Origin of the sequence: Bdellovibrio sp., assembly GCF_036384735.1 — a bacterium.
Lineage (GTDB): Bacteria > Bdellovibrionota > Bdellovibrionia > Bdellovibrionales > Bdellovibrionaceae > Bdellovibrio.
On sequence record NZ_DASVLT010000049.1, the window covers coordinates 1 to 57355 of the forward strand.

A 57355-nucleotide genomic window follows, 5' to 3' on the forward strand; every position below is an offset into this window, starting at 1 on the left:
AGATAGAAGCTCTGAAACTCGTGGAAAAGCGTGCAGCATATCCACTTCGATGCCAATTCCATGAATATTTAAATAATGCTTCATGGGTGCTCCTCGATAGATGGAAAGAATCTGCGAATGGCTCCCACAATAACGCCTAAAGGGTAAAGGGCATAAATAAAGATCAAGCTCAGAGAAAGATAAAACCACAGTTTGATATCAAACGGTTTGGGAGCAGTCATGAGGCTTAATATAGAAATCAAAATAAGAACGGAAAGCAAGAGAACTGGATGAAGCAACAAGATGATTGCAAGAAAAAGATAAAGACCCACCAGTCCTAAAAACTGAAGCTTGCGATTGCTTGAAGCTTCTTTTAACGTCAGTCCTCGCCCGAGGCCGTACTTGAACATTTGAATCATAAAAGAGGACCAAGTAGGCCTTCTAAAATGCCACACAAATAACTGAGGTGAATAAAGCCCTAAACACTTTGAGTCCTTGAAAAGTCGCTGTAGCAAATCGGTTTCTTCGCCGTATTTGAGATCCTTATGAAAAAGGTCCTGATTTTCATTCTTAATACACAGATTGCACAAAGCAAAAGGCAGCTCGGATCGGGTAAAGAACGAATCTTTCCTTAATGAATAGCGACTGCTAATTGCGCTCGTGCCCCAGGTGCTGGCCAGGGCCAGGCCAGAGGCTCTTTCAAAAAGAGTCGCTTGAGGCGGCGATAAATTTGGTCCACCCAGGACCTGAAGATCGGGATGTTGGCTGATTAAGTCGCAAAGATCGACTAGATAGCTTTCGGGTATAATGACATCGTCATCAAAGAAAACAGTGTAGTCCGAAGTCATCGATTTCATCAGGACGTTTCTGGCCGCAGGTGGACTTAGGTGGTTTTTTATTTTTAAAATCTGAAAGGAGTCGCTCTTGCTGATCTCATGGTTTGACAGCCAAATCGGAGCTTCAATCCCATTCAGACCCAACAACACTGTAAAAGTATATTTCTTTTGACTCGCCACTTTCTGAAGGCTTCGCGCAAGGCTCTCAAGGCACAAGTCTAAACACTTGAAGCGGCCGTGCGTGATAATAACGATCAGAACTTTAATAGGCATTATCAGATGGTACATAGACGCCAGCAAAAAGAGAACATTTTTACTGCTACCAACACTTCGATGTATCAGGGTAGAATTTAATTCTGTGGTTAACTTTCGCAAGCAGCATCTTTTATTTTGGTTGGGATCTCTTCTTTGTGTGGCTCTTTGCTTGGGGCTGCGATTTTATCAAATTGGCGCACAAAGCTATTGGCTGGATGAAATGGTCTCCTTGCATTTTGCCGGGAATCAATTTCTTAAAGCCGTCCTTTGGGACAATCATCCGCCACTTTATTTTCTGATCTTAAAAGCGTGGCTTCATTTTTTTGGATACTCGGAAATTGCGACGCGTGGTTTGTCTGCCATCATCTCGACCGGAACCTTGACAGTTCTTCTGTATCAGCTGACAAAAAGATGGGGAGGGATGTGGGCGTTTCTTGCTGGTTGCCTATTTATTCTTTCACCGGCTCAGATTTTGATGTCTCAGGAAACTCGAATGTACACTTTGTTCGAGTTGGGATTGGCCATTCAGTATTTCTGCTTTCTTGATTGGTTTTCCAACAGAGATCGCAGGAACTTAAAATGGCTTATTGGCTCTACCGTATTTTTTCTTTGTACTCACTACTTGGCAGTCGTTGTTTTAGTGGCTGAAACTCTATTTGCATGGAAAGGACATTTGATCCGCCGCAAATGGTGGATTCTTGGAACTTTGATTGCATGGTCTTGTCTGGTAGTTTTCGTTCTGGTTGATTGGAAATATTTGCGTTGGCAAAAGCAAAGCTGGCTTGAAGTGTCCGCGCTACAAGAGTTTCTTCATCTTGTGAGTGACCTTTTCTGGGGACGAGCAGCTTTTGGTTTGGTAGCTCTTGTTCTGTCGGTGTATTCAGTCAGAAAGAATAAGGATAATTTAGAGCTCTGTATTTTGCTTCTGCCTTGGTTTTCGATATCAATTCTATTGAGTATTGGTTTGGTCATGGGCCGCAATATCTTCTTTGTACGTTATTTCGAATTTTTAATAGTGCCATTTATCGTGTCGATTGTACTTGCACTGCGATCGCTTTCCAAATGGCTCGTCGGAGTTGGAATTGCTATCGTCGTAATCTGCTGTGCGATCTATCTTCCCGAGGTCTATGCAATTAAGAAAGCACCATGGAAAGATGTGGCTGCATATATTGGGGAAAATCCCGGACCCGTCTATACAACACGTACCTTGGCTCTTGAAACTCCGTATTTTAGCTCTCGAAAAATACCAGTGCTTCGTTATGTGAATGTGGCCTCTTTACCTTTGAAGAAAGAGCCAGTTTATATTGTTGAAACTTACTTCCAGGGAATCACTAGCTTTCCGGTGATTCAAGAGCAGCTTCACCAAAGTGGTGTTCAATCTGAGATGCTTCAGTTCGAGCGCAATGGATCTGATATCGTTCTTGTTTTAAGGATTCTTCCTCACTAGGCCAGGGTCTTGATAGAATACGAAGGGCTTTTTCCTTGAGAACAATCAGCTCGCCTTATTATACTACCGTCATGAGTTTAAAAATCGCTGGTCTTTCTTTAGTGTTAACTTGTTCGATTTCCTATGCTGTAGATACAAAACCTACACAGGATGTGAGCAAAGTTGAAATCACAGAGCCTGGCGGTAAACCTGAGATGATCGGCTATCATCTTGAAGATTTCGGTCCTTTCGCTGAAACTTGGAAAATGGTCACCGTCCGCTATCGAGAAGACAGCGGAGAAATGCGCATGACCTACGCAAATCCTATCGCTGCTAAAGCCATGGCGGAAAAAAGAGATAAGTACGATTATCCTGACGGATCAATTTTCGCGAAGATTGGCATCAAGACGGAACGTGATCCCTTGTTCGCAAGCTCGATTGTTCCTTCAGGAGCCAAGCGCTTTCAATTTATGATTCGCGACAAGAAAAAATATGCTGATACGGATGGATGGGGTTATGTGCTATTCGACTCTCAGGGTCTGACCTTTCCTGGTGATGTGCACGCAAATATCCAAGCTTGTCATGCCTGCCATAAGGTAGCGGAAAGTCGCGATTATGTTTTCTCTGAACAGGCGGATTTCAACTCGCAAAAGAATATGTTCAAAGAAATAAAAGAGCGTCGAGAAAAGCTTCAGCAGGGAATGAAGGATTCTTTCCAGCTTCGAGAAAAGAAGAATCTTCCAAAGCTTGTTAGAAAATACGTGAAGAAATCGAATGACTTACGCTTCTATGAAGGGCCAATTCGTGAGGCCACCTTTTCAGGAACAGTGGATGAAATCGTTCCGATGCTTGTCATCGAGTCTATTCGAGCAAACAAACCAGCTCTTTTTCTTGCTAAGAATGAAAAGGAGTTTTCTTTGGTGAGTGCTATAAAATCAGATCAAAAATGTGCTGATTCTATGAAACCATACTATGTAAATCTCTATCAGACCATGCAGGTTCCGGCTTACCGTGGATCTCAAGAAATCTCTTATAGAGTTGTGCAAAAAAGTTTTTGTCACTCGGGTCGATAGCAGCGGGAGAGCTCATCATGGTTAAGCAGCAAGTAAAAGAAGAAAAAGTACGAGTAAAATGGTCCGATCTTTTGGAATCCGATATGCCGGAATTCACCCGGGGACCAGAGTTAAGTAAGCTTGCAAGTTGGCTTCACCCTCATTATCAATCCTATATCAGTCCTGTGAATCCAATCTTCGTTTCAGAGATTCCGAATTTGGAAGTCTTGAATTCAAAAAAATTGTGGGCCATTCGCGATGGTTTGGTACCACTTTTATTTTTCTTTACCAAATTCAAAAGTCCAAAAGGACTTCGCAGCAAGATTTTGATCGAGCAAGAACTTTTGGACTGCGTTCCCGAAGTCTGGCGTCCCTATGTAGGTAGCTATTACCTGCAGGCAAAGGAGAGTTCTGTCGAGGTAGATAGGGCCTTCATTTACGGTGTGAACTCGGAAGTATTCATGTCCAAGGAGAGCATCTCTAAGGCTCTAGATCGATTTACACAAAGAAAAAAGCCCTGGAAAGAAATTTGGATTTATCTTTCGACACGTCAGTTTACGCCATTGGAAAATCCTCGCCATCATACGCAGATGTTTTTAGAAATTTTCCAGCGCACAGGTGCTCAAATGAACGTCGTGGATCTTCAGGAAATTTTGGGCGTGCAAAGTTGGGAAGGCTGGGAGCTCTTCGAATTAAATAAGAAGACAATTCTTGCGGATAGCTGGCTTTCCCACGCGGTTGTCAGTCGTGGTGGGCATATTGCGGACATCAAACAGCCAATGAATTCCGAAATTGTACATCTGTCAGCACATCATAATTGCGTCATTCAATGGGACGTCGACTGGCCGAAGGTCAAAATACAGGATCGCCAAGAGAATATGAGCGAGCTTATTCAAAGTCTCGAAGCGAGAACTTTTAATTGGAAGAAAATTTTTAGCGAGGCAAAAGTCCTGAAAATTCGGAAGAGCCGCTAGAGTCTCAACTTGAGATTACTGTTAAGAATATTTTCCCGGAAATTTATGTATTGTAAAAGATCTGCCGATCAGTAAAGCATGAAGAAGCTACTTCTCTTGATCGTTCCGGCGGTGTTTCTATCGGCGTGTTCTATGGACGCGACGATCAGTGATACGTTTGGAGAAGCCGGAGCCTACACGGTAATTGCTGCCGAAGTTATGAAAAACGATCAGGCTCTTTATGGATTGGGCCCAGATATCAAGAAGCAGCAAGTTCTTAGCAGCAAATACAATAAATTTATCGTTATGACTTCTGTTGGTGAACCTACTGACAATAACTTTCAGACTAAAAATGGCTGGACTGTGCGCATGTCTCTTGTTGGGACGGAAGGCGCTCTCATCGGTAACACCAACTAAATCTTAATCGCTTTCAAGGTTTCCTAAGAACGCTTTGTTCAACTTCTATCAGAAGGAGAAAAGTACGTATCGCATTTGTACGATTTTTAATTTCTTTTTCACAAGAAACTTAAGAATCGCTTGAAACAAGACGATAAGTTTTATGCTTTATCAGATAAGGGACGTACATGGAACGGGTCATATTGGCTCTTTTGATAATAGTAAAATTCGCGCTCTGGGATGTGTCTGTTGCACAAGCTCAGAATCGTTTTTTAGTTCCTTACCAGGGTCGTGTGGTAAAGAACGACGGATCGCCTATCAGCGAGACTGCAAACTTTAATATTAAAATTAAAACTCCGGACGAAAGCTGTACTTTGTGGGAAGAAAATCAAACTGCCACGGTACTGCAAGGTTACTTTCATCTATTAGTTGGTTCCGGAACTCAAGTTGGTACAACGGCATATACATTCAGTCAGGTGTTCATTACGGGCACTGATTACAGCAGTACTTGTCCTTCTTATACAGCGACTTCTTCTGATGACAGAAAGATTGTTGTGACGATCGATCTTGCCGGTGAAACGGTGAACTTGGTCAGCCAGGCGATCAAAGCTTCTCCATTTGCATTTGAGGCTTATCAGTCGCAATATGCTCAGAACGCAGCCAAAGTCGGTGGCGTTGTGGCGGCTGATGTTTTGACTGTGAGTGGTGCAAGCTCTGACAGCAGTTTGCGTTCGAGAAATCTTTCGACTTCTGAATTTCAACGCCTTGTCGATTTGTTAAATGGTACAAGTTCAAGTCAGATCCCATTGGGTCTTGGTACATATACAACTGCCCAAGAATCTTCTTCGACATTCACCCAAGGTCAAATTTGGTATAACACTGACACAAACGAGGTTCGTTACTATAACGGAACTAGTGATGTGAACTTGTGTGACTCTACGTCTGCGGTTTCGCAAGTCAACACAGGAACAGGCCTTCTTGGTGGTCCAATCACGACGACGGGTACGATCTCTGTTGACGTTGGTACGACTGCAGGAAAGATCGTTCAACTAGACGGTTCAGGAAAGCTTCCTGCCATTGATGGTTCTCAACTTACGAATTTGAATACGTCAGCGTTTAATGGAACTGTTCCTGTAAGTAAAGGTGGTACAGGCTTGACTGCGATGGGCGTTGCCAATCAAGTGATTGGTGTGAACAACGCGGCGACGGGTCTCGAGTACAAGTTCATGAATGCGGGTACTGGTATCACCATCACGAACTCTGCAGGTGGTATCACCATCACGTCAACAGGTTCGGGAAGTACTGTTTCTACGGTGAGTGCAACGGCGCCAATCGTGGTTTCAAATGCATCCACGACGCCTGCATTGTCTTTGTCGCCGGGAACTGTAGCGGGACAAAATTTACGTTGGAACGGCAGCGCTTGGGTCGCTGCCAATTTAGTTTATACAGATCTAATTAACAGTGTGTCTGCAAGTCCTTGGCCATCAACTTCTTGTACAACGGGACAAGGTGTCGTTTGGTCTTCAACTTCAGATTCATTCACCTGCGCAGATATTACAGTTCCAACTTCGAATATCTCTGGCGTATTATCTACGGCAAATATCCCTAGTTTGGACGCTTCAAAAATCACAACAGGTATTTTGCCTATTGCACGTGGCGGTACAGGACTAGGAACTTTGGGAACTGCAAATCAAATCTTGGGTCTGAATGCGGCAGCGACAGCATTTGAGAATAAGACTTTGACTGCGGGCGCAGGTATCGTCATCACGAACAGTGCAAACACAGTGACGATCACAAATACATCAAGTGGTGGTACTGTCACTCAAGTAAATACTGGCAATGGTTTGACCGGTGGTCCGATCACTTCCACGGGTACAATTGCTGTCGATGCGGGTACAGGCGCTAATCAAATCGTTCAATTAGATGCATCAGCGCGCTTGCCAGCGGTAGATGCCTCTCAGGTGACAAATTTAAATCCTGCGAATTTTTCAGCAACAGTTCCTGTCACAAAAGGTGGTACAGGTTTGACAGCACTTGGTTCAAGCAATCAAGTTTTGGGTGTCAACGCTGCCGGAACTGCGATGGAATATAAGACTGTGACTGCGGGTTCTGGCGTGACAGTTGCTAATACCGCAAACACAATCACCGTTTCTGCGACGGGAACAGTGACTTCAGTTTCTGCAACTGCACCTATTACAGTGACAAACGGGTCGACGACTCCGGCTTTAGGTTTAGCTTCAGGCACATCCACAGGTCAGACTTTGCGTTGGAGTTCAGGCGCTTGGAGTGTCGCTTCATTAAATCTTCATGATTTGGTGAATAACTCAGGGGCATCTCCATGGCCTGCTTCTGACTGTACAACAGGTCAAGCTGTGACCTGGGTTTCTGCTAATGACAATTTTACTTGTGCGACGATCACAGTGAATGACTCCAATATCAATTGGTCGTCAAAAAGTGCCGCAACATTCTTTGCCGGTCCTACTTCAGGTGGTGCGGCAACGCCAGCGTTTAGAACAATTGCTAGTACAGACGTCAACACAGTGGCTTACGTTCCGGGTGGTAACTCGTTTGGTGCAACAGCAACATTGGGCACGAACGATAGTTATGGTGTAAGCATTAAAACTAATAATGTGGCTCGCATGACAATCGATTCAAGCGGTAACGTGGGTGTGGGTGATTCTTCTCCATCATCCAAATTGACAGTATCTGGTCAGATGCGTTTGACCCAAAGCTATAACGCTTCTGCAGCGACGTCATTCGATTGGAATAACGGAAATATCCAATATACGACGGCAAGCTGCGGTTCGAACTGGACATTCTCGAACATGCGCGATGGTGGTTCTTACACATTGATTGTGACAGGAGCTACATCAGGTACTTGTACATTCGTGCAATCATCTCCTGATACATTATCAAATGCTTCATTTAAATTCGTTCCAGCAAATGGACCAACAGTAGCAAATACGGCAACAATTTTTACCTTTGTTAGAGCCGGTTCTTCTGTTTTCGTCAGCTGGCAGTCAGGTTATCAATAGAGTTGGGGAGGTTTATGAAAAAGCATAATGCCCCAGTACTTATCTTAGCTCTGATGATGCTTGCGCAGACTGCTTTTGCGACGACTTCCACTCGCTTTAATCTTCACTTTAAGGGTCGTCTTATTCAGCCAAGCGGTGTGCCATTGACGATGGCTGCTGTTGTTTTTAATTTGCGAGTTAAAAACTCGGATGCAAGTTGCATCCTGTATTCTGAAACTCAGATGGTGAACGTTCAAAATGGTTTCTTTGATGTCAATCTAGGTGATGGCGTTCGCACGGATGTGGGAACTTATTTATTCAATCAGATTTTCATTACGGGCACAGACTTGTCATCAACATGTGCAGGCTATATTGTGCAATCCGATAAGGACATGCAAGTACAGATCTCGTTTGATACGGGATCAGAACAAGTGGATTTAGACCCACAGCCATTGAAAGCCGTTCCCTTTGTGTATAACTCCTTCAATGCAACACAGGCTTTGGATTCAGCAGCTTTGAATTCGTTGCCAGTGACGGATTTGATGACGGCGGCTGGAGCGACAGCTTCGAATTTAGCAACTTCTAGAAATCTTTCGATTGCAAATTTCAAAACACTCACTAGTTACTTGGCAGGGAATAGTCCGGCGCAAACTCCGGTGGGTATCGGGACTTTGAGTTCTACCCAAGTAAGTACGATGCAAGGCTCTGGTGAGTTAACGGCGGGTCAGATCTGGTATAACTCGACAGATCACAATATCTATTACTACAATGGTACAACGACTAAAATAATGAGCTATGTCAATGACATCGCTGCTGGCACTGGGGTGCTTGAAAGCACTTCGGGTCGTCAATATTCTTTAAGCTTAGATGTGGGTACTGGCGCAAACCAAATTTTGCAAGTAGGCGCTGGTAATAAACTTCCAGCAGTTGATGCGAGTCAATTGACCAACATTAATCTTACAAATATTCCTGGCACTATTCCCTTGGATAAAGGCGGTACGGGTCTTTCAGCTATTGGTACAGCGAACCAGATTCTTGGAATGAACTCTGCGGGCAGTGGAGCTGAATATAAAACTTTGTCCGGAGCAAATGGTATTGGAGTGGCTGTCTCTGGTAACACGATCACGATCAGCAATCCGACAGCACTTTACTCGGTCACAAACATGACTGCATCAAGCCCGCTCTCTATTGCAACGGGAAGTTCGACTCCGGTTGTATCAATCACTAACGGAGCAAGCGTTGGTCAAACGATTGTTTGGGATGGTGCAAACTGGAATGTTACAAAAGCTCCTTATGGAAAAGTTGTGAATAATGCCGGGTTGTCTCCATGGCCTGCGGCTTCTTGTGCCACGGGTGAAGTGGCTGTATGGCATAGTTCGACAGATACAAGTGTGGCGGCAGCACAGCGCGATACTTTCACTTGTGAACCTTTGATGATCACAGCTTCCCAGTTATCTGGAGTTGTGGATCCTTCAAATGTTCCTGACTTAGATGCTTCGAAAATTACATCCGGAACTTTGCCTGTTTCATTAGGTGGTATTGGTGTTTCAAACATCGTTGCCGGTGATGCAAATAAAGTTTTAGGGATTAATGCTGCGGGGGACTCACGTGAATTGAAAACGATTGTTGCCGGTTCTGGTATGACAATCACTAACAATGCGGGTGAAATCAACATCGCGGGTAATGTCACGAATGGTACTGTCACGAACATCGCAGGCGGTACAGGAGTTTTAGGTGGACCTATTACTTCGACAGGAACTCTTTCGCTGAATACAGCGCAGGGAACTTCTGTCGCCGCTAATCAGTATGTACAGTTGGATTCGTCGAGCAGATTGCCGACGGCAGACGGTCAGAATTTAACGAATTTGAATCCGAATAACTTGAGCAGTGCTATTACTGTAGCTGAGGGTGGCATTGGCCAAACAAGCTTGGGGGCAGCTAACACTGTTCTTGGTATAAACGCCGGAGCAACTGGCAGCGAGTTTAAAGGAATTGTTGCCGGCACGGGTATGACCGTCACTAGCACAGCTGGCGGAATCCAAATTTCTCCAAATGCAAGCGCGGGAACTGTATCTACATTCTCGGCTTCGAGTATCTATAATGTGACTTCGACGCCATCTCTGACTCCGTCAGTAGCCTTTGTGAATGGTTCTTCCACGGGAAATGCTTTTAGATGGAATAGTGGTTGGTCGAATAATGGCTTCTTAAAATATACAGATATTGTTAATAATAGTTCGGCCTCACCTTGGCCGGCAGCTTGTACTTCCGGAACTGCGCTGGTTTGGAATTCAACGACGGATTTGTTTTCATGTCAGACATTTACGTTGAGTGATGCGAATTTAAATCTTTCAACCACTCAATCTGCAGGAACATTCTTTGCCGCACCAACTTCTAGTGCAGGAACGCCATCTTTCCGTGCTATCGCAAGTACGGACCTTGCGACAGTGGCGATTCTTCAAGGCGGTAACTCATTAGGGGCCGTTGCAAGTATCGGCGTTAACGATGCGAACGCGTTGCAAATTGAGACAAACAGCTCCCCTCGTGTTTATGTGGATGGCTCAGGTCGTGTCGGTATAGGAACAACTCCAACGGACTCTGCTTTAGAGGTTGCGGGACAAATGCGCTTCACCTCTACACCAAGCACATCTTCTGCTACAATTGATTGGAGCACGGGAAATAATCAGATCACGACTTTAAGCTGTCAGAATTTCACTTTCCAAAATATGCGCGATGGAGGCATGTACACGCTTATTGTAACTGGTACTACGGCTGGTTATTGTCAATTTGCACAAACGACCCCAGATGCGTTAACATATGCTTCGAACTTTAAGTTTTATCCGGCGGAATCTACTACTTCGGGCTTGTATGTCGCCGCGGGTGTAGCAACGATCTTTCACTTCATTCGTGCGGGTAATACGGTTTACGTGAACTGGCTCACAGGCTACTAGGGAAGGATTTAAGATCATGAGACTTTGGAAGTCGCAAAAGCCATTCATATGCTCTTTGCTTCTCTTGGGAATTTTACTCCCAACTTCCTCTGCTTTTGCGGTGAACTTCAATCTTGGTGAAATGATGACGGGCTTCTTTGATGCCTCGGGATCTTTCGGTGACGGCGCCTCGGGTGCGTTGACCGTGAACTCAAATGCGCCAACAGTTGGCACGGGCCTGAGTGGTTATCCATACAATGGCAAAGCGTCTCCATTAGTGGTGAATACGCTGGCGACTCGTTTGAATGCCGACGCAGCAAAGGGAGCGACATCATTGACTGTCGTGAGCAGCACAAGCTTTGCCGCTGGAGATAATATTTTAATTATCGGTATGGACGGCGTGAACGCAGGTAAGATGCAATTCACTACGATTAGCTCTATCGGTAGCGGCACGAACATCGTGATTCCTTCGCCAGGTCTTTATAACGCATACTCTTCGACGACAACCGCAGGAAACTATGTTCAGATTTTAAGAGTTCCACGTTATACCAATGTGACGATCAACTCGGGGGCCGTGATTTCTGCGAACGCTTACAATGCATCGACAGGTACAGGTGGTGTGGTTGCCTTCAAAGTGAGCGGCACATTGACTTTGACGAATGCATCCCCGGTTTCAGGATCTGTTTCTATGGGCAGCAGCTATATTACCGACACAACTTACGATATCGGTTTTGCTGGCGGGTCTGCTGCCGCAGGTTCAGGACCTGGTGGCGGTGCCAGTGCTGCAACCTCAAACGGTGGTACGAACATGAGCCCCGGCGTTGGTACGAACTTGATCATGGGCGCCGGTGGTGGAGCGCCATCAGGTGGTGTCGGTGGTGTTGGCGGTGGTATCGTTATCGTGAAAGCCGCGGCTGTATCTTTGGGTGGAACGATTACTGCGAACGGTCGCGCAGGTTCAGGGACTAACGCAGGTGGTGGTGCCGGTGGTACCGTTGCTATCTTCACGAACACTTTAAGTTGTAGTTCGGGCGCAATCTCCGCGACGGCAGGAGCTCCGACCGGAACAGGTTCTGCGGGATCTGTGGGAAGGGTCTTCGTCAACTATACGACGACTCTAGGTTGTCAGCCGGGCACAACAACGACGACTTATCAGAAAATGCGCCTTAAATAGCGTCATTTAGAATCAAAATTTAATTTGAATGGCATGGACTGACGTCGACGGACTTTAGAGGGGCAAACAGTAGGGATTTCTGTCCCTCTCTCAGTTTAAAGACCTTGTGTTAAATTTCTTTATTATTGTCTCTGTCATCTGATATCGTCTTGGTTATGTCGACATTTCTTGATGATATTAAAGAGACGAAACGTCAGTTAGATAAGGTGTCACCTTCTTTCTGTCTGGCGAAGTGGTTGCAGGTAACTATTCATTTGCATAGTGGTTACACGCATTCTTGCCACCATCCTATCATGCATAAGATTCCGCTCGATGAATTGAAGGACAACCCTTCTGCGCTTCACAATACGCCTTTAAAGAAAGAGCAGCGCAAGATGATGCTTGAGGGCAAGCGCCCACCGGAATGCGGCTATTGCTGGAATATCGAAGATCTTCCAGGAAAAAACATCAGTGACCGCATGGTGAAGTCCAATGACTATTGGGCGAAAGAGTATATGTCTCAGGTTGCGAATGCCCCTTGGGATGCTAATATTCAACCGACATACGTGGAAGTTTCTTTCAGTAAGATCTGCAATTTCAAATGCTGTTACTGTTCACCGAACTTTTCATCTTCATGGGTTTCAGAAATGCTTCAGCATGGGGAGTTCCCTACGCGCAGTCGTCATCACTCGATTATCACAGAAGATGAATTGGAAGTTCTGAAGCATAAAGACAATAATCCTTACATCGAAGCCTTTTGGAGATGGTGGCCAACACTTTATCCGTCGCTGAAGGTTTTTCGTGTGACGGGTGGTGAGCCTTTGCTTAGCAAAGACACTTTTAAAGTTATTGATGAGATCGCAGCTCATCCTACTCCAAATCCAGATATGGAATTGGCAATCAATTCGAATTTCGGTATTCCAACGAAATTAGTAGAAAAACTTTGCAAAGGGGTTTCGCCCCTTTTGAAAGAAAAAAAGATTAAGAATTTCAGACTGTATATCAGTCTTGATACCTGGGGAGCTCAAGCCGAATACATCCGTTCGGGTTTGGATTTGGAATTATTCCAGACAAACTTGAAGACGGTGATGAAGCTTTTGCCAGAAGCTGACATCACCTTCATGTGTACCTACAACGCTCTGGGTGTTGTGAAGTTTAAGCAATTTCTTGCGCAACTTGCGAAGTGGAAGAAAAAGCAGAACATTCTGATCGATATCTCTTACTTGCGTCATCCTGAATTTATGTCGATCAAAGTTCTTCCAAAAGAATTCGGTCGTTATATCGAAGAAAGCCTGGCTTTCATGGAAGAGAACAACTTTACCGACTATGAAATCAATAAGCTGAAACGTGTGCTGGAATATTTCAATTCCGAGACGGGATATAATCAAAAAATGTTCCGTGCGGACTTCGTTAAATACTTCACTGAAATCGATCGTCGTCGCAAAGTGGATTTCTTAAAAACCTTCCCTGAGCTTAAGAAAGAGTTCTTGCAGTGGAAGGCAGATCTTGAGGTTCAGGAAACAACGGCTTAGTGGATGAATTGGCAAATTCTTAAAGATCAAATTTTTGCGCTGACGATCGCCAACATGAAATCCCGATATCGCAATACGATTTCAGGAATCATTTGGGTGATTTTAAACCCGATTATCATGTACGGGGCGCAGAGCTATGCCTTCAGTCACATTCTGAAGTTGAATATTCCCAATTTTAATTTATTTCTGTTATTGGGTTTGCTTCCTTGGCTATTTATTTCTCAGTCGATCCTGATGTCAGCAACGATGCTGGTCAATTCGGGCGCTTTGTTAAAGTCTTATAGCATTCACCCTTTTGTCGTGGTGGCATCGCAGGTATTGGACAATATGTTCAACTTTGCTTTGGCTTTTTTGCTTATTCTAATTCCAAGTGCATTTTTCTCGGACATTCCTTTGATTCGATTTTTTTGGTTAATTGTCCCTTCGTTCAGCCTTGTGATCTCGGTGATCTCGCTATGTTGGTTGATTTCGGTTTTAAACGTTTTCTTCCGCGATACAGCTTTTGTAATGACGTTTATTTTGAATGTTTCATTCTTTCTGACGCCAATTTTCTATCCGGTGAATATGATCAATGACGACTATCGTTGGATCGTAAAGTTTAATATTTTCCATCTGATCATCAGTCCTTTCCAGAATATCTTGGCCAGTCAAGATCAGGTGTTACTGGAAAGTACTGCAATTAGCTTAGTGGTTTCGGTGGGCCTGGCTGCGACCTCATTCCTTGTTTGGAAATGGAGACGAAATGAACTCTTCCGCTACCTCTGATTTATTAATCAAGGTCAAGGACCTCCATTTGAGTTTTGATGCTCCACTTTATAAATCTTGGACATTGCGCGATCTTTTTGTCGATTGGGTGAAGAAGCCATTATCGGCCCTTGAGGACTCTCAGGAGTTACATGTTCTTCGTGGAATCAATTTGAAGATTCGCAAAGGCGATCGCATCGCTATTCTTGGAAAAAATGGCGCCGGAAAAACATCGTTGTGTCGTTGCATTTCAGGGATCTATTCTCAATCCTCTGGAGATGTGGAAGTCACAGGAACACTGCGCGCGATTTTCGATACGTCGATGGGAATCCAACCCGAGTTGACGGGCTTCGAAAATCTAAAGCTATTGAGTAAGTTCATCTATCCGCTCGAGCGCGGACGCCACCATGACATTATTAAGGACTCAGCTGAGTTCTCTGGTCTAGGTGAGTACCTGCATATGCCTTTTAAAACCTACAGTAACGGTATGAAAGCACGTCTGTGTCTGTCTTTAGTGACAGCACTTCCTGCGGATATCCTTATTCTAGACGAAGTGTTCGATGGGGCCGACATTTCTTTCCGCACCCGAATTGTGGGCAGAATGACCGAGTTGATTGAAAAATCCGGCGCGGTTCTTTTTGTCAGTCACAGTCCTGATCAAATTCGTCAGGTTTGTAACAAGGCGATTGTCCTAGACCAAGGCGTAGTCAGCTTTTTCGGAGATGTTGAGAAGGCAATTTCGATTTATAAGACTCTTCCAGAATTTGGCAATCCCGAAGGCTTGTAGTAATATTCCCGGAGGGGGATTTATGAGAAAGTTTCTGGGAGTTTTGGGTCTCGTATGTTTCGCTGCGCTTGTATACTGGCTGACGATGTTTTCGTCCGACAAAAAAAATGTCAAACCAGTTGTTGAACAACCCAAGACATTCAAAGCTGTTTTGTTCGTAGCACACAAAGCCGACCATGTCAGACAAGTCAATATCGGCAAAGAGTTGGCAAAGCGAATTGAAGACCGCTCTCAAGGTCGTTTGAAAATTGAGTTGAAATTCCCCGACGACAAGAAAGATGGCAACTACTATCGTGAAGCTTTAACGATGGTGATGAGCAATGCCGCTCAATTGACGACAACGAGTACACCGCATTTGGCGGCTTTGGATCCTCAGTTCCAAGTTTTTGAAATGCCATTTTTATTCCGCTCTAATGAGCATGCATTTCATGTCATGGACGGCGAGATCGGCACGAAGCTTAAAGATCATTTATTGCAAGCAACTCAAAATAATCTCAGAATTCTTTCTTATTCTTATGGCGGAGGATTTCGCCAGTTCATCTCGAATAAACAAATCACAAAGGTATCGCAGTTGGCCGGTCTAAGAATGCACTATTATGGGCCGACGGCAGATCCTAAAGACGATATTAAAACAAACCCGGCACTGGCTCGTTTGCTTGAGATTCTTGCCTATAAGATGACTCCGGTAATGAACGAAAGCCACCCTGAATACACATCAGGCTTGGATTTCTTTAAGAATAATCTGGTGGATATCACTGATGACCACTACGGAAACGTAAGTCGCCTTTATAAAAACTTTGGTCCCATCGAGGGAAAGATGAAATACATCTGGGAAGTGGATCACAGTCTTTTTGTTACCGCCTACGTTGTGAATGAGAGGTTCTTCCAAACTTTGCCGAAGGATTTGCAAACCATTGTCCAAGAAGAAGCGCAACGTATGGCTATTGAAGATCGAGAAGGTGTCGTGAAAGTAAATCAGAATTCGAAAGAAGAGTTGATTAAATCGGGTACGGTCGTGACACCGATCTCTGCTAAAGAGAAGAAAATCATGATCAAAGCCAGTCATGCGGTTTACGATAAACTGGAGCCTCTTCTTGGCAGTGATCTGATTAAAGCCATCGAGGATTTGGATAAGACATCTTCTGCGACTCCAGCTGCCGCTGCGGAGCACTGATAAAGGTTTAATGTGACGAAGACATTTGCTGCGAATTTTCAAAAAAAATACTCTGAATTTTTCGCACTCGAGGAATTTAATAGTACACCTGTGTTAGTTGTCGCAATCTTGGCCGTTCTTTTGGGAATGGCTTTAGCTTTTTATGGTGGTTTCCCTACAGGATGGGGCGCCATCAATATGGATAATCCGGGCTCTTTTATCTGTCCCAATTTTCTTCAGCACTGCGAGAAATTTATTTTTCTTAGAACCGGCGCTGGTTATTTTTCCCATCGTGTTTTCTTTGCATTCGGCCTATTAGGTCCATTGGTTTTGACGGCGGTATTTGCTTATAAGAAGCAATGGGTTTGGATGCATCTTGTATTGATATACTTGGTAATTGCAAAAGTTTATTTAGGATTTATTGCCGATGCTAATGTCTCTGTTCCTTTCATGATGTTCAATTTGGTTCCGGCATTTGTGCTTCTGTTTTCGCGCAAAAGATGGACGGATCTACGTTGGTGCTTCTTACTTTTATATTTCATGGCGGGGTTCGTGAAATTAGATGAGGCCTGGATTGTCGGATCTTATTTCTCGACCACAAAAGAAGGCCTGAGGCTTTTTCCTCACTTCGCAATACCGCTGGCAACGAACTTGGTGATTTGCTTCGAGCTTTTTGCCGTATGGTTTTTATTCCACAAGAATTCCAAAATTCGCTGGGTTGTCTTAGTCTTCTTTATAATTTTCCATTTGTATTCAACGATCTATGTCAGCTTCCGCTATCCGCTTTTGACGTTGCCATTGCTGGTGACTCTATTCGGAGCACCAGCCCCCGCAATCGGTTCACGCGTTAGTAGAGTGGGCGTCGTAATGACAGCTCTGTTGCTTTTTGTAAATTTATTGCCATTCATGGCGGGGCCTAATCACAAATGGACTGCGGAAGCAAAGCAGTTCACATTGGATATGTTTGATGGAAATCGACAGGCTCTTTCTAGAAGCGAGACAAAATTTAAAGACGGCCATATCTTTGTGAATGAAGTTCCACACACGAATGCCTACGATCGGGCAAAGCCTTACAATAACTGGTGGTTCCTAAAAAGAAGCTGTAACGATCCAGAAGTTGTCAGCGTGGCATGGACATTCACTGTGTCTGTGAATGGCGGCCCTTTCAGAAGAATTATCCAGGAAGATGATGTTTGCAAAACAGAATTTCATCCTTTCCGTCATAACGAGTGGATTCATTTGGATGGTCCTATCGTGGGTTACCCGACAACGAATTATTATGTGGGACCTGGTGAGCTCCAACAGCTAACACCGTTTAAGATTTACGATACTCCGCAGATTCAATTAAGTTCGCTGGCGCAATTTAATCAAGATCACTTGCAGGCGATCCGCCTGACGTACGCGATCTTGGCCTTTATTACATTCTGTATTATGGCTTCTTATCGCGGTCGCGAATGGCTTGGATTGCGATTGTAATGAAAAACGCAATTATCATTCCCTCAGCGAAAGATCGCATTCAGAATAATTGGCCAAGTCTTCAGATGATTGGTCAAAGTTTGGAAGAGACTTACGACTCTTTTCTTAAGGATAAAGTTAAAATTAAAGCTCCCTTTTCGGGAGTTTCCCAGGATTCGCAAGAGCTCATTCAAACTGTCGGAAGACTTCCTGATCATAGCCATTTGATTTTTCCCTATGCGATTCCTAAGCAGGTGCGTTTGATAAAGCCACTATTAACATTGATCAAAAATAAAAGTCTTAAGTGCCGAGTGCACCTTTATGGGGACTTCTTTCAGCAGTGGCCTGACTGGAAAGATTTGCTTGGAAAAGTACCTGACGAAAATTTCAACCTGGCCGCCTTGTCTGAAAGATTTGCGCAGGTTATCGCTGATACTTTATCCTCACCAAGGAATATTCAGGTTCTAATTCCATCGTTAAATCTGACCTCTTGGACTTTTGACAGAAGCCTACGAGGAAAAGTCAGATCAAAGATGAATTTGCAAGATGACGAACTGCTTATTTTGACAGTCAGTCGCATAAACGAATGCAAAGGATTCTTTCGCAACTATGAGGTCGTGAAAAATCTAAGCAAGAATCATAAAGTGCGTTGGGTGCTCGCCGGTGAATTCGATGACTGGAATCTTCCTTACGCAGGAGAAGTATTTCCGGCTGGATATACATTTTCATCCATCATTCGGTTTCTAAGTTCTCAGAAATCTAATTTTCAAATTGAATTCTTGGGTCATATAGAGTCTGCCGAAGTCAAAGATCTTAGTCACGCGGCAGATCTATTTTTACATCTAAGCCGCAGTTTTGAAGAGGATTTTTCCCTCGCGGCTCGAGAGGCTATTGCCAATGGTCTTCCGTGTGTCTTGGAAGATTGGGGACCGTTTGTGGATCTTGCGAGCTATGATAATGTTATTCTGGGCGCTCGCGGTCTGGAAAATCTTTTGCATGTATCTTTGGAAGATAGGGAAAAATTTAGTCGCGATGCAATTCATAAAATGCGAAGCATAGATCAAAAAAGATTTTTGGATTTTCTATCATCCTCAATGTCATTTGATACAACAAAGATCAATCATCTGAATCTCGAACAATTCAAACACGCGATGGAAGGACGCCATGAATAGATTTTTTAACGAAAATACGAAAAAGCAGATTATGGCGGAAAATTTAATCTCCTATCTTGAAACGTCTGTTGAAGGCATTTTTTATCCTGCAACTCGCAGGATTTATCTTCCCGAAGGGCAGATGATTTTTGCTGCGAGTGAAAAGACCTCAAAGCAAGCATTTATCAGGGATGGCTTGTGTGAGGCGCTAATGACAAAGCCCAGAAGGAATTTGATCTATCCGGAAATATGGAAGGCCCTTTACCCGGATATTTCTAGTTGGCGTTTTGTTGGATTTAAGACCGAAGAAAGTATAGAAGAAATCATTCTTATTTTTATTGTCAGAGATTTTTCTATAGAGCGAGAGGTTCTGGAAGTGCAATTGCAAGAGCTGCAAAAATCAAGTCATTACAAAAAGTCTCGCAGTCGATTATTGCTTTTGAATTACTCTGAAAAGAGCCCTGCTTTTATAAGAAAACATTTCCAGTTAGATAAATTGTCGCTTTTAACGATTCCTGAAATGGAAAGCTTAAGAAGGTTAGAAAAGACACTGGTTGCGGAAGTGAACTCCCACTTCTTTATATCTGAATCCTATTTCCTGCATTTAGGTCTATCACGGGGGGGAACTTACTGGGGACCGAAAGTGGAAAAAGAAAAAGATAAGCACATTGTGCCGCTGTCTCTTCATCATGGCTTAGAAATTAAAACGAGAGCTTAGTATCCGCCGTCACTGCCAGCGAACGCGCCAGTAGAGTTTAAGATTGTGGCTCCGAATGGAGCGACCTTGGAAATCTTCGCAAACAGAGATGCGATTTCTGTCTGAGATTTTTTAGATCCAGAAGACTTTTTCTTATTAGATTTTTTCTTATTATTTTTAGACGAGGCATTGGCTTCAGAAGCCTTTTTAGAAGGCTTTGAATTAGGCGCTTTATTTCGGGAAGATTTTTGACCTCGGCCTTTATTCGCCACTAAAACCTCTTGCTACATGAATGTGCCAGTCGTTCCATTATCGACTATCAAGGACAAATTTGTCAAGAATAGGGCAAGGGCCGTCATTAGGGCCTAATGGATTGCAAAAGACCCTCGGAAAAAAGCTGTCGTAGTATCGGTTTGAGATGGCGCTGTGCCTGGGAATGGCTGATTTTGCGCCAAAGAGCCAAAATGGCCACAATTTCTTTAAGGCTGCGGCTTTCCTCTAGGAGCATCCAGACATCCACGGCCAAACCCTCTAACAGAAGTTCGTGATTGCGATCTTGGGCATTGAAGATGGTCAGACTTCCGTCCTTATTGATGCGGGTGACGCTTTCAGCAGAGCGGCGAAATCCATTGCCAAGCATGTTTTCGAAACCTCGAACTGAACCTTTTTTGGCTGGGATTAGAATGGACTCAGGTTTCGCCTTTTTCTTTCTGGCAAAAGCAAAGAGTCGATCGTCAGAGCTGTGAAAGTAAAAGAGATTCTTTTTTGCATTGAAAACAATCGAACTCAAAACTCGATCGGCGACTATGTGCTCTGCGGAAAGATGGCGTGTTCGAGGATCATATTCGAAAATTTGCCCATTATTATTGCCGAAAAATATTTTGTTTTGAATCAGAACTGGTGAAGAGAAAATGCGTCCCGACGTCGTAAGATCTTGAGAAACCTTGCGAGTCTTTAGGTCCAAGCGATAGAGACTGCCGTCGTCAGAAACAGTGTAAAGTTGCCCCTTATAATAGAGTGGCTTTGAATAGTTAATGCCTTCGGTTCTGAAAAATTGCTGAAGCTTCCCATCTTTGGCGCGCATGCAGTACACACCGGCATCATGAGAAGCCACGGCGATGTATTTGTCTTCCTCAAAAAAGACTGGCGAAGATTTCATAGGCCCTAGAGTTTTAAATTTCCAAAGAATATGGCCTGTTTTAGCATCAACCATCAACAAGTGACCGTCGTTAGTTCCGACGGCTACAGAGTTATTCTTCGCTGAATAAACCGGGGAACCATGAATAAATTCATCGCTAGAGATTTGCCACTTCAGGTCGCCGGTCTTTAGATCTAAAGACATCAAGCCACCTTTGCGGTGCAATGTCGCATGCTCTATGCCGATGAAGAGCGACTTGTCTTTCACTGAAATCGCTGGTGAAGAGCCAATCCAGTCAGCATAGCGGCGTTCCCAAATAGCGCGTCCATTTTTTGCGTTTAGTGCGAAAACTTTGCCATTATAAGCGGCTCCATAGACGATGCCCTGATGATAGACCGGAGTGGACGCTATTCCTTTAGGATCGATAGTCTCTGTCGAGTAACGCCAGATCTGCTTTCCTGTTTTTGCATTCAGGCAAATTAGATCTCCAGTAGATGTTCCGTAAAAAATGGAACTTCCTGTGGAATCCAAAGCGGGATTCGACTGTGGAAAGATCTCATACCGCTTAACGGGTGAGGAGCTTGGCGTAAAAGAGAAGACGTCTTGGAACTGTCCTAATTTGGCAGGATCAGCCTTTCGATCTATGGTGATATCGAATTCTTTTAATAGGAAGAGAGAGTGTACTTTGAGACCATTTTTGGAAAGAACTGCATTCGCATCACGATTTCCAAAATTTAAAATCGCAAAGGCCTCTTTTATATCTACATCAGCGTCCTGCAATACCTTTTGAACTTTCAAAAAGCTGCCGCCACTATTCATGATGTCGTCGATCACAATAGTAGGGGACTGTGTGATTCCGCCCTCGATGACTCTTTGACGACCTGTTTTTTTCCGAGATTTGCGGATGACCAATCCGTTAGCGTCGATTTTTAATTCTTTGGCCTTTAGCAATAAGGCCCCTAGCAAAGTGACACAACCCAACTCAAGTGTCGCAATTTGAATTTTCTTATAATGTCCGTAGCGTTTCCAAAAGATGTCGGCAATGGAGCTTAAAAAAGCGGGGTCTTGTAGCAGAGGACGAAAATCAAAAAGAAAGCGAACGGATTTTCCGCGATGGTCGATCAAGGGCTCCTGCGAACCCCAGATTAAAGCGCGTTCTTGAATCTCTGACTTGAGAGCATTTAATTGCTTATCCATGCTTTTCTCGAGATTTCTCAAAGTAAGGAAGATAAACGTCAAGATACAAAGGGTCTTGATACCCTTTATAGAGATAATCTTTCTTGTGCTGGCGGAAATCGTGAACTCGAGCCGCCAATTTTTTTAGCAAAGCAGTCGGCCCCTTTGATGCGGCGAAATCGTTATTCCAAAGTTTCGAGATCGCATTTTCGGCTACGGCATTGATACTCATCCCTCTTTGGACATGTGGTAATGAAGATTCACGCTCCTTCTTTGAGTAATCATAGAAAGCGTGTGCCAGTGCTTTTTGCAGATCAGTCTTCTTAAAATAAAAGCCTTTGCTTTCGATCTTCGCTTGCACCAAATGAACCTTATCACTGTGCTTTGCAAATCCAGAATAGCCACCCCAATCAGAAAGAACACATGGCAATCCGCAAGAAATGGCTTCTGCCGGGGACATACCAAAATCTTCATCATGATAAAGGCTTAGACTGATAAAGAGATCAGCCGCATTGTAAGCCAGGCGCAGATCCTCAGAGTTCAGTGAACCGATCCAATGAACTTCGCCTTGCTCTTCGGGAATGTTCATACGCAAGTTTTCAATTTTCTGAAATTGATGCCCTTTTTGCGGATAAATTCCAAAGAATGGTGCGCCCATATCGTCAAAGTTTCCAGCAAGAAGGAATTTTATCTTCTTTTTCTTTTTTGCGAAGAAGGCAAAAGTTTCCTGAACTGCGAGTTCAACGTTCTTTTGCATAGAAAGGCGACCGGTATAAAGAACGACGAATTCATCGTCATTGATTTTAAATTTGGATCGCCCTTCAGAACGATAAGTCGGCGCGAAGTGATAGTAACTTGTGTCAACAGGGAATGGACAAAGCGAAATAGTGTCAGAGGGCACTTTGATTAACTGTTGTACTAGTTTGATCTGACGTTCAGAAGCGCATAGGTACTGCGCTTTGCATTTCTTTAAAAGATGTGAAAGCACCCACCACTCGGGCGCGTAAAAAGTAAAGTCGCCATAAATATGAAAGCAAAAGGCCGGCAATTTTTCTATAGGCGCCTGTTTGAAAAGCTCTGTAATCAATGCGATAGGATGAGGTAAATGGTCCAAAAAATGAAGATGAGTGATTTTTTTTCGAAGAATACTTGCAGCTAATTCGGCCACACCTTTTCCATCAAGATGTTTGTTGTAATCAAAAGAAATAAAATCTTTTCCTAAGTAGGACTCATAAGATTTCAGAAGATTTGAGCCGATAGTGCGACAGCTGACCCATTCCATCAAAGTCGAAGATAGAACGATGCCTATTTTTGTTTCCGTGTTCTTGCCGTCTTCCGAATTGCTCATATTGATAGACCCTTGAAAATTCCAGTACAAGGCAATGACCTTTCTGCTATTCTGAACCAGTCGCAAGGTGGTTTCAATGATGATTTCCTTTTTTATCAGTCTTGCTTTAGCCCAGCCTATAGCGAGAAATTGTTCCGCGCAGACAGTGAAATGGGATAAATGCGAGGCCGCAACAGGAAAACTGGCTGAGGGGAAGCGTATCATTCTAGAGGCGCAGCCAGCGAAAGACGATAAAGCTTGCTACGCATGGACGGGCAAGGCCACTGTCGAGTGCAAAAAGGGAAAAATCGAAATTCTTAAAAGACAATCTAGTTGCACTTGGGAATGTATTTGCTGTTACTAGCCCACTCAGAGAAGATAAAGAAGAATGAACTCCACTTTCCGCGATTCTGCCAATAATGTTTTGAAAGCGCTTCCCGTGATCAGAAAGCTGCCGTTTTTCATCGGATGGAGCTTGGTTCGGGTGTGTTCGTTTCTTACGAGCTCACGTCTACAAATTGACGTCAGAAATAGTTACGCCTTGGGATACTACGAACCGTTATATAGCGATATCGACGTCACGGTGATTGGTGACAGAGCGGATCTGATTTCATTTATTTCGCGAATTAACAAATTGCGGTCGAAGTTTCCCATCATTGGGGAGCTGAATGCCTTTGAAATTAAAGATGCTCAAGAGGCTGCCTTCTTTGCGAATCCCTATGAGCTTTTCCGAGATCCTCTTTTACAAAAGATGTCGCAAAAGTCTGGTCCTTCGCACAGCCCGACAGACGCAGATAAAATTGTTTTCATTATCAAAATGTTAGAGGCCGACTATAGAGCTCTAAAATTCAGACCAAACACTCGCAAGCAGAAGTGGAACCACCATTTTGAAATGCTTTTCGGTGAAGGCTTGAAAAATCAAGAACCTTCGTTGAACGTGATTCTAAACGTAGCGGGAAAACATTTGAAGTTCGTGGATGAGGAATTCAAGACGTCGCTTTTAAAGTATTTTTCTGAGCTTGAATCGGGCCGTGCTTTGCATTTAGTAGCGGAAGATTATCTTTCGCAAAACCCATGGTGGTGGTCTTGTTTTCCAAATAGATTTTGCTTTCTACCCGCGCCGGAAGGTTTAACGGTTGAACAAAAGAAAATTTTGATTCGGTCGTTGGATTGGGAAATTTTTGGAATTCTTGCGCAGAAGTTACAAATGAATTTATCGACGACACAAAAGCATCTTGTTGATCTTCGCAAAGTTGGACAAGCGGTCCTGCAGCAAAATGAGTTGCCTGTAGAAGACCGTGCGCTGCTAGAGGCAGCGACGGCCAGTTCACTTTTCTCCGTTATCGGTCCCTAGTGGCCTCTAAACGGTTTTCCAAGAAGCATATCTCTTCTTTCCTCCCAGATTTTCTTCACGATAGGAAATCTTTCTTTCCATTTTGGCGATTTCTTCAAAAGATCAAAAACTTGTTTCGCAAGTAGTTGTCCAGCTTCGTTATCTGAGTGAAAGTGGACACCGGCAATTTCGCGATGCATGCTAATTTCGCCAGCTGATTTAAAGAATTCATCTTTTAATTCAGGTTCAAATTCAGTCATGAGATGAGCGAAGATGTGTGACTCCGCACAGTGGCCGCATGGATAAGAAGCATGTCCCGGAGTTTCAATCGCTGTTTCCCAGTTTGGAATGATATCGACGGGGCGCCCACGGTTGTATTCTTTTTTCAACGTATAAAGGGCTACGTCGATGTCCGTGAAAACATCATTGAAGAAATCTGCAAGAGGATCTTTTTTGCCATGATAAAGACGAAGATCCGCGATATGAACAGGACCGATGAAGAAGGCTGTCGCAATTCTTTCATCGCGAATGGTACGAACCATTTCGGGCGTGCGCAATTTCTTAAGGTCCATGATCGTTTCGATGTCTTTATAGAACTCAGCAGTCCCAAATTTTGGAAATGGCGGAAGCTTAACTTTCTTTTGCCAATCATCAGGCAAGAACATGCGAATCTTGTCTTTTCTATCGGTGAAGAAAGTATCTTCTTTAAGATTGAAGGACTCTGAGAATGTCACGTTTCTAAGTGATTTCTTTACGTCATCGTTTAAGACTGCTTGGGCATAAAGACTTGAGCAAATAACAGACAGGGCGACGAGGCCCGAAAATTTCTTAAGCATGTTTTCTCCCGTATTATATCCGAGAGATAATTAGCGCATTAGTTCGCAGATCCTGCAAGCCCCATTTTTTTTAGAGAAGCGAAGTCATAGCTTTCAGTGCGGAATACATAAGAGGAAAGTTCATTCGATAAATATGGAGAGAACGTGTAAATCTTAAGAACCGGTTCACCTTGCGGAGTCACTTCCCAAATCTGCGAGTAATCGGTGTTCGTGATAAGCAAATTTCCGTTTTTCTCGATCTCTACCCCCGACTGAGTGGCGGATGTGAATGGCTGATAAGTATCGGGCGCATCTTGTTTAAATAAAATGCGCTCCTCGCCGCTTTTAAGATTGAAAGATTTTACTTCAGAAGGTGCGGTATGATTCCAGGCATCGCTGGAGTTGTTGTTAAAAACTGTGATGACATCCCCATACATTCTTGCATCGTGTTGATGATTTAGACTGCCCTCGGGGCTTTTCCACAAGAGTCTTTTCGAGTTTCTATCAACCAGCAAGACAGTGTTCAGATTTCTTAATGACACGAGAACAGCTGGTTGATGATTGATAGGGTTTGTTTTTAAGAAACGCACTGAGTTTGCATGACACAGAGGGTGTACATTGAATGCAGCAACGTAGTTGTGCTCAAGTCCTGTAGGTCGTACTTTTTTAAAGTCGAAATAATCCTCAAGATCCAATTTCCAAACAATGGCGGAGCTTTCTTTTGAAATTTGAATCACTTCGTCGCAGACGGGCTGTCCGTTACCTTTCGAGGGCAAGGATTTGAAAATCTTTTGTGCTGAGGCAGAGAAAGCTTTGTATCTGATGGCATAGACGTCTTCAGATTCAGTCACGTCGAAATCATGGTGAAGACCTGGATCTTTAAATTCCCATAGAAGCTGCGATTGCGGATTATAGATTTGAATCAATCCCGCAACTCGGCGACGGTTTGTCTGCGGATCACGAAAGAGACCTACAAAATTGCCAGCAGATGTGAGTTTACCAGTCAAAACAGCGTTAGGAAATTTCCAGCTGTGAAGAACTGTGCCGTCTTTTTTAATTAGTAGGGCTTCAGGTGAATGATGAAGTAAGAGAACGGCTTCATCATTAGAAGTTTTTTCTTTATTCAGCGACAGAATATGAAAAGAGTCTTGAGTCCTCTCTATTTGAGGGGAGTGAGCACAAGAAGTCAAAAACGCAATCCACAGCAGGCTCGGTAAAATAGCTCTTTTCATTGCAGGCCTTATTTTTCGTCGTCTTCTTCGAAGGGCATTTCCAGAATTTTGGAATTATCAGCATTGATAAAGCGATGGCTGCATTGCTGGCAAAAGCCCCATTCAGGATCTTTCAAATGAAAATGAGTTTTATTGATCGTCTTCATTTTTTCGCGAAACGATTCAAACTCGCGGCTGTTCCAGATATCTTGCCATTTCTCTTTACTCGTATCACCTAAAGCGTATTTCGCAACACAACATCCTTTGATAGAGCCAGTCACTTCAAGACGCATGTAAGAATAGCCAATCGTACAAGGAGTTTTCTGATAGAAATCGGCTGCGACTTCGCCATTCATGACTCCGATTTTTAAATCGTCTTGTTCTTTCTTACTCATTGCTTGCCTCCAGCTTGATCTTGAAGTTCGACAATGGCTTCCATTGTCTCGCGATCCATCACCCCAATCTTCAGCGCATCAGCCTTTTCCAGAGCTTGCTTCATCTTATTTGCGTAGTCAGCCCAATGATTTTCGTCGGGCAAAAGCGTGCGATGCTGATCCGCGTGAACTTCCAAAGGTTTCATATAAATTCTAGAGGCACCTACAAGCTTGGAGAATTCCACATAGTCAACGGCCTCAATATAATTGATCTTGTTTAGAACGCACATCATGGTCACAAAAACACCGCGACCCCCGCGAGATTCGCGTTCTTCCTTCAGACGATTGAGAGTTTTTACGACATTATCGTAATTTTTTACGGTCTGACGGGGCCGAGTCTTCAAGTACATGCCTTGGCTTGCGCCCGAGACATTGGCGATAAAATGAAGATCGTGCATGCGGTTAGAGCCTAGATCTGAAAGTTTTTGGATGGATTCTTCTGTGAAGTAATCCATATTGGAAAGGACCTCACAGGCAATACCGCGCTCGCGAGCGATCTGGATAAATTCTACGAAATTAGGATGTGTCATCGGATCACCTGCGCCACCGAATTGAATAGACTTTACAGACTCAGGCAAAGTTTCCAGAATCTCGCGACCTTTGGCAGGGTCAAGCATGGCTCTCATCATGTCGCGAATTTCTTTAGCTGTTTTCTCGTCCGCCTTTTTTTGATTTTCTATGGCGGCATCACAATAAAGACCACAGAAAATGCAACTGTGAGTGCATTTGTTTGAGATATCAAAGTGCACTGTGTGTGGGCCCGAAAAGTTATTGAAAGTTTGTACATTCCAGATCTCGTGATTTGGATGACAGTAATCAAAAGGAATCCAAGTTTGCGTAACCCCACGCATGCGCAGGTATTGGAAAAGATCTTGATAGGCAAGAACAGCTTCTTTAGTTCTCTTTGGTGGAGGAACTAAAAGAATCTCGTTGTAAGCAGCTTCTCGGAAGAAAGTAATCAAAGGTCCCAAGTGATGGATCTGATCGATGGGACATTCAAGACAAGGAATGATTACGAGTTGTGGAAAATAGCGACGAATCATTTCGACGACGTCGAAAATCTCTACAAGTTCTGGGCATCTTTGATCAACACCTGAATAGGTATATGCTGGAATATCTACCGAGACTCTTAAGTGCAGTCGATTAAGACCACGGTCTACCAATTCTTCAACAACACCGAAATCTTCATACAAAGATTTACCTAGTGATGACAGAGAAATATAGAGACTGGATTTTCGAGTGATATCACTAAGAGTATCAATGACGTCTAAAATTTCATCATCGACAACAAATGGGGATTGCGCAGTCAGATCCAAAATAGCCAACTCGTTAGGCATCAGGAACGAAGCTACTTTCTCCGCATCGAAGGCTTTGTAGTCTTGAATAATTAACATTCACCCATCATAAGTCGTTGATGAGAAATAACAAAATAGTTTTCCATACAGTATTAAGTCGAGCCACGCATAAGGTCGGGATAAGCCAGACTAATGATTCGGCCGAGCAAGATCTCGATTTAAAAGCCATGCAAATACGAATTGTGTGACAGGAGAGGGATGTCGGTCGGCGGGGATGCTCTTATTTCCTGCCGTAATCTTATCCATATCAAGATTTGTATAATCCAGAACTTTCAGACCTCGTTCTTCTGCGGTTTTTCTGAGTTCAGGACCGAAGGCATCGGCGGCCCCAGGGTAAAGAACGAAATAGAATTCCGTGTCGGAGCCGAAGTCATTTTTCGCAGTGCTTTCGATAGATTTCAAAACATCAGCAAAGAATTCAAAATGCTCTTTCGAGAAACGAGGAGGCCAAGGAATTTCATAGAAATTTAGAAAGGCACTGCTGTTCCAGATCTTGTATAAGGCATTCGTTCTTTTGCGGTCCGTATCAAAGAAGCCTTTCAAAACAATTTGGTCATTTTCTTTAGCATAATAGGGCTTCGTTAAAATCCATTGGAATTTTTCCATCAAAGCTGTGCTGCGAGCGAAAAGACGTTCAAGGTGATGATCCATAAAAGTGTATAAGACAATGGTCTTCTTTTTAGGAATATCTGACAGGCGGTCCTTACGCGCGTCCTGCAACTCGTAAAGGACGTCATTCACGCCGCCCCCCGAAATTCCAAAGTTATAGACTTGTGCTTCGGGCCGCATTTTTCCAAGAAGATATGGGGCTGATTGATCATCATGGACCCCTTCGCCCAAAGTGTATGAATCGCCAAACATCAAAACATTGTAATCGGACTTCGAACTTCGTGGAGTGATACGACGGCCATGAGAATCAAATGTAAAGTGAGCCGAATAAACAAGACGATGGTCATCGAATGTCATCATTCTGCTTTCAAATTGGATCCCTTTGACGGGATTGTGTCTGCCCATGCAACAAGGCAAAGGGCCTTTTTCCCTGGGATCTAAATTTTTAGGAATTGATTTGGCTTCTTCTCTTGAAATCAACGGCTTCCATTTATAGATTTCGTTGTTTTTAAGCTGGTCGTAGATACTTTGAGATAAAGCTTCGTCGCGATCGCGGTGCACTGCATAGATATCCGGTGGCACCGGCCTCTTGATCCAATGTGTGGTTTCATTAATGCGAAAAAAAATCTCTAACGAGGCCAACAAGACCAGGGCAAATCCGAAACCTAATAAAAGCGCTAAAAGATTTTTCTTCATCTAAAACAGAGTGTAAACGAACGGTAAAACAGCAGTCTGTGAGAAAATGATCAGCAGACTTAAAAGAATCATCATAACGACAATCGGCAGCATCCAATACTTTTTTCGTGTACGCATGAATTGCCAAAGTTCTTGAAGTAGCATCAATACATCCTTTTAAAGTCGATCTTTTGAATAGGATCTGATTTCAGCAAATAGCTTTGTCGCTGAGTCTCGATCTTCAAATTTAAAAGATCCTGGCCTCGCAACGATGATAGTATTTTTAGAGGAACAATGAGAGCCAAATAGATAATGGCAAGACCAAGCAGTGCCAATGTCTGGGCGATGTAGTAGGCAACTATCATGGCTTTGCCGTGAATTTTTTGAATCCACAAAGGCCACCCCTGCATTTCGAAATGAGGATGAGGGTATAAAAGCTTAATCCAATTCATAACGAACCCTCCACCTGCGATCATCACGGCTGAATTTCTGGTTTTCCTTTTTAAGATAGAATGAACCTAAAAATAAAGAATCCATTTCAGTCTGAATAAAGCAGCGAAGTGCATCTTTCGGGGAGCACACGATCGGCTCGCCACGAACGTTGAAAGAAGTGTTTACAAGAACAGGACATCCAGTGGCTGCTTCAAAACTTTTTAAAAGATCATGAAGCAGTGGATTTTCATTTTGACTGACAGCTTGAATCCTTGCGGAGCCATCGACATGGGTCACAGCAGGGAGGCTTTTAGCGTGGGTCTCTTTGACGTGAGTTACCAGAAGCATGTAGGGATTATCAAAGTTATCTTGGTAAACATTCGAAACCTTTTCCGCAAGAACGATTGGCGCGAAGGGACGGAAGGATTCGCGATATTTAATTTTCAAATTCATACGTGACTGCATTTGCGGATCTCGGGGGTCTCCAAGAATAGATCGAGCTCCCAAAGATCGAGGACCATATTCCATTGAGCCTTGAAACCAGCCCACAACTTTTTGATCCATCAAGTCCTTTGTCGCCAGCTGCAAAAGATTATCATGAGAAAGCTCTTCGAAATGGGCGCCGACTTCGATTAAGAAATTCCGAATTTCATCGTTGGAAAAAATTGGCCCCAAAAAGGCGGCCTTCATGGAATCAGGTTTTTGAACCTCGCGAGTTTTTTCATGCTGAAGATAGTAACTTGCTAAAGCGGCTCCCAAGGCACTTCCTGCATCTCCTGCCGCTGGTTGAATCCAGATATTCTTAAAGATATTTTCTCGGGCAATAATGCCATTGGCGACACAGTTTAAGGCAACACCACCAGATAAACATAAATTTTCTTGACCACTGTCACGACGAATCGTCCGAGCAAGGCGAACCATGATCTCTTCAGTAACTTGTTGGATCGAAGCTGCAAGGTCTTTATAAATTTGAGTCATCGCAGACTCGGGTTGGCGAACTTCAACACCGAAAAGATCTGCAAACTTTTGGTTGGTCATCTTTAAAGAAGATGCGAATGAAAAATAATCCATATTTAAGCGAAAGCTTCCGTCTTCTTTGATATCAAGTAAATTATCCTTAATTTTCTGTGCGAAAATAGGCTTTCCATAAGGTGCCAGGCCCATCAATTTATATTCGCCGGAATTTACCTTGAAGCCACAGAAATAAGTGAAGGCAGAATAAAGCATTCCCAAAGAGTGAGGGAAATGCATTTCCCAAAGGCTTTCAATTTTATTCCCGTGGCCAACCCACGCGGTCGTGCAGGCCCATTCGCCAACGCCGTCCAGACAAAGAATGGCCGCGGACTCAAAGGGACTTGGATAAAAAGCGGAAGCAGCATGGGACAGGTGATGTTGACTGAAAGTGATGGCCGGTAGCACTACGCCAGGAAATTGCTTCTGAAATTTCTTTTTTAAAGTGCCACGAGTGTCTAATTTTTCGCGCATCCAAATTGGCATTGCACTTAAAAACGTCAGAAGGCTACGAGGTGCCGTGGCGATAATACTTTGAAGAAGTCGCTCAAAGCTCAAAAAGGGTTTTTCGTAATAAACGATTTCGTCGAGATCTGACAATTGCAAGCCGGCCTTCTCAAGACAGAATTGAATGCTTTGAGAGGGAAATCCGGAATCGAACTTCTTCCGAGTGAAACGCTCCTCTTGAGCGGCCGCGATGATCTCTCCGTCGATGATTAAAGCGGCGGCGCTGTCATGATAAAATGCAGAAAGGCCTAATATTTTCATTTTAAGTATGAATCCAGTAGAGCAAGATGAGCTCCGTAAATAGGGCCAGGTGGATTCCACTTTTGCCAATTCCAGGTTTGCATGGAAGTTTTCGATGAGGTTGTTTGCGCTAACGCCATTTGAATACTTGATGTGAAAAGACGATCTTGATCGACAGCAAGACCTCTGACGTATTCAAGATTCAAATGTCCCAACAATTGATTATTTTTGTAATCGATTTGTAGTAATAAGTTTCTATCCGGAATTGTAACATAGGCAACCTTATTTTTTGTGTCCATCTCGACACTCAGGGCCTCACCGATATAGTCAATAGCTTTTGTTTCGCGCAAGTCGATCACGGTGCCGTCATTTTTTACGATACTAATTAATGAAGGATTTCCGATCGGTCTTGCATTTCCTATGACGACCGACGATCCATCATTATGATCAAAAGCAAAATGAGCGAAGCCGGCCTCCCCCAACGAGGTGGACTTCAGAAGTTTCCCAGATTCTAAATCAATATGATTAAAGCGTCCGTCTTCATGAAGGTCGGGCGAGTTTTTCCAGTGAGGCGCGTTTTCAGCATAACTTTGATGGAAAACGCCCGAATTTACCACGAGCACTGTCTTTCCGTTGTCAGGAGATCTGAGTTGATGAGCAAAAATTCCGTGGGACGGAATCTTATTAATCAGTTTGAGTGTTTGATAATCACGAACTCCTAAAAAACTGGTGCCAACTTTATCGTCGATTTCAGAGCAAATAATATATTTTCCATCTGCGGAAAAAATGGAATGACCAAAGAATCGCGTTCCCGGCTCTGATTTTATCAATTGCAAAACTTTTTCGTTTTTCAGATCGACAAGAGCAGCAGCTTCACCCCATTTTTCGCTTGTAAAGATCAGGCGTTTATCAAAAGGGTGCTGAGAGATTTGATGACCGTTGACGGGTACGGGAATCGCTTGAATTTTTCCGGTAGAGACGTGGCAGGCGATAATTTTATCATTAGCGCCAGAGGGGGCCACTTGATAGATAGTCGTTTTTGTCGGCGTACCAGCTGCCGTCGCAAGAATTTTATCGTGATGTTCATGATTACTAGATAAACGGTACTTTGCCGCAAGATATAGCAAGCCCGCACCTACTAGGGATGAGATAAGAAAGTTTCGGCGATTTACGTTCACTGAAGATTCCATGATTGTCCCAGTTATCTTTTTTCCTAGTAGAAATCGATAAAGCTTTTATTCGGGTTTCCTTCAAATCTAATATCAAATGCTACAGAAATACGTGGTTCACGTTCGTTGTATTTTCCCTTGCCGTGAATGACAGGTGCGGGGAAAAAGACCAAATCACCGATTTGTGGCTTGAGATCGAAAATTTTCCTCGTCGTATCGCCGTCTTTGTCGTAGAAACACAAAGAGCCTGAAGACTTGTAGTCTCCGCTGACATAGTAAACACCGACGATATTTAATGGATTTTCATTGTGCTGATGGGGCACCTCATCTTCAAGAGGGCCGCGAATCACGTTGGCCCAGCACTGAATCACACGAGGAAATTCATCAGTATAAAACTTCTGTGCGATTTGCAGATATTCAAAGTATCCGGTCAAGAAAATGCCATGTAATAGTTCGCATTCACGCAAAGGCCATTGCAAAACATTGTAAGTTTCCCACAAAGCACTAAGACCTTCCTTCACTCCATTTGGCGTATCGCGATAGATGTGAGCATCACCGCAAAGTTTCTTTTCTTGCAGCAAAATATAATCCCGCAAGTGAGCATTGAATTCAGGACTTGTGCCCGTAGCAATTTTCAAAAGTGGCAATGTATTCGGAGGAGAATAATTTTTAAGATAAGACACGACGTTCCTCCGTTGCTGCAAGATAAAATCCTCTCCCAACAATGACTACGAAGAGTGCAAAGTAGTGAGGGTAGAAGTATTCGTTAAATTTCAATAGATATAATAGACAACCGATAGCAGCTCCGAAAAGAATCTGACTGCGTGGCAAAGTGGGGCACGTTTTAGGGTCTGTAATCATTAAGAACATGAAGATCAATCCTGTGGCGCCTAATTCCGACCCTAGAAGATAGATCGGGCTTTCATGAGTAATTCGGCTCAAACAAAGAGCCACCGCAGTAATGGTGATGAGGTAACTTAAAGCTACACGCCAAGTTTTCCCAAGATAGATGGCGAATAATCCGAAGATGGTCACATGCAACATCGGGTAAAGACTGATATTGAATTCATCGCCACGCAATTCGAAATATCTTTTTGGCAAAAGCGCTACCATGGTTACGATGGCAAAATCCGTTGGATTGAATAAGTGCTGAGTTTCGTTTCTGCGAAATATATATTTGGACGAAACGGCCAGAAAAGACATCGGGATGTAGAACCATGCGTAAGGCGATCGGACTAGGATTAATAAACCTGCCGCTTCAGTACAGGCAGAAAAGATGCAATCAAAGAGAGTGCGGGTTTTATTTTTTGCGGTGTACTTAAAAAAGAAGATTTCTACAATGATGGCACAAGCGTAGGCCGAGAAAATTTGAAACGGCGATCTCTGTAATTTATAAAAAGCAATGGCGATAATAAGTAGAAAGAAATGACTTCCACCCAGAAACCATCTTCCATCGAGCGCCTTGAGTTTTGTTTTTATACCCGTCAGTTTCAAATCTATTCTCGCAATTGAATATATTTATTTAAATCAGAAATAGGATAATTCTTTTTCTGTCCTTGAGGCCACTGCACATCCACCGAAGTTACTATGTCGTCGCCCAGACCAAAATGAAGGCGCCAGTCGCTTTGCGCGCGATATCCATTCGCTGGATAGTATTCGCGATACATGTTTACACCGGCCTTTGTGTGAACAGTGACTTTAGCGCCGATAGGAATTCGACTTCCGTTTTTATTGATGAGTTCGAGTCCAAGCCAATGACCTGGCGTTGTGGATCGATTCATATAAAGAAGGGCCGGGCCGTAGTTAGCGACGGTTACAAAATCGATACGCCCATCATTGTTGAAGTCGGCGATGGCCATGCCACGGCCTTCAAAATTGTCGGTAATCCCGGATGGAACTGCAATGTCAGTGTAGTGATCGCCTTCTTTGTGAAACAAGCAATGTTGTTCAAAAGCGGAAATATAGAAGGGCTTCATCGGCATTTGGTTTTCAAAATAGTATTGTCTAAAGACGTTAGGAATGCGGCCCGCCGTCGCTCGTCGATACCAAAGGGATTCACCCTCTTCCGGAGTCTTTTGATGAAACGCGCGGTCGCGTCCATTGGTCACTAGCAAATCCAGTTGCCCATCGTTATCGACGTCGACAAATTTTGCGGCCCACGAAAAACCACACTGAGAGATCTCTTTTTCCTTCGAGACCACTTTGAAAGTGCCATCACGTTGTTGCTCCCAAAGAAGATTTCCGGGAGTTTTTATTGGCGGCTTGTAGATATTCGTGACGTAAATATCCAAAAGTCCGTCATTGTTGTAATCAAAGACTTCTCCATTCATACCCGAATTACCGTGCCATTGAATGGGAATCAACTCGTCGGTTTTATCGACAAAGTTTTTGCCATGATCGTTCATGAATAATTCATCATGGGCGTAATCGTTCGCAAAAAATAGGTCTGGATAACCATCACGATTTAAATCACCCACGCCGACTGAATGTGTGTAAGAGCGGGTTTTGAAATCAATATCTTTGCGCCACAAGAAGGAACCATCAGGTTTTTGCTGAATGATGTCGTTCTTGCCACCTGTTTGATTATCGTAAGAAGCGGGCCCAAACCACAAGGCTTCGGATTGTCCTTCGCCGTCTTTGGCAATGAAGTTTCCGAAGGCGATGTCCAATCGACCATCTTGATCGAAATCGAGAAGGTTTACGGCTTCAGGGCGAGATTGATATCCATTGAGTTTCGAAGAATCCTCGCGGAAAGAAAGTTTTCCGTTTTTATCATGATAGCCATAGAAAATATGGTGGTGGGGCCATCCAGTCAAAATGATATCAGGAATGCCATCGTTGTTGAGGTCACCCCAAATAATCATGCCGACAAGTTCAGGATATTTTCTGTTAAATACAAAAGTACCAGGCTTTTGTTCAATGAAACGAGTTCCGTGATCGTTGAGATAAACTTTAGGCTCCATGCCACCAGAGAAAATAATGTCAGGATATCCGTCTTCATTAAGATCCATCACCGACACTGCGGGGCTAGGCATGCCGTTGTCGTACATGGATCGACTGGCAGGACGTTCTTCATTGGCGTGATTGAATTTAATTCCGAATTGTTCAGTCACATTTTCGAACGCAACACCGGGAATTTTCTGTGAGGTACTGTGAGAGCTTTCATGAACAGAATAGCCGGATTCCTTAAGAACATTTCGTCCCAAGATCAAACCAATAATGGTCAGTCCACAAGCAGTAGAAATCCAGATGCGCTTCATTCCACAAGTCTATGCATCTCTTTGTCGGAAATCAATGCGGCTAGTTCATTGTGGCCTGAATTGGAACTCGGTCATTGTCTAGGTGATGGTAAGAAAGCGGGCCGATCTGGGGATCGGCCTCACATCTGTTTATTGAACGGTAATCCATACCTTACTGATTCCGTTTTGGCGAACCAATCGATTGAAGTAGTAAGCGTTGTCTGGGTGCATGCGAATGCAACCATGGCTGGCTGTGTGACCCAGTTTAGGCCAGTTTCCTCGGGGAGTACCATGTAGTGCATAACCTCCAGAGATGAAAACGGCATAAGGCATATTACCTAGACCGTTGTAGTCTCCATCAGGATATTTTGTGGAAGTGTACGCATCATAGATTCGACCGTCGGGATGTCTGTCAAAATTAGGAGTGTCATAACCAGGTTTGCCAGTTGAAACTAACCAGGAACTTGCAAGGCTGCCGTTCAAATAGAGATACGCGTGTTGAGATGATTTCACAACTTGGATCCACACAGGACATGCAGAGCGTGAACAACCTCCGAAAGAGCCAATGATGTCATCCATGATGCTGTTGATATGAGCAGATTTACCGGTCTCTTGTTCATAAATTTTATCGTAATATCTTAACTTTTCCTCGATGTTCGGATCTTGCGGGTTCAAATCGTCGATCATGTTTGGGATGTTTGGATCTTGTTCTTGTGCGGAGGGAGCTTGTGCTCCAGCGTATTGAACGGTGAAGAACAAAAATCCTAGAACGAGAGATGTAAGCTGTTGCTTCGTATTCATGTGACACCTCATTGGGTTAAAAGTTTTCTTGTCATTAGTTTACTCCTCGGGGACAGAGGGGGTTGTGTTCCTGGCCCAGAAAAGATCGATGACATGAAAAAACAAGTAGGATGTGCGAGGGACCACAAGACTTCTCATGGCAGATAGGAAAGACATTGTTGAAGGTTATTGAGTTCTGGCAGTTGACGAGATCAAGACGGACCTGTTAGTTGTGGTCATGGCCAAAGCTCTAAGCACTTCTGAACTCAGACAACAAAAGATGAATCGCGAAGATTTCAAGAAGATCGAGAGGAACAAAATTATTTTGTTCCTCGATCGCCTTTTGAATAATCACAATCTTGGCGCGATTCTTCGGGTGGCTGATGCGGGCTTAGTTGAAAAAGTGTTGATTTGCGATCCTGTTGCAAGAACAGATGGTAAGAAAGCAATCTCTTCAGCTATGGGAGTTGCCGATTGGGTTCCCCATGAAAAAGTGTCAGAGGGTTTGCATATTCTCAAAGATCTACAGAATGAGGGATACAAGCTGTGGGCCTTAGAGCTTTGCGATGATTCGGTTTTATACTATGAGGCCGCGTTGCCTGACAAAGTCGTGCTGATTGTGGGCAGCGAGATGAAGGGCGTCTCAGAAGAAATTTTGCGGATTTCAGATCAAAGAGTTCACATTCCGATGGCAGGGATGGCGAATTCCTTGAATGTGGCGACTGCGACATCGATCGCACTTTTCGATATTTTACGTCGAAAACACCAGGCGAAGCCGCAGTCCACATAGAGTTATTTTTTATCAGTGGCTTCGTTGACTTTGTCTTTGGTGTAGTCCGCTCCTTCTTTAACGCGATTGCCTGCTTTTTTGCCGGCACATTTCAAATCGCCCTCTGTGCAAGTTGCTTCTTGCACCCTGTGCAGACCTTTTTTGGCGCTGCGTTTTACGTCATGAGCGGTTTCGGTCGCTTTACTTGAAACCGTATCTTCCGCTTGTGCTATCGTCATAACTCCAAGAATAGCCATAATTACTAAAAGGTTTCTCATAAGTGTGCTTCCTTTCTTAGCTGTCTGAATTCTAAGGTCGAAAATTCCATTCGATAATCTGAAAAATGTTGATAGTTGGCAGAGTCGCGTCGTCTTTGTTGCCGACTTGCAGGACTCTGTAAATTCATATCCCCAAACAAGGAACTTCCGTTTAAAAAAATGAGAGGGACAAAAGGAGATTTCGTGAAGATCATAAAATTTCTATTGGGCGCAGCTCTTGGGGTTGTCCTTATACTCGTCGCCATTGGTTTTTTTCTGCCATCGCGTTGGCATGTGGAAAGATCCGTGGTTATTAAAGCGGGCCCTGAAAGAATTTATCCCCTGATCGCCAACATGAAAGAGGGTTGGCCTCAATGGAGTGCGTTTGATAAGGAAGATCCCAACATTAAGTACTCGTACAGTGGGCCGGCCGTAGGCGATGGCTCATCAAGATCTTGGGTCTCTAGCAAGATGGGTAACGGCATTCAGAAAATTACCAAAGCAGATCCTAAGAGTGGAATTGATTTCGAGATCTCTATGGATAATGGTGGCTTCGTTATGTTCGGAAGCATTACTATGGAAAAAGACCCTGCTGGCACCAAGGTGACATGGCGAGATGGTGGAGACATGGGGGCTAATCCTGTCTATAAAATCATGGGTTATCTGATGGACCCGATGATGGGAAAAACGTTGCAGCAAAGTTTAGATCGCTTGAAAGATCAAATAGAAGTGAGCAATCCCTAATAGATCCATTTCATTCCGAGACAAACATTCAAAGTAAGTTGTTTTTTTCGCATCATTTTTAGACGACCCTGCTCGTTTTTTGCATCTATCTTGTGAGTTCCCAAGGGAAAGACGATAATTAAGACAGAGCCAGAGGAGCTCTCTACGGAAGGTTTATATGGCTAACTCAGATAAAAATACATTTTTTATTGTGAGCGGTGAACCGGGACGCATTGCCCTGATCACCGAAGCACTTGGCAAAAATTTTCCAAATACCACAGTTTTTCATGCCTGTGATTGGTTCGATGTGAAGTACAAAGTGGAAAACGTCAGACCTCGTATGATCTTTATCGACGAATATCTTCCTCGTGGCTCTGGCATGGAAATTCTTGCCAAAATTCTGAAGGAAAAAGCCAATAATGGAAGCTACATTGTGATTATGTCCTATGCGGCAGATCCAAGTATGTTTCCACATGAAACCAAAACAGGACGCATTCAGTTTTTGACGGAGCCGGATAACGAGGACGCTATTGTTCAATGTGTGTCGAAAGTGATCTCTCCAAAAAAAGAGGCCGTGAAGCCGGATTATCGTCTGATTCACTTAAATCCCGGCGATGTACTCTTCAAAGAAGGCGAAGACACCAAAGTCGTTTACATTGTGAAAAACGGTATGCTTCGCGCTTACACGGACGCCAATCAAAGTGGTCGAGTGACTTTGGGTGAAATCAGCTCTGGTGAATTTGTCGGCGAAATGGGGCACTTCAATCACGAGCCTCGTTCTGCTACTGTAGAAGCTGTCACAGATGTTGAGCTGATCGAAATTCCAATGAGTTCTTTAGATAATGTGATCTTTTCGAAGCCCTCGTGGGCTAAGGCCCTGGTGAAAACTCTTGCCCAACGCCTGGCTAAGGCTAATAAGGCTCTTGCTGGCTAACAGCCAACGTCAACGCATATTCAGTTGATCCACTCAATCAGTCTGTCATATCTTTATGAAGTCGCCATTTGATCTTCCAAGGAGACTTCATGAGATTGATCCCCTGCGCACTTCTATTGTTAGCAACATCAGCTGCATTTGCTAAGACTGAATCTAAAGATTTCGACGCAAAATACGTAAAATCTTTCGTTATTGAGAACATGCAGGGCGATATCAGCATCACGGGAGTTACAACACCTAGAGCCTTAGTCGTTGCTGACGAAGTCAAATTTCCGGAAGATTGCATCTTAGACGTTAAACAAGAAGGTACAGAGATCACTGCAAAGGTTGATCAGAAAAGCTTCATGCGCAAAGGCGACTGCAAAGTGAACTTCACAATTAGTGTTCCACCGAACACTAATTTAGAAATCAAATTGGGCTCAGGCAATTTAACGATCTTGAATGGCCAGGGAAAAATTCAATACAAAGTAGGAAATGGCGATGTGAACGTTGATGGTGATATTGCCGACATCGACGGTAAAATTGGTTCAGGAAAAACAACAGTGAGCGGTCTAAAAGGCAAAGCAAGCTTCTTTGCAGGATCAGGGACTCATAAAATCACTTATGCTAAGGTTCCAAGCAAAGGTGAGTTGGAAATAAAAACGGGTGCTGGAGCGACGGATGTTCTTTTGCCAGCGGATTCAAAGTTTGCTTTGGATGCGAAGATTGGAGCCGGCTCTGTTCATAATGAAATTGGCGAAACAAAATCTGCCAAATTCAAAATTACCTATAAAGCCGGAACAGGCGATCTAAACATCAACAAAAATTAAAAATCCTAAGAGGGCTCTGAGAAATCAGGGCTCTTTTTCGTTTTGATCACGGAAATGGAACCATTATTTTCCAAGATGGCGTACTCCACTTCATGAACGGAAATACATCCTTGCCTACGAAGCGAATCTTGCAGCTCATCCATGGTGATCTGCTCTTTTTTAAGAACATCCATAAAAATCTTGCCGTTGTGAATTAGAACCTCAGGGCGACCAATCAAAATGGTTGAAGCTCTTTTGCTGCGAAAAGTGAAATATCCAAACGCATAATCTAGGGCTAATAACGTCGCCGCAGAAATCAGACCGCCAATTAAAGAGTTATCTCCCGCATTCATCGAATTTTGAACAGCATTACTCAAAATCAACAGCAGCACCAAATCAAAGGGAGCCAATTGACCTATCTGACGTTTTCCTGTGATTCGCAAAGCAAAAAGAAGAAAGCCGAAAACTACAAGAGCGCGAATAACAAACTCCCACCATGGGACTGATAACTGAAACATAGAACCTCTTCTGTGCGATAGCACGACATTCCTATTCCATTACTAAGCAGGACAAAGTGTCCACGTGTTATTTGACGAGTCATCGTGAAAGAGTAAACTAACTCAATCGCAGGAGGTTTCAGATGAATAAACGTCATTTAGGTCATTCCGGTATTGAAGTTGCCCCGTTAGCTTTCGGGGGTAATGTTTTTGGTTGGACTGTGGATGAAGCGACCTCCTTCAAATTGCTCGATGCTTTTGTTGATGCGGGTTTTAATTTGATCGACACCGCTGATGTTTATTCGGCTTGGGTTCCCGGAAATAAAGGTGGCGAATCAGAGACTATTATCGGTAAGTGGCTCAAGCAACGGGGTCATCGCGAGAAAGTTGTCATTGCTACAAAAGTGGGAATGGAAATGGGACCTGGTAAAAAGGGATTAGCCCCGTACTATATTGAAAAGGCAGTGGAAGATTCTTTGAAGCGTTTGCAGACAGACTACATTGATCTTTATCAGTCTCATCGTGACGATCCCACTATTCCTCAGGAAGAAACGCTAGAAGCCTATGACAAACTTCGCAATCAGGGAAAAATTCGGGCCATCGGCGCGTCGAATTTTACCAAGGATCGTTTGGCTGAGGCTTTGGCGATTAGTGCGCGTTGGAATTATCCTTCGTACATCACTTTGCAACCTAATTATAATTTATACGATCGCCAAGATTTTGAAAAAGAGCTGGAGCCGTTCTGTCTGGAAAAAGGCCTGGGTGTGATCAGTTATTATTCTTTAGCCAGCGGTTTTTTAACTGGAAAATATCGTTCAGCCACGGATGCAAATAAAAGCGCTCGCGGAGGAAAAGCCGCTGGATACCTCAACGATAGAGGTTTGCGCATCTTGAAAGCCTTGGATGAAGTCGCAGCTCAACATAAGGTGAATCCGGCGACTATTGCTTTAGCATGGTTGATCAATAGAAAAAGCATCACAGCACCTATCGCAAGCGCCACATCTATCGAGCAATTGAAAGACTTGACGAAATCCGCTCAGATCCAACTTTCTGCCCAAGATATTGAACTTTTGAATAAGGCAAGTGCTTATTAATTTGCGCGGTCCGAAAACTGAAGCTTTCAAGGCGCTAGCACGGCTCAAATTCGCAAAAACTTAAGAATCTTCGTTGCATGTCAGGGGAATTGCAACGAAAGTGATGCCTATGAACGTCGATCCTCAACATCTTCTGAAAACCCTGCAAGAGTCTTTCAAGCTCGAGGCATTCCGAATCGGTCAGAAAGAAATTATTTCTGACTCATTATCTGGGAAAGATGTTCTGGCGGTTCTGCCAACAGGGGGAGGAAAATCCCTTTGTTATCAATTGCCGGCAGTTGCTGAAAATAAATTGGTTATTGTGATTTCTCCTTTGATCGCCTTGATGAAAGATCAAGTCGCGTCCTTGCAGAAAAAAGGTATTGCAGCGGGATGTTTGCACTCAGGTCAATCGGATGCTGACAAACTTCAAGTCTTTCGTGAAATAGAAAAAGGCGGAACGTTTATTTTGTACCTTTCTCCGGAGCGCGCGCAAAAAGAAGGTTTTCAACGTTGGATTCAGAAAAGACCGATCGCTTTATTTGCGATCGATGAGGCTCACTGCGTTTCTCAGTGGGGTCATGATTTCCGCGAAGAGTATAGTCAGTTGTCTATTCTTAAATCTGTGCGCCCTGACGTTCCTATCTTGGCGTTGACGGCATCTGCGACGCCGACAGTTCTCACGGATATTGAAAAACATTTGAAGTTGAAATCCCCGGAACGTCATGTTCACGGATTCTATCGTTCGAACTTGTATTATCAAGTTGAGTTCTGCGCCGATGAAGAGGCCAAAGCTTTGATGGTGTTAGAGGCGATCAAACGCACTCCACAGGGGCGTATCATCGTTTATTGTGGAACTCGCAAAGTGACTGAATCCGTTGCGGCTTTCTTGCAAACGCGTTTTGCACAAGTGGGTTACTATCACGCGGGTATGACTAATGAGGAACGTAACTCTGTACAAGATTCTTATGAAAAAGGTCAATTGCGTATTCTCGTGGCGACAAATGCTTTTGGTATGGGAATTGACCAACCGAATGTGCGCTTAGTTATACATTATCAGATGCCAGCAAACATCGATGCTCTTTATCAAGAGATGGGCCGCGCGGGGCGCGACGGAGATCCCTCGACTTGTTTAATGTTGTATTCACGCAAAGATAAAGGCCTGCAAGGTTATTTCATCACAAGCTCGGAAGCTCCTCAGGAGATTAAGAACAATCGTTGGCGCAATCTGGAAGCGCTGGTGAATTACTCTGAAGGCGGCGAGTGTCGTCATGCAGAGATTCTGACATATTATAAAGATGCCCAACGTATTGAACGCTGTGGTCACTGTGATACATGCGATCCGCTATCTATTCGCCGCGTACCTCAACCAGAGATGGCGAAGCTTCCTGCGGCTGATGTCAAAGCTGTGAAAGTAAAAAGAAGTTCTAAGTCCAAAGTGGACGTCAATGCGATTGTTCTGGACGATAGCCAGGAAGCACGATTCCAGCTTTTGAAAAAATGGCGCAAAGAAAAAGCGAAAGAAATTGACGCTCCGGCCTTCGTGGTCTTTAGCGATCAAACGTTAAGACATTTGGCGATTCACAATCCACAAAGCCTCGACGCTTTAAAACACATTCATGGCATCGGCGAATCCAAGCTTGAAAAATATGGCTGGGATCTTTTGGCCGAGTTAGGTCATCGTAACTAATCAGTTCTTTTAAATAAAAACATCTGCGGGTACTCTTAGGTGAAGGAGTCCGCATCTATGAATATTGCCATTGCTGGCGCAAGCGGGTTTGTTGGAAAAGCTCTCATTCAGGAGCTTTCAAGCGAACATAAAATCTTTGCTCTAAGCCGCTCTTCAAGGAAGTCCCAGGAAAACGTCGAATGGCGCGATTGTGACTTATTTAGTCTTCTGGACGCCGAAAAAGGTCTGAAGGGAGCTGATGTTGCGATTTACCTCGTGCACTCTATGAGGCCATCGGCGCATTTGTCCCAAGGCACTTTTGAAGACTTCGATTTGATCGTTGCGGATAACTTTGTCAAAGCCGCCGAACGAAATGGCGTGAAGCAGATTATTTTTCTGGGTGGTTTGATCCCCGAGAATCAAGGTGAGCCTTCTCAACATTTACAAAGCCGTCAAGAAGTGGAAGAGGTCTTTCTGCGCAGTAAAGTTCCTGCCACAATACTTCGCGCCGCCGTGATTATTGGTGCGGAGGGTTCTTCATTTCATATCATGACTCGGCTGGTAGAGCGCTTACCTGTAATGCTTTGTCCTTCATGGACTTCGACGGTTAATCAGCCCGTGGCTTTGAGTGATGTTGTTCAAAGTATTCGTTACGTTATTGGGAAGTCCGATTTTTATAATAAAAGTTTTGATCTGGGCGGCCCCGATATTCTTAGTTATCGCGACATGATGTTAAAAGTCGCAAGTCTAAAGGGACTTAAGCGCAAATGCCTCCCGGTTCCTTTCCTGACCCCCACAATATCCACATTATGGGTTTGTGGTATTACGAGAGCGCCGGAAGGGCTCGTCAGACCACTGATTGACAGTCTGCGATTTTCACTGGTGGATCGCAAAAATCAGACCCTGGAAATTCCTGGCCATACTCCAATGGGAATTGACGAAGCGCTGAAACTTGCGATTCGAAATTATAATGGTAAAGAAAAGCCTCATGCTTTTAAGAAGCCAGCGGTAAAACACTATGAAGCACGTTCCGTGCAGCGACTGCCGATGCCCAAGGGGTGGACTGCTGAAGATATCGCAAAAGCTTATATGGATTTTCTGCCAAAGATGCGCCCTCGCGTTGTTCGTGTCGATGTCGACGGACATTGGATCTATTTCTCGAATCGCTTTCCGCATTTTCATCTGCTGGTTTTAGAATATTCTCCGGAAAGGAGTTGGCGTAATCGGCAGCTTTTTTATGTACGAGGCGGACTTTTATCTCAACGAATTGGTCGTGGCCGTCTGGAGTTTCGCGAAGTCCTTGATGGGCAGGCCTGCTTATCGGCGATTCACGATTTTAAACCGAGACTTCCTTGGTATTTCTATAAATACTCGCAGGCGCTCTATCATCTTTGGGTTATGACTGAGTTCGGAAGATACCTGAAGAAGCGCGCCAATTCTTGATAAAAAGACCTCTCTCAAGTAATGTAGCCCCGGGAGACAATCATGAAACCTATCATTCTTACAGGCGATCGTCCGACGGGTCCTCTTCATTTGGGTCATTACGTGGGCTCTTTACAAAATCGTGTGAAGTTGCAGCCGAATTATCAGCAATATCTCATCATCGCAGACTCCCAGGCTTTGACGGACAATTATGACAATCCAGGATTGGTTCGTGACAACGTGATGCAAGTGGCATTGGATTATCTGGCCGTGGGCCTCGATCCAAAGGAAAGCACGTTCTTTATTCAGTCACAAATTCCAGAGTTGTATGAACTAACATGTTACTTTTTGAACCTGGTTTCAGTGGCCCGCTTAGAGCGCAATCCGACAATCAAAGATGAAGTTCGTCAGAAGAATATGAAGGACGCTATCCCTGCCGGTTTCTTCTGTTATCCTGTCAGTCAAGCTGCTGACATTTTAGCATTTAAAGCGGATCTTGTTCCTGCGGGTGAAGACCAAAACCCAATGATTGAACAAACAAACGAAATCGCAAAACGTTTCAACTTCCTCTACAAACAAGATGTCTTCAAAGAAGTAAAATCCATGGTTGGCAGTGTGGGACGCTTGCCTGGCATTGATGGCAAAGCTAAAATGAGTAAATCATTGGGCAACGCCATTTTCATTGGCGATTCTGCAGACGAAATCACTCGCAAAGTTCGTTTGATGTACACAGATCCAAATCATTTGAAAGTCAGCGATCCAGGCACTGTCGAAGGCAACGTGGTTTTCGATTTCTTGACAATCTTTGATCCAAATAAAGCCGAAGTAGAAGAGCTTAAAGCTCACTATCGTCGTGGTGGCTTGGGTGATGGTGTTTTGAAAAAACGTCTGACAGATGTTTTGGAAAATATGATTGCTCCTATGCGCCAACGTCGTGAGCAATATCAAAACGATCCTGAATATGTGCGCGAAATCTTGCGTGTTGGCACAGCCAACGCACGACAGGTGGCGGCCCAGACTCTTTCTGAGGTAAAATCTGCAATGGGGATTAACTACTAATAGAGATCCCCATTTTGCTGGGAGGTATCTATGACGGTCCATCAAACGCAAGCAAAGGACGTTATGACTAAAAAAGTTGTGACGATTCCTGTCGACCGAAGCCTTGCTGACGCTGTCGAAGTCATGCGCGAGTTGCGAGTTCGACATCTTCCAGTTGTGGACAATAACGGAGCCATCGTTGGCGTCTTAAGCGGAAAAAATTGGTCTCATATTCCTGACCTTTCGAAATACACTGTCGGAGCCTTCATGTCCGTTCCAGTCGAGTGGGTGGATCAAGAACTTCCTTTGCACGATGCAATCATGCGGATGATCGAAAAAAAGATCAGTTGTCTTCTGATTGGAAGCGATCGACGCGAAGTGGCTGGAATTATCACGGCAGAAGATTTGTTATACTTCCTCGCGAAACAGCTCAAGAAGATTGAAAGTAAACACTCGCCACTGACGGTCTTCGATATCCAAAGCCTAGACGAGATTGCAACGCAAATTTCTATGACGGGCCTTTAAAATAATCTTTACTCTGGCAAACAGAACATAGTCTACTGTTTGCGGAGGACTCGTCATGTTGAAAAGTATTTTGATCGGTACAGCTTTGTTGTTAGCGACTTCTGTTTCTCACGCAGCTTTAGGCGGCGAATGGAATGGTTGGGGAGATTGGACTTTCCAAGGTAGCGGTGCTCACTGCGATACAATGAAATTGCAATTCAATGAAACACAAAGCCAACTACAACGTGTGAGCGGTTACTTCGATTGCGGCATCACGGCTTTGCAATTGCCTGAGCAAACTTTCCAAAAAAACGGCAAGGATCTTTTGGTTGATGGACAGGTGGTAGGAAGCGTTGAGGCCGATACTTACAAATGGACCGAAAGATACAGCGACACCGTGAAGGTGCAGAATCTTTTGCAGGTGGAAGGTCATCATATGACCTACACGGAAACCTGGATTGGGAGCGATGGCCAAACGATCTATGTCATCACTGGACGTTTATTCTTTAAGGAGTAATCCATGGCAGAAGAAAACGAAACGCATTCATCTGTCATCGGCTACGTGTTGTGGATCTTTGGTTTCATGGGTTCGCACCGTTTTTATTATGGAAAACCTGTGACGGGAACGATTTGGTTTTGCACTTTAGGACTTTTGGGAATTGGCTGGATCATTGATCTTTTTCTAATTCCTGGAATGGCCAAAGAGGCAGATCGCAGATTCAGCCCGGGGAAAATTGACTACAATCTTGCTTGGATTCTGCTAACGTTCTTGGGAGTTTTCGGCGTTCACCGTTTTTACATGGGGAAATGGATCTCGGGAATTATCTGGCTTATTACCGGTGGCTTATTCACTCTGGGATATCTTTACGACTTTTGGACATTGAATAGTCAAATTTCAGAAGTGAATTCTTTATCGAAATAAAGAATGGAAATTCAGTCCCAGGATAATGGCAAAAGGAACTGCGATTGGCAGAACGACACCCCATGGTTTTGGGTTGTGCAGAACATGCAGCATTGTTATCCCAAATACAATGGGTGCGAAGATAAAAATATTTAAGATCACTAAAAAACTGCATAGCAAAAGAATGCCACTGACTATTTCAAGAATTTTTACCGTGGGCATGATAAATCGAGTGTCGATACAAGCTTGCACAAATTTTCCAACCCCTTCGCCTGAAGGTGGAATATTGATCCAGTTAAAGAAACCATTCAGTCCCCAAAAGATCATTTGCAAAGAAAAAATCCAACGGCACACAAGTTCGATGTAGTAAAACATGGCGGCAGTTTAGCCTGTTTTAGTTGAATTGATAACTGATTCTTGTCACTGGACTTCGCCTGGCTTTAAGCGCCTTCGCAGACTTGATAACTTGGAAAGAAGGGGTATCCATGCAGGTCGAGCGCACGAATGTAAATCGAGACATCACAGATAAAGAAAAATATCAGCAGTTGGGACAGCGTTGGTACGATGCCTCGGATGATCCTATTGCGCTGCTACGAAGTCAGAACCAACTGACGACCCCGTGGATTTTGGCGGAAATTCGCAAGTACATCGGATATCACGCGGAAATTTTAGATATCGGATGTGGCGCGGGTTTTTTTGCCAACGAAGCAGCAAAAGCGGAACATAAAGTGACCGGCGTTGATATTGCCGAGAATGCTTTGCAGGTCGCTGCGGCCCATGACGAAACAAAGTCAGTGCGCTATATGGCGGCCGATGCCTATGCGCTGCCCTTTGCGCGGGAAAGTTTTGATGTCGTTGTGGCCATGGATCTCTTAGAGCATGTGTCAGATCCGCAAAAGATAATCTTTGAGGCCTCTCGGGTTCTAAGGCCCGGTGGACTTTTCTTCTTTCATACATTCAACCGAAATAGATGGAGTTTTTTATTCGTTATAAAAGGAATGCAGTGGTTTGTTAAGAACACGACCCGTGAAACTCATGTTTATTCACTGTTTAGAAAGCCTCAAGAGGTAGATGAGTGGGTGAATAACGCAGGGATGGATATTCAAATTATGCGGGGAACTGCTCCGATTATCTTTCAAAAGGCCTTCTGGAAGTTGCTTCGCACGCGCGAAGTACCCAAGAACTTCAAGTTTAAATGGACTAAAAGCACCAGCAGCTCTTACTTGGGCTACGCTAAGAAGCTTCGCGAGCACTAGTGTAAATTAATGTACATTGATAAAGTAAAATTTGTTTTTTCAAGAAGTTTTTGGCATAAGAGCCCGATGAACTTAAATAATCTCATTAGGTACTCTAGTTTGTTGCTAGTCGGCCTTCTTGCTGGAAATGCCTTTGCCTTTGTTTTAGGAATGGGGCCAGCGATGGAAAAATTGTCTGCGTCTTCGTACATGGCTTTTCACGAGTCTTTGCAAAGGTCATTTTTGTCCTGGACTCCATCTTTATGCATTTTGCTGGTGATGTTCTTAGCATTGGAACTTTTCGGAATGCGTCGTCGATGGCGGAACCTGGATTTCTTTTTCGTACTGTTCGCTCTTCTATGTGTGCTTGATGAGTTGATGATGACGTGGGTTGGAAATTTCCCACTCAATACCTTGATTCATTCATGGGTACTGCAAGGTGTTCCTATGGACTGGGGTCAGATCAGAGCACAGTGGTTGTACTTTATGTACTGGCGTTGTGCTCTGTTAGTAGCAAGCTTCAGTTTATTGCTTGCTTCTTCTGTTATTATGAATTCTGAGTCTCAAGCTTCCCGAGATGTCGCTGCTGCCTTTTAGGCAAGTTCGACTTTTGGGTTTGAGTATCTGCCTGAACTTTTTCTTGAACGTCAGCGCCGACACGCAGGAACTTTGGCCAATCGATTTTTCCTGAAGCGCGATAATCTTGCAAAATCAAATCACGAGCTTCCTCTACCGGCCATTGCAAAGCTTCGGTGAGGTAAGCCATTGCGGATTCAAAAAGGCTCATGAGTGAGATACCGAAATACTGTGAATGGCGCGCAGATAAAAATTCAGTAAACGCAAAGAACTCCCAGAAGAAGGATTGATCGTCACGTTTTGTTGAACGCTCTCGCAACACGGCAGTCATATTTTTGAAATTTCCGCTGTTCGCATAAAGATCCCAGAACTTCGCAAAGCGATTCATCTTTTGCAGAGTCGCAAAGTCCATCGTTTTCGTGCGCAGGATTTGGAATGGAGGTTGGTCTGCATAGATCATTTCCCATTCTTTGTCGTGACGGGCAATAGGGGCGCCCTTTAAACGCTTCAAGATGCCGACTTGGATTTCGTCAGGCTTAAGCTCTGACAAAATGTCGAAACCTTTTCCGAAGCTTTCCAAGTTTTCCCCAGGCAGACCCACAATCAGATCGGCGTGAGTGTGAACTCCCGTTTCTGCTGCCAGGAATTTGAAATTATCTTTTACTTTTTCATAGTCATTGCGGCGGCTGACAAGTTTCGCAACATCCGCGTTCCAAGTTTGAATACCGATCTCAAACTGCAAAGCCCCGGCAGGAAACTTTTTAATCAAATCGCGAATTTCTGTCGGCAAACGATCCGGAACCATCTCAAAATGCAGGAACAATCCCAAATCAATGCGATCCAAGAAGAATTGCAGAATCTGCGTGCAAGTGGTGGGGCTTAAATTAAAAGTACGATCAATGAATTTAAATTGTCTTGCCCCGCGGTCCAAAAGCATCTGCATGTCTGCTAAGAATGCCGGAACATCGAAGCTGCGTACTGCTTTGTCCAGTGATGAGAGGCAATATTCACAGCGATAAGGACAGCCGCGAGACACTTCCACATAGATCACACGATTCTTGATATCCTCTTCAGTGTAATAGGCATAAGGGGAGGCAATGGCTTTAATATCAGGAAGTGCCCCTGAGATTATTTTCTGATCAGGCAAAATCCCTAGATTCAAAAAATTATGGCAGAAGTCATGGAATAAGAAGTCTCCTTCGCCCTTGATGGTGAAATCCGCAATTTGGCAAATGCGGTTATTTTCAGCTTCGTGACTGACTTCCGGTCCACCTAAAACAATGATTGTTTCAGGGCTGACTTTCTTTAGTAATGAAACCACTTCCAAAGACTCGTCGGCGTTCCAGATGTAAACCCCTAAGCCAATCACTTTCGGTTTTTTGCTAAGCAACGACTCAACGATATCGCGTGGAGATCTTGCGATCGTGTATTCCACGATTTGTGCGTGCTCCTGCAGTTCTTTGAGGTTCGCATACAGATAGCGCAAACCAAATGAAGAGTGGGCATAAGAGGAATTCAAGGTCACTAGCAAGATATCGGTTTTCATAAGTTCGCCATCCTAATGCATGTTGAAAAAATAAGCGAATTCTCTTTGCCAACATGCGGACATTTTCGTTAGCATTATTTCGTAGCAATCCTCTTTTCAAAGGAATGAAATATGAAAATCGCCATGATGGCCGTTTTATTCGTCGCATCTATCGCCCAAGCGCATGTTCCCCTTGAAAACTTCCAAACAAAGCCAATCCTAGCGGATTTGAAGGACCTTCGTGCTTTGAACATCCCCGTGATGTCTAAGGACGAATATGCTCAGGTTGGGTACGCAGTTGTGACTCCGGAATCCCAGCAAAGGCTTCAAGAGTATACTCACGCCAACGGTAAGTGCGGTGGTTTCGAAGACCTCAGCCAAGAAAAGGCGATTTCTGTTCAAGGTTTCGCGGGTATGATCGCAAGCTTGTCTCAGCATCTGAAAAAAGATGCTCTGTATGAGCGTGCTCCATTCCGTGCTATGGATGTAGGTCAAAACAAGGCATTGGCTTCGGCGATTGATGAAATCAAAGTTGAAAACATGCAAGCGACTGTAGCGTGGTTGTCTTCATACGGCACTCGCTTTAACAGGGCTTCAAATCCAAACGTACACGTCAACGATTTGAAAAAGAAATTGGAAGACATGCTTGCAAGTTCTTCTATTCCTCATGAAGTGACTTTGATTGATCATCAAAGCACAAACCAAAAATCAGTGCGCGTGCGTTTGACGGGCAGTGAGAAGCCAAACGAGATCGTGGTTCTGGGTGCTCACTTGGATTCGATCAACATGTCATGGAGTGGGGGAGACAAAGCGCCGGGTGCGGACGATAATGCATCAGGTTCTTCAAACTTGATCGAAGCTTTGCGTATCGCAAGCACGAAAGCTCAACCAAAGCGTACAGTGGATTTCTTCTGGTATGCTGGTGAAGAGTCAGGTCTTCTTGGCTCCGCTGAAATTGCAAAACAATACAAAGCTCAAAAAGCCGATGTTGTAGGGGTATTGCAATTGGATATGACCTTGTTCCCAGGCTCGGGCGAGCTTGTGATCGGAAGTATGACAGATTTTACCAGCTCTTGGCTTCGTGACTATTTGAAATCAATGAATGATGTTTATATCCATGCGCAAGTTGTCGATAGTGAATGTGGTTACGGTTGCAGCGACCACGCATCGTGGTATCGCCAAGGCTATCCAACATTGATGCCGTTCGAAGCTAAGATGGACGATATGAATCCAAACATTCACACAGCACGTGACCTTGTAACGACGGATTCAAACTTCAATCACTCGGTGGCTTATACAAAGATCGCGTTGATCTTCGCAATGGATTTGGCAAACAGTACGGCACGTCAGCCGTACTAAGACCAACGCTCCATAGCTTTGACAGCGTTCTTTACCTCTTCAATCGCTTGATCACGATGAGCATCCTTTCGAGCGATCAAATACAGCATATGTTGCCAGTATCCATTCTTGGGGCCGATCGCAGAGACGAGCCCCATTTTCATCTCCTCGTTTAAATAGGGTGTTGGTAAAAATCCAAAACCTGCACCATCTGAGATAGCTCGTCCTACCACAGACATAATGTCGGACTCAAAAACAATACGCTTACGGGTTTTTACTTCTTGCATGTACAAATCAGTCTCGTGACGAAGTTTCAATTTCGTCGACGGAATGACCATACCCCATGGAGAGGCAGCAATGAAAGACTCTGCCGCAGTTCCTTTTGAAACGCGCATTTTAAAACTTTTAAGATTTTGTGACGAAACGAAAAGCTTCACGGGCATCGCCACGGCCGCGATCTCTTCCAGGTCTTCTGAATAGACCGTGCGATTTGTTAGGATCAGATCGATTTCCTGACTGCGCAAAGATTTTCCCAAAACCTCGTCAGGTCCCGAGCTCACAGAGAAAATTCTTTCCAGGCCTTTGCGCTTTTGAACGACCAGTGGGCTTAGCAAGTCGGCAACGAAAGGTCTTTCCACTTGGTCACTGACGCCGATACGGATGCGCAAGCTTTGTTTTTCAGAGGGAGTCTTTAACGACTCAGAAAAATCGGCTGCGATGTCGAACATTTTTCTTGCGTAGGCAAATGCCTTTTCTCCATCGACACTAAGTTGCAGTTTTCTTCCCTCTTTACGAAATAGTTTTTTCCCCAAAGAATTTTCAAAAACTTTAAGTTGCGCACTTAAAGATGGTTGACTGATGTGAAGATAATTAGCGGCATTACTGACGCCGCCGAGCTTCGCCGTTACATAAAAGTAATAGAAATGATTGTAGTTGATCATAAAACTGGACCCCCTGTTGACACGTGTTTTTAAGCGCCTTTTTGGCACCGCAATCGTGACTAGTTTCTGTAAGTGTCGGGAAAACCAAGCGTATCCTTTATAGGATCAATTTAATACATAACTTAAAACTATGTGTAGCATTTAAATTATATATTTTAGAAAGGTGTCCTTATTAGCGATAATGAGGTTACAAGGAGGTAGATATGCAAACAGACATCTACTATAGAGACGTTACACGTACTGAAAACCTCGAAGATTTCCTATTGGAAAGACTAGAAGCCGCCTGTGGGGACTTTTTCAAATACGATGGTAATGCTCACCTTACGGTGCGGGTTGAGACTGACAGACATCGCAATCAAAGTCGCAAACCGTATTATACCTGTGAGGTTATTTTGAAACCTACGAAATCTCGTAAGGTGATCAAAATTAGAAAGTCTGATGAGAGTTTTAAACGTGCGGTTGCAATGACGGTGGCTACTTTAAAAATCGTCTTGGCAAAAAAATCTTCACGTAAATCCCAACATCACCGCACAGATCCCGTGTTGAACATGATTCCTCCGTGGGGTGAAGAACAAATGCTACTAAGTATTCTACCAGCGTAATTAGAAATTTTAATTAACTTGTGCCGAGAGGAGCAGTCCAATGACTCATACTCTTTTACACAAAAACCAAATCGACAACGAACTTGCCAACAAGATTCGTGATCGCCTGAAATGGGACAAAAGGGTAAGTCAGGCTGATATTGAAATCATCGTCAAAGGTTGTAACGTCATTGTCGTAGGATATGTCGATACAGCTTTCAGAAAGAATGCCGCGCTTGAGGTGGTCTCTGATACGGAAGGCGTATGGTCCATCGAGGATCGAATAGTGGTCCCCGCGGATTATTTCCGAAGCGATGAAGAAATTTTCAATATTCTGCACGATCAGGTGTCAGAGATGTTAAAAATCGGCGGTGAACATATCGAAGTCGGAGTCCTCGACTCGGTGGTTATACTGCGCGGAGAAGTCTTCCGACCCCGATTGAAAGCAATGGCAGTCGCCTCGGCCTGGGAACTCTCGGGAGTGAAGGACGTCCTTAATCTTATCGAGATTAAGGACCCTCCTCACCGAGTTCCCTTATTTGTAAATTCAAACTTCGAGGAATTCATTCCTGCAATCAGAAATGATTCTGATGACCTCGAAGATTTCGACCAAGGAGGTCTTTTGATGACGGATGGTTCTAAAAATTAGTGCGGTCCTTTCCCTAATTATCCCTCCAAAAAGGGCGTCTGCAATGGACGCCCGCTTTTTTTGGTGCCAGCTTCCCTGTGCGACTATGCTGCGTCAGGAAAAGATGGAAGTACTTTTGAGAAATTTCTTTTATCATCTTTCTATGAGTCACAAGATCTTGATTTTAAATGGCAGTCCCTCGGGTGATAAAGGCAACTGTGCAGTCTTTATTGGAAACCTTTTTAAATTTTTCGAAAAGAATGTCGAATTGGAAGTAGTTCATCTGAATAGGACCTCTTATGGGCCAGCCTTGCGCAAGAAGATAGCGGCGGCTTCTGCCATAGTTTTTGTGACAGGGACTTATTGGGACTCCTGGGGTAGCCCCATGCAAAAGCTTTTAGAACAAATGACAGAACTTGAAGCGACACCTGCGATTCTGGGTAAACCATGTGCTGTCTTTGTACTAATGCATTCGGTTGGCGGAAAGTCTGTGTTGTCGCGGTTGCAGGGCGTGCTTTCAACCATGGGCTTCTTGATTCCACCGATGAGCGGAATGGTTTACTCTTTGGTCAGCGATATCGCTTTAAAAGGAAAAAGTTCCCATGCAAAAGATTTTTGGCACATCGATGATGCGGAACTCATCATTGATAACTTAGTGAAGGCCTGTGATCTTCAAGTCAATTGGACGACATGGCCCGTTGATAAATCAGATCCAAAAAGAAAGTGGCTTAAGTTCTAACGAAGAAACATTTTTCGCCAAATATCGATAACGGGACAAACTTTTCCTTCGTGTGAAAATGCCTTTAAAATTTCATTCGTACCAGGATCTTGCCAAAGGACGACTTGGATTTTTTTGAGCATTTGCGTGGTTACTGTTAATTGTGACCATTCATCTTGAGAAACAATTCGAGTCAATGTCATCGCGAATGCTCCTTGTGCTTGGATCTAGACTAACAATCACAATTCAGAAAGCAAAATTATGATATTGAAAATTCCCAAACTGAAAATGGAATAAGAATGGCGCTGGACCTAGCGTCACATTGACACTGAACACTTTGGCCTAACTTTTGAAAAGGAAAGATCCTGGAAAGACAACGGAGGTCTTCAAAGTGAAAAGTTCCATCATCATGCTAGCCATCATTGGTTCATTTGTCAGTTTCAACGCTTTAGCTCAAACACCACCTGCACCAGCTTGCAGTCCTCAAGACACTCAAAGAATCGCTGCGGAAACGGAACGTGCTGTTCTGGATCGCGTTCGCGCCGACATGCATGTGGAGGGACGTGTAGATGTTTCGGCTCTGGGTGTAAATGATCAAGATTGTCTTAACAATGCTTATCAACGTGCGAATTCGGTCGCGAATAATGCCGTTTACGACTGTCAAAGACAAACAACTTACTTTCGAACATGTGCAATTCAAGGGCAAAGAATCATCGGGGCACCGGCTCGAATTCAACCGCAGACTGCCAGTGGCCATATTGATGATAAAAACGTAAATGAAGCTTCGTGCAAATCGGCTGCGCAAAACGGGGCTGCGCAAAATGCGTTGCAAGTGTGTCAGCGTGTTTTCGGAATGGCGTGCAGAATTGTCGCGGGACCGACGGAAGCATCTCACAGAGTCGAACAACGTCGTCGCTATGGATTGTTTGGTCCAAAAGAAGATTGGCATATCTGTGATTCAGCGGCGCAAGCGTTGCCTGATACCCCTCAACAGATTCAATGCACTGTCGAGATCTTCGCCCGCGTGCAGATCTAGAAATAAAAAAGGGAGCCATTGGCTCCCTTTTTTAACTATGGTTCTTTTCGAACTACGTCATTGATTTCGTCAAATCGCGAACTTTTTTAGATGCGAAGTTTTCAGAAACGAATGCCCAGTTGATTTGAGCCCAGAAAGTCTCAAGGTATTTTGCACGAAGATTTCGGTAATCAACGTAGTAAGCATGCTCCCAAACGTCAGCAACCATCAAAGGAGTTGGGCCGTTGTTTGTGAATGGAACTGCTGCATTTGATGTAGATACCAAGCTCAATTTGCCTGAAGCATCTGTGCACAACCAGATCCAGCCAGATCCGAAAGTTTTAACACCGCCATCAACGAATTTAGCTTTCAAGTCATCCATTGAACCGAAGTCGCGTTTGATCGCAGCTTCAAGATCAGCAGATGGTTTGCCACCTTTGCCGTTTGGAGCCATGTTGAACCAGAAGAATGTGTGGTTCCATGCTTGTGCAGAGTTATTGAAGTTAGCACCTGAAGATGAAGTTACGATTTCTTCCAAAGATTTACCTTTTAGAGAAGAATCTGTTTCCATCGCTTTGTTAAGATTGTCGATATACGCTTTGTGATGTTTATCGTAGTGATAAGTCATTTGTTCTTCATTGAACAAAGGAGCTAAATCAGTTTTTGCGTAAGGAAGTTGCGGAAGTTTGAACATTGAACGCCTCCTGTTTCAGTTAAAAATAATTCCAAAGAAAACGAGCCATTCCGAATGTGAAATGGCTCGTAAATGAAACTATAATGAAAACAAGAGATGGTCTATCTTAAGCTTTATCGCCAAGCATTGTTCTGACGAACGTAGGCAAACTGAAAGCCGCAGTGTGTAGGTCTTCATTGTAGTACTTAAGACCTTTGGCTAGTGAGAATTGGCGCGCTTGGTCTTTATTGAAGTCTTTCGCAGGGTGTTTGGAACCCTTCACGCCAACTTGTAAGCTCCACATGCCTGATGGATAAGTGGTCGCATGGAACAGCATTGTGTGAACACTGCTTTGACCGAAGATGCCCTTTAAGCACTGATTAAGCTCTACGAAAGTGCCTTCATGAAACATTGGAGATTCGCCTTGAGTCACGATCAAGCCGCCATCTTTCAATGCATTTTTGCAGTTTGTATAGAACTCTGCAGTGAAAAGACCTTGCGCAGGACCTACTGGGTCCGAACCATCCACGATGATCACATCGTAAGAACCTGGCTTCGCATCTTTTACGAATTGAATGCCATCGCCGAT

General features: G+C 43.9%; 59 protein-coding genes (1 of these 59 cut by a window edge). 34 read left to right on the top strand and 25 right to left on the bottom strand.

Annotated features, from left to right (window positions below; translation table 11 throughout):
* Positions 1-80: 80 nt before the first annotated feature.
* Positions 81-1103 carry a glycosyltransferase family 2 protein gene (locus tag VF412_RS14725; protein ID WP_331340015.1) on the bottom strand — a complete coding sequence of 341 codons (1023 nt, stop codon included), beginning with the start codon at positions 1101-1103 and terminating at the stop codon, positions 81-83.
* A gap of 70 nt (positions 1104-1173) precedes the next feature.
* On the opposite strand from VF412_RS14725, the gene VF412_RS14730 reads away from it, so the two are divergent.
* The 14 genes from VF412_RS14730 to VF412_RS14795 all read left to right on the top strand — a co-directional run bounded on the left by VF412_RS14730 (position 1174) and on the right by VF412_RS14795 (position 19531).
* Complete coding sequence (locus tag VF412_RS14730; RefSeq protein WP_331340016.1) at positions 1174-2517, top strand: glycosyltransferase family 39 protein; 1344 nt, start codon at positions 1174-1176, stop codon at positions 2515-2517.
* A gap of 71 nt (positions 2518-2588) precedes the next feature.
* Positions 2589-3569 carry a cytochrome P460 family protein gene (locus VF412_RS14735; protein ID WP_331340017.1) on the top strand — a complete coding sequence of 327 codons (981 nt, stop codon included), beginning with the start codon at positions 2589-2591 and terminating at the stop codon, positions 3567-3569.
* Positions 3570-3586: 17 nt separating this feature from the next.
* The gene (locus VF412_RS14740; protein WP_331340018.1) at positions 3587-4522 is read left to right on the top strand and encodes a hypothetical protein; all 936 of its coding nucleotides are present in this window, start codon (positions 3587-3589) and stop codon (positions 4520-4522) included.
* A 78-nt stretch (positions 4523-4600) separates the two neighbouring features.
* Entirely contained in the window at positions 4601-4918 is a 318-nt protein-coding gene (locus VF412_RS14745) for a hypothetical protein (RefSeq protein ID WP_331340019.1), read from the top strand.
* Positions 4919-5085: 167 nt separating this feature from the next.
* Positions 5086-7932 (top strand): hypothetical protein, encoded by a 2847-nt coding sequence (locus VF412_RS14750; RefSeq protein ID WP_331340020.1) that lies wholly within the window; start codon positions 5086-5088, stop codon positions 7930-7932.
* A gap of 14 nt (positions 7933-7946) precedes the next feature.
* A complete protein-coding gene (locus VF412_RS14755) occupies positions 7947-10859 on the top strand; it encodes a hypothetical protein (RefSeq protein WP_331340021.1) in 2913 nt (970 codons plus the stop codon).
* 16 nt (positions 10860-10875) lie between these two features.
* Positions 10876-12012, top strand: a complete 1137-nt coding sequence (locus VF412_RS14760; protein ID WP_331340022.1) for a hypothetical protein — start codon at positions 10876-10878, stop codon at positions 12010-12012.
* Positions 12013-12167: 155 nt separating this feature from the next.
* On the top strand, positions 12168-13523 hold the full coding sequence (locus tag VF412_RS14765; RefSeq protein ID WP_331340023.1) for a twitch domain-containing radical SAM protein: 1356 nt from the start codon (positions 12168-12170) through the stop codon (positions 13521-13523).
* A gap of 3 nt (positions 13524-13526) precedes the next feature.
* On the top strand, positions 13527-14288 hold the full coding sequence (locus VF412_RS14770; RefSeq protein WP_331340024.1) for an ABC transporter permease: 762 nt from the start codon (positions 13527-13529) through the stop codon (positions 14286-14288).
* Positions 14266-15054 (top strand): ABC transporter ATP-binding protein, encoded by a 789-nt coding sequence (locus VF412_RS14775; RefSeq protein ID WP_331340025.1) that lies wholly within the window; start codon positions 14266-14268, stop codon positions 15052-15054. Before VF412_RS14770 ends, VF412_RS14775 begins: the two co-directional genes overlap by 23 nt.
* Positions 15055-15076: 22 nt before the next feature.
* Positions 15077-16228 (top strand): TRAP transporter substrate-binding protein, encoded by a 1152-nt coding sequence (locus tag VF412_RS14780; protein ID WP_331340026.1) that lies wholly within the window; start codon positions 15077-15079, stop codon positions 16226-16228.
* A 12-nt stretch (positions 16229-16240) separates the two neighbouring features.
* Positions 16241-17683: a hypothetical protein gene (locus VF412_RS14785; RefSeq protein WP_331340027.1), complete on the top strand. Its 1443-nt coding sequence runs from the start codon at positions 16241-16243 to the stop codon at positions 17681-17683.
* Entirely contained in the window at positions 17683-18834 is a 1152-nt protein-coding gene (locus tag VF412_RS14790) for a glycosyltransferase (protein WP_331340028.1), read from the top strand. The genes VF412_RS14785 and VF412_RS14790 overlap by 1 nt, the downstream gene beginning before the upstream one ends.
* Positions 18827-19531 (top strand): hypothetical protein, encoded by a 705-nt coding sequence (locus VF412_RS14795; protein ID WP_331340029.1) that lies wholly within the window; start codon positions 18827-18829, stop codon positions 19529-19531. Before VF412_RS14790 ends, VF412_RS14795 begins: the two co-directional genes overlap by 8 nt.
* Here the strand turns inward: VF412_RS14795 and VF412_RS14800 are convergent.
* From VF412_RS14800 to VF412_RS14810, 3 genes are all read right to left on the bottom strand, one after another.
* Complete coding sequence (locus tag VF412_RS14800; protein WP_331340030.1) at positions 19528-19782, bottom strand: hypothetical protein; 255 nt, start codon at positions 19780-19782, stop codon at positions 19528-19530. The two genes, VF412_RS14795 and VF412_RS14800, sit on opposite strands and share 4 nt — an antisense overlap.
* Positions 19783-19868: 86 nt before the next feature.
* On the bottom strand, positions 19869-21845 hold the full coding sequence (locus VF412_RS14805) for a PQQ-binding-like beta-propeller repeat protein (RefSeq protein WP_331340031.1): 1977 nt from the start codon (positions 21843-21845) through the stop codon (positions 19869-19871).
* Positions 21838-23172 (bottom strand): glycosyltransferase family 4 protein, encoded by a 1335-nt coding sequence (locus VF412_RS14810; RefSeq protein ID WP_331340032.1) that lies wholly within the window; start codon positions 23170-23172, stop codon positions 21838-21840. Before VF412_RS14810 ends, VF412_RS14805 begins: the two co-directional genes overlap by 8 nt.
* Positions 23173-23248: 76 nt before the next feature.
* On the opposite strand from VF412_RS14810, the gene VF412_RS14815 reads away from it, so the two are divergent.
* Positions 23249-23515, top strand: coding sequence for a hypothetical protein (locus VF412_RS14815; protein WP_331340033.1), 267 nt, complete (start codon positions 23249-23251; stop codon positions 23513-23515).
* Positions 23516-23539: 24 nt separating this feature from the next.
* Positions 23540-24505, top strand: coding sequence for a hypothetical protein (locus VF412_RS14820; RefSeq protein ID WP_331340034.1), 966 nt, complete (start codon positions 23540-23542; stop codon positions 24503-24505).
* Here the strand turns inward: VF412_RS14820 and VF412_RS14825 are convergent.
* The 13 genes from VF412_RS14825 to VF412_RS14885 form a co-directional block, all read right to left on the bottom strand.
* A complete protein-coding gene (locus VF412_RS14825; RefSeq protein ID WP_331340035.1) occupies positions 24502-25320 on the bottom strand; it encodes a hypothetical protein in 819 nt (272 codons plus the stop codon). The genes VF412_RS14820 and VF412_RS14825 overlap by 4 nt on opposite strands.
* Before the next feature lie 38 nt (positions 25321-25358).
* Positions 25359-26531 carry an arylsulfotransferase family protein gene (locus VF412_RS14830; protein WP_331340036.1) on the bottom strand — a complete coding sequence of 391 codons (1173 nt, stop codon included), beginning with the start codon at positions 26529-26531 and terminating at the stop codon, positions 25359-25361.
* Between the two features lie 8 nt (positions 26532-26539).
* Positions 26540-26905: an SPASM domain-containing protein gene (locus VF412_RS14835; RefSeq protein ID WP_331340037.1), complete on the bottom strand. Its 366-nt coding sequence runs from the start codon at positions 26903-26905 to the stop codon at positions 26540-26542.
* Positions 26902-28338, bottom strand: coding sequence for a radical SAM protein (locus VF412_RS14840; RefSeq protein ID WP_331340038.1), 1437 nt, complete (start codon positions 28336-28338; stop codon positions 26902-26904). The genes VF412_RS14835 and VF412_RS14840 overlap by 4 nt, the downstream gene beginning before the upstream one ends.
* 90 nt (positions 28339-28428) lie before the next feature.
* Positions 28429-29604: a hypothetical protein gene (locus tag VF412_RS14845; RefSeq protein ID WP_331340039.1), complete on the bottom strand. Its 1176-nt coding sequence runs from the start codon at positions 29602-29604 to the stop codon at positions 28429-28431.
* Complete coding sequence (locus tag VF412_RS14850; protein ID WP_331340040.1) at positions 29605-29748, bottom strand: DUF5989 family protein; 144 nt, start codon at positions 29746-29748, stop codon at positions 29605-29607.
* Positions 29748-30035 carry a hypothetical protein gene (locus VF412_RS14855; RefSeq protein ID WP_331340041.1) on the bottom strand — a complete coding sequence of 96 codons (288 nt, stop codon included), beginning with the start codon at positions 30033-30035 and terminating at the stop codon, positions 29748-29750. Before VF412_RS14855 ends, VF412_RS14850 begins: the two co-directional genes overlap by 1 nt.
* Positions 30022-31794, bottom strand: coding sequence for a carbamoyltransferase (locus VF412_RS14860; protein ID WP_331340042.1), 1773 nt, complete (start codon positions 31792-31794; stop codon positions 30022-30024). The genes VF412_RS14855 and VF412_RS14860 overlap by 14 nt, the downstream gene beginning before the upstream one ends.
* Positions 31791-32963 carry a DUF1513 domain-containing protein gene (locus VF412_RS14865; protein ID WP_331340043.1) on the bottom strand — a complete coding sequence of 391 codons (1173 nt, stop codon included), beginning with the start codon at positions 32961-32963 and terminating at the stop codon, positions 31791-31793. The genes VF412_RS14860 and VF412_RS14865 overlap by 4 nt, the downstream gene beginning before the upstream one ends.
* A gap of 23 nt (positions 32964-32986) precedes the next feature.
* The gene (locus VF412_RS14870; RefSeq protein WP_331340044.1) at positions 32987-33625 is read right to left on the bottom strand and encodes a putative 2OG-Fe(II) oxygenase; all 639 of its coding nucleotides are present in this window, start codon (positions 33623-33625) and stop codon (positions 32987-32989) included.
* On the bottom strand, positions 33612-34436 hold the full coding sequence (locus tag VF412_RS14875; RefSeq protein ID WP_331340045.1) for an RnfABCDGE type electron transport complex subunit D: 825 nt from the start codon (positions 34434-34436) through the stop codon (positions 33612-33614). The genes VF412_RS14870 and VF412_RS14875 overlap by 14 nt, the downstream gene beginning before the upstream one ends.
* 2 nt (positions 34437-34438) lie before the next feature.
* Positions 34439-36202 carry a CRTAC1 family protein gene (locus tag VF412_RS14880; RefSeq protein ID WP_331340046.1) on the bottom strand — a complete coding sequence of 588 codons (1764 nt, stop codon included), beginning with the start codon at positions 36200-36202 and terminating at the stop codon, positions 34439-34441.
* Positions 36203-36331: 129 nt separating this feature from the next.
* Positions 36332-36982, bottom strand: coding sequence for a L,D-transpeptidase (locus VF412_RS14885; RefSeq protein ID WP_331340047.1), 651 nt, complete (start codon positions 36980-36982; stop codon positions 36332-36334).
* 217 nt (positions 36983-37199) lie between these two features.
* On the opposite strand from VF412_RS14885, the gene VF412_RS14890 reads away from it, so the two are divergent.
* A complete protein-coding gene (locus tag VF412_RS14890; protein WP_331340048.1) occupies positions 37200-37751 on the top strand; it encodes a TrmH family RNA methyltransferase in 552 nt (183 codons plus the stop codon).
* Between the two features lie 2 nt (positions 37752-37753).
* Here the strand turns inward: VF412_RS14890 and VF412_RS14895 are convergent, their stop codons facing one another.
* Entirely contained in the window at positions 37754-38008 is a 255-nt protein-coding gene (locus VF412_RS14895) for a hypothetical protein (protein WP_331340049.1), read from the bottom strand.
* Positions 38009-38191: 183 nt separating this feature from the next.
* Between VF412_RS14895 and VF412_RS14900 the strand changes: the two genes are divergently transcribed.
* The 3 genes from VF412_RS14900 to VF412_RS14910 all read left to right on the top strand — a co-directional run bounded on the left by VF412_RS14900 (position 38192) and on the right by VF412_RS14910 (position 40453).
* Complete coding sequence (locus VF412_RS14900) at positions 38192-38731, top strand: SRPBCC family protein (RefSeq protein WP_331340050.1); 540 nt, start codon at positions 38192-38194, stop codon at positions 38729-38731.
* Between the two features lie 157 nt (positions 38732-38888).
* Complete coding sequence (locus VF412_RS14905) at positions 38889-39644, top strand: cyclic nucleotide-binding domain-containing protein (protein ID WP_331340051.1); 756 nt, start codon at positions 38889-38891, stop codon at positions 39642-39644.
* Positions 39645-39733: 89 nt separating this feature from the next.
* Positions 39734-40453: a hypothetical protein gene (locus tag VF412_RS14910; RefSeq protein ID WP_331340052.1), complete on the top strand. Its 720-nt coding sequence runs from the start codon at positions 39734-39736 to the stop codon at positions 40451-40453.
* A gap of 5 nt (positions 40454-40458) precedes the next feature.
* Here the strand turns inward: VF412_RS14910 and VF412_RS14915 are convergent, their stop codons facing one another.
* Positions 40459-40950 carry a DUF421 domain-containing protein gene (locus tag VF412_RS14915; RefSeq protein ID WP_331340053.1) on the bottom strand — a complete coding sequence of 164 codons (492 nt, stop codon included), beginning with the start codon at positions 40948-40950 and terminating at the stop codon, positions 40459-40461.
* Between the two features lie 122 nt (positions 40951-41072).
* On the opposite strand from VF412_RS14915, the gene VF412_RS14920 reads away from it, so the two are divergent.
* From VF412_RS14920 to VF412_RS14950, 7 genes are all read left to right on the top strand, one after another.
* Complete coding sequence (locus VF412_RS14920; RefSeq protein ID WP_331340054.1) at positions 41073-42023, top strand: aldo/keto reductase; 951 nt, start codon at positions 41073-41075, stop codon at positions 42021-42023.
* 109 nt (positions 42024-42132) lie between these two features.
* Positions 42133-43692: an ATP-dependent DNA helicase RecQ gene (locus VF412_RS14925; protein WP_331340055.1), complete on the top strand. Its 1560-nt coding sequence runs from the start codon at positions 42133-42135 to the stop codon at positions 43690-43692.
* 57 nt (positions 43693-43749) lie between these two features.
* Positions 43750-45114 carry an NAD(P)H-binding protein gene (locus VF412_RS14930; protein ID WP_331340056.1) on the top strand — a complete coding sequence of 455 codons (1365 nt, stop codon included), beginning with the start codon at positions 43750-43752 and terminating at the stop codon, positions 45112-45114.
* Positions 45115-45156: 42 nt separating this feature from the next.
* Entirely contained in the window at positions 45157-46152 is a 996-nt protein-coding gene (gene trpS, locus VF412_RS14935) for a tryptophan--tRNA ligase (RefSeq protein WP_331340057.1), read from the top strand.
* A gap of 30 nt (positions 46153-46182) precedes the next feature.
* Complete coding sequence (locus VF412_RS14940; RefSeq protein ID WP_331340058.1) at positions 46183-46656, top strand: HPP family protein; 474 nt, start codon at positions 46183-46185, stop codon at positions 46654-46656.
* A 55-nt stretch (positions 46657-46711) separates the two neighbouring features.
* Positions 46712-47152: a hypothetical protein gene (locus VF412_RS14945; protein ID WP_331340059.1), complete on the top strand. Its 441-nt coding sequence runs from the start codon at positions 46712-46714 to the stop codon at positions 47150-47152.
* Between the two features lie 3 nt (positions 47153-47155).
* Positions 47156-47557, top strand: a complete 402-nt coding sequence (locus VF412_RS14950) for a TM2 domain-containing protein (protein WP_331340060.1) — start codon at positions 47156-47158, stop codon at positions 47555-47557.
* Here the strand turns inward: VF412_RS14950 and VF412_RS14955 are convergent.
* A complete protein-coding gene (locus VF412_RS14955; RefSeq protein WP_331340061.1) occupies positions 47546-47911 on the bottom strand; it encodes a hypothetical protein in 366 nt (121 codons plus the stop codon). The genes VF412_RS14950 and VF412_RS14955 overlap by 12 nt on opposite strands.
* 110 nt (positions 47912-48021) lie before the next feature.
* On the opposite strand from VF412_RS14955, the gene ubiG reads away from it, so the two are divergent.
* Together ubiG and VF412_RS14965 are read left to right on the top strand one after the other, a co-directional pair.
* On the top strand, positions 48022-48792 hold the full coding sequence (ubiG, locus tag VF412_RS14960) for a bifunctional 2-polyprenyl-6-hydroxyphenol methylase/3-demethylubiquinol 3-O-methyltransferase UbiG (RefSeq protein ID WP_331340062.1): 771 nt from the start codon (positions 48022-48024) through the stop codon (positions 48790-48792).
* Between the two features lie 66 nt (positions 48793-48858).
* Positions 48859-49368 carry a DUF1772 domain-containing protein gene (locus VF412_RS14965; protein WP_331340063.1) on the top strand — a complete coding sequence of 170 codons (510 nt, stop codon included), beginning with the start codon at positions 48859-48861 and terminating at the stop codon, positions 49366-49368.
* Here VF412_RS14965 and VF412_RS14970 read toward each other — a convergent pair.
* Entirely contained in the window at positions 49319-50893 is a 1575-nt protein-coding gene (locus tag VF412_RS14970; RefSeq protein WP_331340064.1) for a B12-binding domain-containing radical SAM protein, read from the bottom strand. The two genes, VF412_RS14965 and VF412_RS14970, sit on opposite strands and share 50 nt — an antisense overlap.
* Positions 50894-51004: 111 nt before the next feature.
* Here VF412_RS14970 and VF412_RS14975 point away from each other — a divergent pair, with 111 nt between their 5' ends.
* Entirely contained in the window at positions 51005-52231 is a 1227-nt protein-coding gene (locus VF412_RS14975) for a M28 family peptidase (RefSeq protein WP_331340065.1), read from the top strand.
* On the opposite strand, the gene VF412_RS14980 is transcribed toward VF412_RS14975, so the two are convergent.
* Entirely contained in the window at positions 52228-53151 is a 924-nt protein-coding gene (locus tag VF412_RS14980) for a LysR family transcriptional regulator (protein WP_331340066.1), read from the bottom strand. The two genes, VF412_RS14975 and VF412_RS14980, sit on opposite strands and share 4 nt — an antisense overlap.
* Positions 53152-53354: 203 nt before the next feature.
* Between VF412_RS14980 and VF412_RS14985 the strand changes: the two genes are divergently transcribed.
* The 3 genes from VF412_RS14985 to VF412_RS14995 all read left to right on the top strand — a co-directional run bounded on the left by VF412_RS14985 (position 53355) and on the right by VF412_RS14995 (position 55099).
* Positions 53355-53753, top strand: coding sequence for an HPF/RaiA family ribosome-associated protein (locus VF412_RS14985; protein WP_331340067.1), 399 nt, complete (start codon positions 53355-53357; stop codon positions 53751-53753).
* A gap of 40 nt (positions 53754-53793) precedes the next feature.
* Positions 53794-54381, top strand: a complete 588-nt coding sequence (locus VF412_RS14990) for a BON domain-containing protein (RefSeq protein WP_331340068.1) — start codon at positions 53794-53796, stop codon at positions 54379-54381.
* Positions 54382-54523: 142 nt separating this feature from the next.
* The gene (locus VF412_RS14995; RefSeq protein WP_331340069.1) at positions 54524-55099 is read left to right on the top strand and encodes a flavodoxin family protein; all 576 of its coding nucleotides are present in this window, start codon (positions 54524-54526) and stop codon (positions 55097-55099) included.
* Here the strand turns inward: VF412_RS14995 and VF412_RS15000 are convergent.
* The gene (locus VF412_RS15000) at positions 55096-55281 is read right to left on the bottom strand and encodes a hypothetical protein (protein ID WP_331340070.1); all 186 of its coding nucleotides are present in this window, start codon (positions 55279-55281) and stop codon (positions 55096-55098) included. The two genes, VF412_RS14995 and VF412_RS15000, sit on opposite strands and share 4 nt — an antisense overlap.
* Before the next feature lie 188 nt (positions 55282-55469).
* Between VF412_RS15000 and VF412_RS15005 the strand changes: the two genes are divergently transcribed.
* Positions 55470-56114: a hypothetical protein gene (locus VF412_RS15005; RefSeq protein WP_331340071.1), complete on the top strand. Its 645-nt coding sequence runs from the start codon at positions 55470-55472 to the stop codon at positions 56112-56114.
* Positions 56115-56166: 52 nt separating this feature from the next.
* On the opposite strand, the gene VF412_RS15010 is transcribed toward VF412_RS15005, so the two are convergent.
* Entirely contained in the window at positions 56167-56787 is a 621-nt protein-coding gene (locus VF412_RS15010; RefSeq protein WP_331340072.1) for a superoxide dismutase, read from the bottom strand.
* 106 nt (positions 56788-56893) lie between these two features.
* Positions 56894-57355 carry the 3' end of a polyamine aminopropyltransferase gene (gene speE / locus VF412_RS15015; protein ID WP_331340073.1) on the bottom strand. It continues 828 nt past the right edge of the window, so 462 of the gene's 1290 nt are visible here — the last part of the coding sequence; its start codon lies off the right edge, out of view; it ends in the stop codon at positions 56894-56896.

Bases quoted from the DNA above. Each gene is read 5' to 3' on its own strand.
- VF412_RS14725 (WP_331340015.1), bottom strand. From the start codon at position 1,103: ATGTACCATCTGATAATGCCTATTAAAGTTCTGATCGTTATTATCACG.
- VF412_RS14735 (WP_331340017.1), top strand. From the start codon at position 2,589: ATGAGTTTAAAAATCGCTGGTCTTTCTTTAGTGTTAACTTGTTCGATT.
- VF412_RS14740 (WP_331340018.1), top strand. From the start codon at position 3,587: ATGGTTAAGCAGCAAGTAAAAGAAGAAAAAGTACGAGTAAAATGGTCC.
- VF412_RS14745 (WP_331340019.1), top strand. From the start codon at position 4,601: ATGAAGAAGCTACTTCTCTTGATCGTTCCGGCGGTGTTTCTATCGGCG.
- VF412_RS14750 (WP_331340020.1), top strand. From the start codon at position 5,086: ATGGAACGGGTCATATTGGCTCTTTTGATAATAGTAAAATTCGCGCTC.
- VF412_RS14755 (WP_331340021.1), top strand. From the start codon at position 7,947: ATGAAAAAGCATAATGCCCCAGTACTTATCTTAGCTCTGATGATGCTT.
- VF412_RS14760 (WP_331340022.1), top strand. From the start codon at position 10,876: ATGAGACTTTGGAAGTCGCAAAAGCCATTCATATGCTCTTTGCTTCTC.
- VF412_RS14765 (WP_331340023.1), top strand. From the start codon at position 12,168: ATGTCGACATTTCTTGATGATATTAAAGAGACGAAACGTCAGTTAGAT.
- VF412_RS14770 (WP_331340024.1), top strand. From the start codon at position 13,527: ATGAATTGGCAAATTCTTAAAGATCAAATTTTTGCGCTGACGATCGCC.
- VF412_RS14775 (WP_331340025.1), top strand. From the start codon at position 14,266: ATGAACTCTTCCGCTACCTCTGATTTATTAATCAAGGTCAAGGACCTC.
- VF412_RS14780 (WP_331340026.1), top strand. From the start codon at position 15,077: ATGAGAAAGTTTCTGGGAGTTTTGGGTCTCGTATGTTTCGCTGCGCTT.
- VF412_RS14790 (WP_331340028.1), top strand. From the start codon at position 17,683: ATGAAAAACGCAATTATCATTCCCTCAGCGAAAGATCGCATTCAGAAT.
- VF412_RS14795 (WP_331340029.1), top strand. From the start codon at position 18,827: ATGAATAGATTTTTTAACGAAAATACGAAAAAGCAGATTATGGCGGAA.
- VF412_RS14805 (WP_331340031.1), bottom strand. From the start codon at position 21,845: ATGGATAAGCAATTAAATGCTCTCAAGTCAGAGATTCAAGAACGCGCT.
- VF412_RS14810 (WP_331340032.1), bottom strand. From the start codon at position 23,172: ATGAGCAATTCGGAAGACGGCAAGAACACGGAAACAAAAATAGGCATC.
- VF412_RS14815 (WP_331340033.1), top strand. From the start codon at position 23,249: ATGATGATTTCCTTTTTTATCAGTCTTGCTTTAGCCCAGCCTATAGCG.
- VF412_RS14820 (WP_331340034.1), top strand. From the start codon at position 23,540: ATGAACTCCACTTTCCGCGATTCTGCCAATAATGTTTTGAAAGCGCTT.
- VF412_RS14825 (WP_331340035.1), bottom strand. From the start codon at position 25,320: ATGCTTAAGAAATTTTCGGGCCTCGTCGCCCTGTCTGTTATTTGCTCA.
- VF412_RS14830 (WP_331340036.1), bottom strand. From the start codon at position 26,531: ATGAAAAGAGCTATTTTACCGAGCCTGCTGTGGATTGCGTTTTTGACT.
- VF412_RS14835 (WP_331340037.1), bottom strand. From the start codon at position 26,905: ATGAGTAAGAAAGAACAAGACGATTTAAAAATCGGAGTCATGAATGGC.
- VF412_RS14840 (WP_331340038.1), bottom strand. From the start codon at position 28,338: ATGTTAATTATTCAAGACTACAAAGCCTTCGATGCGGAGAAAGTAGCT.
- VF412_RS14845 (WP_331340039.1), bottom strand. From the start codon at position 29,604: ATGAAGAAAAATCTTTTAGCGCTTTTATTAGGTTTCGGATTTGCCCTG.
- VF412_RS14850 (WP_331340040.1), bottom strand. From the start codon at position 29,748: ATGCTACTTCAAGAACTTTGGCAATTCATGCGTACACGAAAAAAGTAT.
- VF412_RS14855 (WP_331340041.1), bottom strand. From the start codon at position 30,035: ATGAATTGGATTAAGCTTTTATACCCTCATCCTCATTTCGAAATGCAG.
- VF412_RS14860 (WP_331340042.1), bottom strand. From the start codon at position 31,794: ATGAAAATATTAGGCCTTTCTGCATTTTATCATGACAGCGCCGCCGCT.
- VF412_RS14865 (WP_331340043.1), bottom strand. From the start codon at position 32,963: ATGGAATCTTCAGTGAACGTAAATCGCCGAAACTTTCTTATCTCATCC.
- VF412_RS14880 (WP_331340046.1), bottom strand. From the start codon at position 36,202: ATGAAGCGCATCTGGATTTCTACTGCTTGTGGACTGACCATTATTGGT.
- VF412_RS14885 (WP_331340047.1), bottom strand. From the start codon at position 36,982: ATGAATACGAAGCAACAGCTTACATCTCTCGTTCTAGGATTTTTGTTC.
- VF412_RS14890 (WP_331340048.1), top strand. From the start codon at position 37,200: ATGGCCAAAGCTCTAAGCACTTCTGAACTCAGACAACAAAAGATGAAT.
- VF412_RS14895 (WP_331340049.1), bottom strand. From the start codon at position 38,008: ATGAGAAACCTTTTAGTAATTATGGCTATTCTTGGAGTTATGACGATA.
- VF412_RS14905 (WP_331340051.1), top strand. From the start codon at position 38,889: ATGGCTAACTCAGATAAAAATACATTTTTTATTGTGAGCGGTGAACCG.
- VF412_RS14910 (WP_331340052.1), top strand. From the start codon at position 39,734: ATGAGATTGATCCCCTGCGCACTTCTATTGTTAGCAACATCAGCTGCA.
- VF412_RS14915 (WP_331340053.1), bottom strand. From the start codon at position 40,950: ATGTTTCAGTTATCAGTCCCATGGTGGGAGTTTGTTATTCGCGCTCTT.
- VF412_RS14920 (WP_331340054.1), top strand. From the start codon at position 41,073: ATGAATAAACGTCATTTAGGTCATTCCGGTATTGAAGTTGCCCCGTTA.
- VF412_RS14925 (WP_331340055.1), top strand. From the start codon at position 42,133: ATGAACGTCGATCCTCAACATCTTCTGAAAACCCTGCAAGAGTCTTTC.
- VF412_RS14930 (WP_331340056.1), top strand. From the start codon at position 43,750: ATGAATATTGCCATTGCTGGCGCAAGCGGGTTTGTTGGAAAAGCTCTC.
- trpS (WP_331340057.1), top strand. From the start codon at position 45,157: ATGAAACCTATCATTCTTACAGGCGATCGTCCGACGGGTCCTCTTCAT.
- VF412_RS14940 (WP_331340058.1), top strand. From the start codon at position 46,183: ATGACGGTCCATCAAACGCAAGCAAAGGACGTTATGACTAAAAAAGTT.
- VF412_RS14945 (WP_331340059.1), top strand. From the start codon at position 46,712: ATGTTGAAAAGTATTTTGATCGGTACAGCTTTGTTGTTAGCGACTTCT.
- VF412_RS14950 (WP_331340060.1), top strand. From the start codon at position 47,156: ATGGCAGAAGAAAACGAAACGCATTCATCTGTCATCGGCTACGTGTTG.
- VF412_RS14955 (WP_331340061.1), bottom strand. From the start codon at position 47,911: ATGTTTTACTACATCGAACTTGTGTGCCGTTGGATTTTTTCTTTGCAA.
- ubiG (WP_331340062.1), top strand. From the start codon at position 48,022: ATGCAGGTCGAGCGCACGAATGTAAATCGAGACATCACAGATAAAGAA.
- VF412_RS14965 (WP_331340063.1), top strand. From the start codon at position 48,859: ATGAACTTAAATAATCTCATTAGGTACTCTAGTTTGTTGCTAGTCGGC.
- VF412_RS14970 (WP_331340064.1), bottom strand. From the start codon at position 50,893: ATGAAAACCGATATCTTGCTAGTGACCTTGAATTCCTCTTATGCCCAC.
- VF412_RS14975 (WP_331340065.1), top strand. From the start codon at position 51,005: ATGAAAATCGCCATGATGGCCGTTTTATTCGTCGCATCTATCGCCCAA.
- VF412_RS14980 (WP_331340066.1), bottom strand. From the start codon at position 53,151: ATGATCAACTACAATCATTTCTATTACTTTTATGTAACGGCGAAGCTC.
- VF412_RS14985 (WP_331340067.1), top strand. From the start codon at position 53,355: ATGCAAACAGACATCTACTATAGAGACGTTACACGTACTGAAAACCTC.
- VF412_RS14990 (WP_331340068.1), top strand. From the start codon at position 53,794: ATGACTCATACTCTTTTACACAAAAACCAAATCGACAACGAACTTGCC.
- VF412_RS14995 (WP_331340069.1), top strand. From the start codon at position 54,524: ATGAGTCACAAGATCTTGATTTTAAATGGCAGTCCCTCGGGTGATAAA.
- VF412_RS15000 (WP_331340070.1), bottom strand. From the start codon at position 55,281: ATGACATTGACTCGAATTGTTTCTCAAGATGAATGGTCACAATTAACA.
- VF412_RS15010 (WP_331340072.1), bottom strand. From the start codon at position 56,787: ATGTTCAAACTTCCGCAACTTCCTTACGCAAAAACTGATTTAGCTCCT.